Origin of the sequence: Amycolatopsis sp. cmx-4-83 (assembly GCF_046548815.1) — a bacterium.
Lineage (GTDB): Bacteria > Actinomycetota > Actinomycetes > Mycobacteriales > Pseudonocardiaceae > Amycolatopsis > Amycolatopsis pretoriensis_A.
This window is the reverse complement of the sequence record NZ_JAEBEF010000006.1, coordinates 457,730-515,257: the sequence shown is the minus strand read 5'-3', so window position 1 is coordinate 515,257 and position 57,528 is coordinate 457,730. Positions and strand designations below refer to the sequence as shown.

The following is a 57,528-nucleotide window of genomic DNA, read 5'->3' as shown; positions in this document are numbered from 1 at the left end:
CAGCGTGCGCGGCAACGGGTCTTCCGCCGGGTGCAGGGAGATCAGCAGCACGCCGCTGACCTGCTCCTGGCGCAGCTTCGGGACCAGCTTCGCGCGGTCGGTGTCGCTGTCGACGAGCATCAGCAGCGGGTGCAGGCCGTGCGGGCGCAGGTGGGAGACGACGCCCTCGACGACGCGGCCGAAGAACGGGTCGCCGAAGACCCCGCCGGTGAACGCCTCGACGTGCCGCTCCGGCTCCGACACCACCAGCGCGATCCCGCCGGTGCGCCGGGTGACCAGTGACCGCGCGGCCCGGTTCGGGACGTAGCCGGTGTCGGCGATCGCGCGTTCGACCGTCTCCCGCAGCTTGGGGTCGACGTTGCGGACGCTGTTGACCACGCGCGACACCGTGGCCCGCGAGACGCCGGCGACCCGCGCGACGTCCTCCAAGGTGGGCGGCTGCGTCGTCACCCGTCCTTTGTAGCACGCTGTGAGAGCGCTCTCCCAGTACCGCGCCGATGACAAATGTCATGACGGCCCGGTGTGCGACGGCACTGCCACCGCGAGCGCCCGCGCCGGAGCATTTCCGGCATGACCACCACGACCCGCACCGCCGGTTTCCGGCCCGTGCTGCTGCTCACCGGCGCCTACGCGGCGCTCTCCGTGCTCACGCTCGCCGTGATCGTCCTGTTCCGCGACCACCCGGCGATGGTGACCGACGCCGTCTGGGTGCGCGCCACCCTCGTCGTCGCCAGTTCGCTGCTGACGTTCGCCTTCGCCCGCAGCGCCGCCCGCGGATCGGAGAAGGGGCTCCTGCGGCTGCGGCTCGTCTCGGCGGTGATGCTGGTGGCGATCGTCGTCATCGTCGCGCTGCCCGGGCTGTTCCCGCTGTGGCTGCGCGTCGAACAGGGCGTCTGCGGACTGCTGCTGCTCGGCGTCACCGTGCTGATCAACCGCCGTCGGGCCCGGTAGCGTTCCGGTGGTGGACGGGGCGAGCGACGTGCAGCGCTGGGTGCGCGGCTGGCGGCTGCGGCTGCTCGACGCCGGGATGCTCGTCTACCCGGCGGTCACGCTCGCGGGCGTGCTGCAGCACTCGACGGGCACCGCGGCGGTCGCGGGCTGCGTGGTCGTGACCGCGTTCGCCGTCGCGTACCTGCTCGCCGCGGCCGCCGCGGCGCGCCGGGCCGCCCGGCCGTTCTGGGTGCTCACGAGCACTTGTGCCGCGCTGTTCGGCGCCGCGCTCCCCTTCGCCAACGCCGACGCGTTCTTCCTCGCCGCCGTCGTCCTTTCCCTGGCCGCGCCGCGGCTCCCCCGGCGGGTCGCGGTCGCCCTGGTGGCCGCGGCCGCGCTCGCCGCCGTCGCCGTGCCGTGGCCGGACGGGCCGGGCTGGGCGCAGGCGGTGGCGCTCGTGTTCACCGTGCTGATGGTCGGCGCGTTCGCCGAAGCGATCCGGGCCAACACCGCGCTGGTCGCGGCTCGCGCCGAGGTCGCGCGGCTGGCGTCCGAAGCCGAACGCACCCGGATCGCCCGGGACCTGCACGACCTGCTCGGCCACTCGCTCACCGCGATCACGGTGAAGAGCACCCTGGCGCGACGGCTCGTCGACGCCGACGCCGTTCGCGCGGGTGAGGAGATGACCGCCGTGGAAACGCTGGCCCGCCAGGCCCTGACCGAAGTCCGCGCGGCGGTGTCGGGCTACCGCGAGGTCTCGCTCGCCGGCGAGCTCGCCCGGGGCCGCGAACTGCTGCGCGCCTGCGGGGTCACCGCCGACCTGCCCACGGCCACCGACGTCGTGTCCCCCGCCCACCAGGAACTCTTCGGCTGGGTGGTGCGGGAGGGGCTGACGAACGTGGCCCGGCACGCGCGCGCGAGCCGGTGCGCGGTGACGCTCTCGGCGTCCACCGTGGAGGTTCTCGACGACGGCGTGGGCGGTCCGGCCCAGGGCGGGTCCGGGCTCGAGGGGCTGCGCGAGCGCGTCGACGCGGCCGGCGGTTCCCTCTCGGCCGGGCCGGTGGACCCGCGCGGCTGGCGGTTGCGGGTGACGGTGTGACGATCCGCCTGCTGCTCGCCGACGACCAGGAACTGGTCCGCCAGGCGCTGTGCGCGCTGCTCGCGCTCGAGGACGACTTCGAGGTCGTCGCGTCGGTCGGCCGCGGGGACGAGGTCGTCGCCGCGGCCCGCGAACACCGGCCCGACGTCGCGCTGCTCGACATCGAGATGCCGGGCCTGGACGGCCTCGCCGCCGCGGCGGTGCTCGCCGCGCAGGTGCCGGGCTGCCGGGTCGTCATGCTCACGACGTTCGGCCGCGCCGGCTACCTGCGCCGCGCGATCGAGGCGGGCGCCGCCGGGTTCGTGGTCAAGGACGCGCCCGCCGACGTCCTCGCCGACGCGATCCGCCGCGTCCGGGCCGGCGAACGGGTGGTGGACCCCGCGCTCGCGGTCGCCACCCTGGCGGCGGGCGAATCCCCGCTGACCGCCCGCGAACGCGACGTCCTCATCACCGCGCGGACCGGCGCGACGATCGCCGAGATCGCGTCCCGGCTCTACCTGTCCGAAGGCACGGTCCGCAACTACGTCTCCGCGGCGATCGCGAAGACCGGCGGCCGCAACCGCGTGGAAGCGGTCCGGATCGCCGACGAGCGGGGCTGGCTCTAGGGCCGCGCGCTGAGGTTGCCCGCCGGCCGGGCGACGGACCTTGGACGCGCGATGCTAGGCGTTCTCGTCGAACGGGATGCCGGCCGGCTTGGCCTTGGCGAGGTTGCCGGCGAACTGGTCGTCCTTGATGCCGAAGGTCGCGCTCCCGAAGTCGGCCTGGGTGAGCTTGTCCCGCAGGCCCGCGGGGTAGCCGTCCCAGCCGACGGGGGCCGGGTACTGCCAGGTGCCTTTGTGGTTCTCGGGCGGGTCGTCGTTGCCGTTGGCCGCGCGGAAGCAGTGCGTCGAGCCGCCGTCCTTGTGGTAGACGACCTTCGCGTGGGTGCCCTCGAAGCGCAAGCTCGCGCGGTCGTGGACGGCGAAGCCGCCGTGCTGGGAGGTGGCGACGTACTCGACCTGGTCGTCCTTGACCCAGACGACGACGTGCTCCCAGTCGTGCCGGTGGCCGGCGCTGCCCGGGCCGAGGGAGGCCTGGTCCTTCTCGAAGTAGAGGGTGAACATGACCGCGCACCAGCCGTTGTCGCACTTCTGGCGCGAGTAGGAGTTCGTGTTGTCGAGGTCCCAGGAGTCGCGGCAGTGGCCGTTGGTGTCGCCGCCGAGGGACAGGCCGGGGGCGATCGTGCCGTCGGGGCCGATGGCGGGGGTCGGGTAGCAGCCGTCCTTGTCGTAGTCGAAGGCCGGCTGGAACGTCTTTTCGAAGTCGCTCGCGTTCGCGGGCAGGGCGCCCGGCGGGTCGGCGAGAGCGGTCGCGGGGAAGAGGACGGAGAGGGCCAGCGCGCCGGCGGCAGCGGCGGCCAGGGTGCGGGAACGGTGCGCCATCGCGGGCTCCTGCGGGTTCGTCGGTGATTTTCCGACCAGGCTCGTGTCGTTGCGCCGGATTGGCAACCGTGGTGGCGGGAGTCTGCCCGGCTGCCGCTATCCGTGGGGCACGAACGCGCAGAACTGGTTCCGCGGCCGGGGCGCGGCTACGTTTGAAGCATGCCCGAACCCATCCTGATCTCCATCGCCGCCGCACTGGCGGCGAAGGGGGCGACTGGCCTCTACGACCTGGTGAAACGCAAGTTCGCCAAGGACCCTGCGGCCACTTTGGCCCTGGAAGCGGCCGCGTCGGCGCCGTCGTCCGACACCCAGCCGATCCGGGCGCTCGCCGAGCGGCTGGAGTCGGCCGGGACGGAGGACCGGGAGTTCGCGGAAGCCCTGCGAACGGAGTGGGAGAAGCTCCCGGAGGGCCGCGTGACGTACGGCGGCGTGCACAACACGGTGACCGGCACCGTGACGGGCAAGGTCATCCAGGCCGGCGACGTGCACGGCAACATCAACCTCTGAGCCGGGCCTCGGCGGCGTCCCAGTCCCCCTGGCCCGACGGCTCGTAGCGGCGGATCTCCTGCGTCTCCCGCACCAGCGCCCGCATCGCCGCCAGGTCCGGGAGGTCCTCCCCCAGCGCCCGGGCCTGGACCAGCACGTTCCCCAGCGCCGCCGCCTCCACCGGGCCCGCCAGGACCGGGACGCCGCACGCGTCCGCCGTCGACTGGCAGAGGAGTTCGTTGCGGGCGCCGCCGCCGACCAGGTGGACCGCGTCCACCACGCGGCCGGTCAGCTGGGCTGCCTCGCGGATCGTGCGGCGGTGGGCCACGGCCAGGCTGTCGATGATGCACCGGACCATCGCGGGCCGGTCCGCGGGAACGGGCTGACCGGTGGCCGTGCACGCTGCCGCGATGCGGGCGGGCATGTCGCCCGGGGGCAGGAACTCCCGGGCGTCGATGTCCACCACCGCCGCCAGGGCCGGGGACGAAGCCGCGGCCGTCAGCAACCCCGGGAGGTCCGGGGATGACCACGTGCGCAGCGTCTCCGACAGCACCCACAGGCCCATCACGTTGCGCAGGAAACGAATGGTGCCGTCGACGCCGCCCTCGTTCGTGAAGTTCGCCGCCAACGCCGCGTCGCTCAGCTCCGGTGCGGGCAGCTCCAGGCCGGCCAAGGACCACGTGCCCGACGAGATGTAGGCGAAGTTCTCCCCCGGCGACGCCGGGACAGCGACCACCGCCGACGCCGTGTCGTGCGAGCCCACCGCGATCACCGGGACGCCGGAAAGCTCCGAAGCCGTGCCGACGACCGTGCCGGGATCACGCAGCGGGGGCAGCAGGCGCGACGGGATGCCCACCCGCGAAGCGAGCGGATGAGCCCACTCCCGGGAACGGACGTCGTACAGCTGGGTCGTCGACGCGTTCGTCCGCTCGGCCCCGATCGAGCCCGTCAGCCAGTAGTTCAGCAGGTCCGGGATCAACAGCAGTGCCGACGCCGCTTCGAGCCGGTCGCCCTCGGCCACCAGCTGGTACAGCGTGTTGAACGGCAGCTGCTGCAGACCCGTCACGTCGTACAGCTCGCGCGCGGACACCGAGGCCGCCACCTTTTCCGCGACGCCGTCGGTGCGGGGATCGCGGTAGCAGAAGGGATTGCCGAGCAGCGCGCCCCGGGCGTCCAGGAGGCCGTAGTCGACGGCCCAGGAGTCGATGCCGACGCCGTCCACCGCGCCGGCGTCGCGGATCCCCGCCAGGGTTTCGCGGTAGAGCCCCAGGACGTCCCAGTACAACGCCGGCCCGGCGCGGACGCCGCCGTTCGGGAAGCGGCGCACCTCCGCCAGGCTCAACGTCGAAGGACCGACGGTGCCGGCCATCACGCGCCCGCTGGACGCGCCGAGGTCGACGGCCGCCACCCGCTTCACGGGCGCACCACCGTCAGCTCCAGGCTGAGCAGGTCCGCGACCGCCGTCAGCTCGGCGACGCGGTGGCCGGTGCCCAGCGCCCAGTGGTGGGCGATGCCGCTGGCCGACCACGCGTCGGTCCACTCCCCCGGGTCGCAGCCGAAGTCGACGCGGGAGGTCGTGTTGCCGATGCGCAGCAACGGCCCGGGCACGACCGTGCCCTCGGACGCGATGAGCGAGAACGTCCCGTCGCGCCGCTGCCCGAGGCCGCACAGCGTGACCGGGCCCGGCTTGACGTCGAACTCCACCGACACGCCCCAGCCGCGCTTGCCGTGGTAGACGCCGAGGCCGCGCAGCAGCGGCTTGCGGGCGCTGATCCCGAGGTGCGCCGGGCCGTCGTGGCCCATTTCGACGACGCCGTCGTGGAAGTTCAGCGCCTGCAGCTCGGTGAACGAGCCGCCAGCGCCGAGCCGGTCCATGATCAGCATCGCCAGTGACGTGCGCAGCTCGTACTCGCCGACCGCGGGGATGCCGCGCGCGGTGAGCAGCGACGCGCCGAGGATGAAGCCGGCGCCGACGCGTTCGTGGGTCTCGCCGTCGAGGCCGCGGTGGTAGTACGCCAGCGAATCCAGCGAGAAGTCTTCGACGAGCCGGTCGAGCGCCACGGAAACCCGGGCGCCCCAGGCGAAGTCTTCGTCCACGACGGACTCGTCCACGGTGAACACGTCGCACGCCAGCGCGACCCGGGCGGCCGTCTCGTCGTCGGACACCTTCTCGACGCGCACCCGCAGGTCGTCGACCTCGAGGATCTCGACGTGCCCGCCGAGCTGGGCCGAGACCAGGGTCGGGTCGGTGGAGACGTCCATCATGCCCGGGTAGAGGTGCCCGAGCAGGCCGTGGCGGCCGTGGCGCAGCGCCGCCCGCACGCCGGCCGCCTTGATCCAGCGTTCGATGCGGGTCCACGCCCGCGGATCTTCCAGGTACCCGGACACCGAACGGAATTCGACGCCCAGCCGGCGGAACGCGTTGGCCATCTCCGGCAGCGGGCACGCACCGCAGTAGGCGAGCCAGGCGCCGGTGTCGAAGGACTCGTGGTCCATCGACTCGGTGGGCTGCAGGTTGAGCAGCAGCACCGGCGCGCCCGAGCGCTGCGCGACCGGGGCCAGCATGCTGGACGTCAGGTACGTGGTGAGGAACCCGATGATCAGGTCGCACCCGGCGACGCGCAGCTTCTCCGCCGCGGCCGCGCCTTCGGCCGCGTCCGAGACGAACCCGGCGTCGACGACCTCGCAGTCCAGTTCGGACAGTCGCGAAGAGACGCGGCGCGCCGACGCCTCCAGCTGGGGCAGCAGCGAAGGGAACTGCGGCCAGTACGCGCCGAGCCCGCCGGAGACGAGCCCGACCCGGGTCTGGCGCGGCGTGATGCGATCGAGGGTCATCGGCTCTCCTAGCGCAGGAACGCGGCGGCCACCCCGGCGTCCACCGGCACGTGCAGGCCGGTGGTGTGGGTGAGGTCGCCGCCGGTCAGGGCGAACACCGCGGCCGCGACGTGCTCGGGCAGCACCTCGCGCTTGAGGATCGTGCGCTGGGCGTAGAACTCGCCCAGCTTCTCCTCCGGGACGCCGTAGACGGCGGCGCGCTGGGCGCCCCAGCCCCCGGCGAAGATGCCCGAACCCTGGACGACGCCGTCGGGGTTCACGCCGTTGACGCGGATCCCGTACCCGCCGAGCTCGGCGGCCAGCAGCCGCACCTGGTGGGCCTGGTCGGCCTTCGCGGCCCCGTAGGCGACGTTGTTGGGGCCGGCGAACACCGCGTTCTTCGACGAGATGTAGACGATGTCCCCGCCGATGCCCTGGTCGATCATCACCTTCGCCGCGGCACGGGCGACCAGGAACGACCCCTTCGCCATGACGTCGTGCTGGAGGTCCCAGTCGCGTTCGGTGGTTTCCAGCAGCGGCTTCGAAATCGACAGCCCGGCGTTGTTGACCACCAGGTCGAGCCCGCCGAAGGCGAGCACGGTCGCGTCCACCGCGGCCTGGACCGCGGCGGCGTCGGTGACGTCCGCGGTCACCGCGATGCCGCCGGTCTCCGCGGCGGCTTCGGCGGCGGCCGAAGCGTTCAGGTCGGCGATGGCCACGCAGGCGCCCTCGGCCGCGAGCCGGACGGCGATGGCCTTGCCGATGCCCGACCCGGCCCCGGTCACCAGCGCGATCCGCCCGGCCAGGGGCTTGGGCTTCGGCATCCGCCGCAGCTTCGCCTCTTCCAGCGCCCAGTACTCGATCCGGAACTTCTCGCTCTCCGGGATCGGCGCGTACGACGAGACGGCCTCGGCCCCGCGCATCACGTTGATGGCGTTGACGTAGAACTCCCCCGCCACCCGCGCGGTCTGCTGGTCGCGGCCGAAGGAGAACATCCCGACGCCGGGCACCAGCACGATCGCCGGGTCCGCGCCTCGCATCGCGGGCGAACCGGCGACCGCGTGCCGCTCGTAGTAGGCGGCGTACTCCGTGCGGTAGGAGGCGTGCAGTTCCTTCAGCCGCGCGACGACGTCGTCCAGCGGCGCGGTCGCGGGCAGGTCCAGCACCAGCGGCCGGACCTTCGTGCGCAGGAAGTGGTCCGGGCACGACGTCCCGAGCGCGGCGAGCGGTCCGAGCTTCTCGCGGGCCAGGAACTCCAGCACGACGTCGCTGTCGGTGTAGTGGCCGAGCACGCGCTGGTCGGTCGAGGCCAGCCCGCGGATCACCGGCGCCAGCGCCGCGGCGCGCGCGTGCCGCCCGGCCTCCGGCAGCGCCTCGAACCCGGGTACGACCGGCCCGAACGGCTCCGGCGCACCGCGGGAGGCGAGGAACTCCTCTGCCGTCCGGATGATCTCCAGGGAGTTGCGCTCGCACTCCTCCGAAGTCGCGCCCCAGGCGGTGATGCCGTGCCCGCCGAGGATCACGCCGATGGCCTGCGGGTTCGCCGCCTTGACCGCGGCGATGTCCAGGCCCAGCTGGAAGCCCGGCCGGCGCCAGTCCACCCACGCGACCCGGTCGCCGAAGCACTCCTTCGTCAGCGCGGGGCCGTCGGCCGCGGTGGCCAGCGCGATGCCCGAGTCCGGGTGCAGGTGGTCGACGTGGCCGGCGTCCACGAGACCGTGCATCGCCGTGTCGATCGACGGCGCCGCGCCGCCCCGGCCGTGCAGGCAGTAGTCGAACGCGGCGACCATCTCGTCCTCGCGCTCGACGCCCGGGTAGACGTCCACGAGGGACCGCAGCCGGTCCAGCCGCAGCACCGCGAGCCCGGCCTCGGTCAGCGTGCCGAGGTCGCCGCCGGACCCCTTGACCCACAGCAGTTCCGCGGGGGTGCCGGTGACCGGGTCGACCGCGGTGCCCTTGGCGGAGGTGTTCCCGCCGGCGTAGTTGGTGTTCCGGGGGTCGGCGCCGAGCGCGTTGCTGCGCGCGACGAGTTCTTCCGGGACGGTCATGCTCATGCTCCCCACCCGGCCTGCGTGCCGCCGGCGCGCTCGGCCACGATCTTTTCCTGGTACCCGCTGCGGTGGTAGGCCGCGACCGGGTCCGGGTCGAGCCCGGCGTCGGCGCGCAGCTCGCCCAGCAGCGGCCGGACGTCGGTGTTGTAGGCGTCCATCAGCACGGCGTTGGCCTCGAGGACGTTCCCGGCCTGCTGCGCCGCGCGCAACGCGGTCCGGTCCACCAGCAGCGCCTTGGCCGTCGCCTCCTGGACGTTCATCACCGACCGGATGATCGCCGGGATCTTGGCCTCGATGTTGTGGCACTGGTCGAGCATGAACGCGATCCCGTACGACGGATCGAGTGCTTCGCCGCGGACGATCTCGTACATGATCCGGAACAGCTGGAACGGGTCCGCCGCGCCGACCATCAGGTCGTCGTCGGCGTAGAAGCGGGAGTTGAAGTCGAACGCGCCCAGCTTCCCGGCCCGCAGCAGGAACGCCACGATGAACTCGATGTTCGTGCCGGGGGCGTGGTGGCCGGTGTCGATGCACACCGTCGCCTTCTCCCCCAGCTCGACGCAGTGCGCGTACGACGTGCCCCAGTCCGGGACGTCGGTGGCGTAGAACGCGGGCTCGAAGAGTTTGTATTCCAGCAGCATCCGCTGGTCCGGGCCGAGCCGGTCGTAGGTCTCCTTCAACGCCGCCGCGAGCCGGTCCTGGCGGTCCCGGATGTCGTCCTGGCCCGGGTAGTTGATGCCGTCGGAGAACCACAGCTTCAGGTCCCGCGACCCGGTCGCGTCCATGATGGAGATGGCTTCCAGGAGGTGGTCGGTCGCCTTGCGGCGGATCCCCGCGTCGGGGTTGGTGACCGAGCCGAGCTTGTAGTCCTCGTCCTGGAAGACGTTGGTGTTGATGGCGCCGATCTCGATGCCCAGGTCCCGCGCGTACGCGGTCAGGGCGCCGAAGTCGTCGACGCGGTCCCACGGGATGTGCAGCGCCACGCTCGGCGCGACCCCGGTGAACCGGTGCACGGTCGCCGCGTCGGCGATCTTCTCCTCCGCCGTCCTCGGGACGCCGGGTTGCGGGAACACCTTGAACCGGGTGCCCGAATTCGCGTACGCCCACGACGGCGTCTCGATGCGCTGGGCCCGCAGGGCCTGTTTGACATCCACGGCGATCACTGTCCTTCCCGGACGTCGAGGTGGAAGACCTCGTCGAGCAGCTGGAACCCCGCATCCGGCGGACCACCATCGAGGCCGGTGAAGAACTCCGCCATTTCCGCCTGCCAGCGGGTGTTGACGTCGGTCTTCGCCATGGCGGCCCGCGCGGCTTCGAGGTCGTCCGCCTCGACGTACCCGATCAGCAGGCCGTCGCCGCGGAGGAACAGCGAATAGTTGCGCCAGCCGGTGTCGTGCAGGGCCTGCCGCATCTCGGGCCACACCGCCCGGTGCCGCTCGGCGTACGCGGTCATCCGGTCGGGCTTGACCTGGAGGCAGAAGCAGTACCGTGGCATCAGAAGTTGAACTTGTCGATGTTGTTCGCGTCGAACGTCGTCGGCGGGCCGAGGACGATCTCACCGCTCGCCCCGATCGTGTAGTCGCCGAGCTTGCCCGCCTTGAACTTCTCGCCTTCCTTGCCGGTGATCTGGCCCGACTTGAGCGCGACCCCGGCGTACGCGGCGAGGTAGCCGATGTCGGCCGGGTTCCACAGCGCGAACTGCTTGACGGTGCCGTCCTTGACGAACGCGCGCATCTGGTTCGGCGTACCCAGGCCGGTCACCGCGACCTTGCCCTTGTAGCTCGACGAGCTGACGTACCGCGCGGCGGCCGCGATGCCCACGGTGGTCGGCGAGACGATCACCTTGAGGTTCGGGAACGACTGCAGCAGGCCCTGGGCCTCCTGGAACGACTTCTGGTCGTCGTCGTTGCCGTAGGCGACCTTGTCCAGCTTGATGTTCGCGTACTCCGGCTTCGCCAGTTCCTTCTTGAGCACCTCGATCCAGGCGTTCTGGTTCGTGGCGTTCGGCGTCGCGGACAGGACCGCGATCTCGCCGGACCCGCCGGAGAGGTCCTTCGCCTGCTTGGCCAGCGCCTCGCCGATGCCCTGCGTGGTGGCCTGGTTGATGAAGACGTCGCGGCAGTCCTTCGCCGCGTCGGAGTCGAACGCGACGATCTTGATGCCGGCGCTGCGGGCCTGGTTGAGCGACGGGCAGACGGCGTTCGGGTCGTTCGCGGCGATGCCGATGACGTCCTGCTGCTGCTGGATCAGCGTGTTGATGTAGCTGACCTGCGACGACGCGCTGGCGTCGTTCGGCCCGACCAGCTTGTACTCGCCCTTCAGCTCGGCCAGCGCGTCCTTGCCGCCGCTGACCTCGATGTCGCTGTAGGGGTTGTTGAGCTGCTTGGGCAGGAACGCCATCTTGACGCCCTCCTGCGCCGCGGCGTTCGGGTTCGCCGCCGCGGTGGACTGCTGCGCGCCGGAACCGGCGTTGTCGTTCTTGGTCGTGCCGCTGCAGGCGGCCAGGACCAGCACCAGCCCGGCCGACACCGCGCCGCTGAGGAACCGTCGGGACATCTTCGTCACCTTTCCGGAGTTACCTGCCGACGGCGCCGCACTGCCGTGCGGGCCGAAGTCACGATGTTGGGGAGCAGGACCGACACGATGAGGAGCACGCCGGTCACGATGTTGAGGGCCTCGTTGGACACGTCCTGCAGGCGCAGCGCGTTCTGCAGGGACGCCAGCAGGACCACCCCGGCGAGCACGCCGGGCAGCGTGCCCTTGCCGCCGAAGATGGACACGCCGCCGAGGAGCACGGCGGCCACGACGGCGAGTTCGAGGCCGAAGCCGTTGTCGGCGCGGGCGCTGGAGTAGCGCAGGGTCCACAGCACCCCGGCGAGCCCGGCGACCGCGCCGCTCACGACGTACAGCCAGAACTTGAGCCGCCCGGTGCGGATGCCGGCGAACCGGGCCGCCTGCTCGCCGGCGCCGGCCGCGAAGACACCCCGGCCGACCGGGGTCGCGTGCAGCACGACGCCGAAGACCAGCGCCACCACGACCAGCGGGATCAGGACGTTCGGGACCGGGCCGTCGCCGATGGTCCCGGTGACCCAGCTCGTGTAGTCCCGCGGGAAGTCGGCGACCGCGCCGTCGCCGAGCACCACGAACGCCAGGCCGCGGTAGAGCGCCAGGGTGCCGATGGTGACGGCGAGCGAAGGCAGTTTCAGCACGGTGACGAAGAAGCCGTTCAGCGCGCCGAGGACCGCGCCGAGCACGATGCACAGCGGGATGATCGTCTCGATCGACAGCCCCGCGTCCCACAGCGAGCCCATCACCGCGGACGTCAGCCCGAGCGTGCTCGCCACCGACAGGTCGATTTCGCCGGTGACGATGATGAACGTCATCGGCAGCGCGACCAGCGCGATCGGGAGCAGGTCGAGCAGCAGGAAGGTGAAGTTGCGGCTGGTGCCGAAGTTCTCGACGGCGCCGGAGGCCACGATCAGGACGATCACCGTCACGAGCACGACGGCGGCGTCCCAGCTGAGCAGCCTGCCGAGCCGGTTCCCCTGGTCAGACATGGGAATCCCTCTTCTTCAGTGCCTTGGCGACCCGCACCGCGACGAGCCGGTCGGCGCCGATGGCGAGCAGGATCAGCGCGCCGACGATCGCCTGCTGCCAGAACTGGTTGATGTCGAGCACGGCGAGCGCGCTGCCGATGACGGTCAGCAGGAGCGCGCCGAGGCCGGCGCCCCAGACCGAGCCGCTGCCGCCGAACACCGCGACCCCGCCGACGACGGCCGCGGCGACGACGTTCAGCTCGTAGCCGGTGCCGGCGGCCGCGTCCACGGTGCCGAAGCGGGCCGCGAACAGGACACCGGCGAGCCCGGCGAGGGCGCCGCTGACGAGGAACGCGGCGATGGTGTTGCGGCCGACCCGGATGCCGGCCAGCTGCGCGGCCTGCGGGCTCGAGCCCATCGCGTACAGCTGGCGCCCGGCCGGGTAGCCGCGCAGCACGATCCCGGCGAGCACCAGCACCAGCAGCGCGATCAGGACCAGCCACGGCACGCCGAGCACCGACGCCGTGCCGAAGTCCAAAAAGGACGCCGGGAGCTTGTCCGCGTTGATCTGCCGGCCGCCGGCCCAGAAGTAGCTGACGCCGCGGTAGGCGTAGAGCGTGCCCAGCGTGACGACCAGCGCGGGCACCTGGCCGAACCGCACGAGCGCGCCGTTGAGCAGCCCGCACACCGCGCCGACGGCGAGGCCGACCAGCACGGCGACGAGCACCGGCAGGCCCGGGTGGTCCTTCATCAGCGTGCCGACCGCGAACGCCGACAGGCCGAGCACCGAGCCGACCGACAGGTCGATGTTGCGGGTGATCATCACGACCGCCTGGCCGACGGCCAGCACGGCCAGGATCGCGGTGCCCAGCAGGATGTCGCGGATGCTCTGCCCGGACAGGAACCGGGAGTTCTGCGTCGCGGTGAACGCCACGAGGACGATCAGGGCGAGGACGATGCCGGATTCGCGCGCCTTGAAGACGTTCGCGGTCCACGATCGTCCGGAGTGGACGGCCGGGTCCCTGGTCACCGGTGCCTCCTTGGTCGCGGTCATGCGGCGGCTCCCTGCCCCATCGCGGCGAACATGACGGCGTCCTCGGTCGCGTCGGCGCGCGGGAGCTCGGCCACGATCCGGCCTTCCCGCATCACGAGGACGCGGTCGGCCATGCCGAGCACCTCGGGCAGTTCCGAGGAGACCATGACGATGGCGACGCCTTCGGCGGCCAGCGCCGACATCAGCCGGTGCACCTCGGCCTTCGTGCCGACGTCGATGCCGCGGGTCGGCTCGTCCACGATCAGCACCTTCGGCGCCATCGCGAGCCACTTGGCGAGGACGACCTTCTGCTGGTTGCCGCCCGAGAGCGTCCCGACGGGGTCGCCGAGGCGGCGGTACTTGGTGCGCAGGCGCTCGGTCCAGCGGCGGGCTTCCTGACGCTCGCTCGCGCCGGTCAGGAAACCGAGCTTCGAAAGCGCGCGGGAGCGCGGCAGCGTCACGTTCCGCTCGATCGACAGGTCCATGATCAGGCCCTGCTGGCGGCGGTCTTCGGGGACGAGCGCCATTCCGGCGCCCATCGCGGCCCGCGACGAGTGCGGTTTGAGCTTCTTGCCGCTCACCTTCACCACGCCCGCGTCGCGCTCGTCGACCCCGAAGACGGCCTGGACGACCTCGGAGCGCCCGGAGCCGACGAGCCCGGCGAACGCCACGATCTCGCCCGCCCGCACGGAGAAGGAGATGTCGCGGAAGACGCCGTCGCGGGCCAGGCCCTCGACTTCGAGCACGACCGCGCCGGGTTCGACGTCCTGCTTGGGGAACAGCGCGTCGAGGTCGCGCCCGACCATCCGCTTCACCATCTCGTCGACGGTGACGTCGTCGAGCGGGTCGGTGGAGACGTGCTTGCCGTCGCGCATGATCGTGACGCGCTGGCAGAGCTCGGTGATCTCCTCGAAGCGGTGGGAGATGAACATGATGGCCGCGCCTTCCTGGCGCAGCGTGCGGGCGACGGTGAAGAGCCGCTCGACTTCGATCTGGGTCAGCGCGGCGGTCGGTTCGTCCATGACCAGCACGCGGGCGTCGGCGCTGAGCGCCTTGGCGATCTCGACGATCTGCTGGTCGGCGATGGAGAGGCCGCGCGCGGGGCGGGCCGGGTCGATCCGGACGCCGAGGCGGGAGAAGAGGCGCTCGGCCTCGGCGCGGATCGCGGCCCGGTCGATCCGGCCGAAGCCGGCGCGGGGGTGGCGGCCCATCACGATGTTTTCCGCGACCGAAAGGTCGGGGAAGAGCGTCGGTTCCTGGTAGATCACCGCGATGCCGGCGGCCTTGGCGTCGGCCGGCGAGCCGAACTCCACCGGACGGCCGTCCATGAGCAACGTGCCGTCCTCGGGCTTGTGCACCCCGGCGAGCATCTTGACGATCGTGGACTTGCCGGCGCCGTTCTCCCCCACCAGCGCGTGGGCTTCGCCGGCGTACAGGCCGAAGCTCACGCCGGCGACCGCCGCGACGGCGCCGAACGACTTGGTCACGCCGCGCACCTCCAGCAGAGGGGCTGCGCCCGGGTCCTGCCGCGTCATCGCGACCTCCGGATTGAAAGGTTTCACAAACCTGGCGCGGTGACGCTACTATGCGACGGAGAAGCAAGTCAATGAATCGGCCGAACCGTGGCCGAACGTCTTCGTCCGCCGATAGTTCGTGGCGATATTACGTTTCAATGAGGGGGTCCCATGACGGTCCAGGAGTCCGGTGCCGAGCCGAGAGCCGCGGGCATCAAGGACGTCGCCGCGGCGGCCGGCGTCTCCCTCGGCACGGTGTCGAACGTGCTCAACCGGCCCGACCGCGTCAGCCCCGCGACCCGCGCGAAGGTCGAGGCCGCGATGGCCGAACTCCGCTTCGTGCGCAACGAATCCGCGCGGCAGCTGCGCGCCGGGCGCAGCCGCGTGCTGGCCTACGTCATGCTCGACGGCAGCAACCCGTTCTTCACCGACGTCGCCGCCGGCATGGAAGACGCCGCCGACGCGGGCGACCTCTCGCTGTTCCTCTGCAACAGCGCGCACCAGCCATCCCGGGAGGCGGCCTACCTCGGGCGCCTGGAACAGCAGCGCGTGCAAGGCATCCTCATCACGCCGGTCGACCCGGACGCCCCGCTGCTGCACGAGATCGCGCGCCGCGGCACGCCGGTGGTCGTCGTCGACCGCACCCCCGGCGGCACCACGCACTGCTCGGTCGCGGTCGACGACGTCTACGGCGGCGAGATCGCCGTGCGGCACCTGATCGAGCAGGGGCACGAGCGGATCGCGTTCATCGGCAACCACACGACGGTGGGCCAGGTCCGCGACCGGCGGCTCGGCGCGCTGAAGGCGCTGGACGCCGCGGGCCTCGCTCCGGACCACCTGGTCGACCTGACGACGGCGGCGCTGACCGTGGCCGACGGCCGCGGCGCCGGCGAACGGCTGGCGGGCCTGCCCGCCGCGGTCCGCCCGACCGCCGCGTTCTGCGCCAACGACCTGGTCGCGCTCGGGCTGCTGCAGACCTGCGCGAACCTGCGCATGGGCGTCCCGGACGACCTGGCGATCGTGGGCTACGACGACATCGAGTTCGCCGCGGCGGCCGCCGTGCCGCTGACGTCGGTCCGCCAGCCCCGCCGCCGGCTGGGCCGGACGGCCGCGGAGCTGCTGCTGGCGGAGACCAGCGAGCCGAACCACGAGCACCGGCAGGTGGTGTTCACGCCGGAACTGGTGGTGCGCGCTTCGACGCTGCGCTGAGCCGCGAGCCCGGGTGGGCCCTGCAGGCTTGCCGCGGGGGCGCAGCCCGGCGTTCCCGGCCATCGCGTGTAACCCGCGGGGCCCCACGCCTGATTCACAGGGGGAGAAGCATGATCGGGCGGACCACGCCCCGCGGCTTACGGAGGTCGTCATGGCCGGCGACGAGCGGCGGCTTTCGCGGCGCGGGTTCCTCGCCGCGGGCGGAGCCGCGCTGCTGGGCGCCGTCGTCGCGGGGTCGGCCGGGCTCGCCGCGCCCGGCCCGGATTCCGGGCTGCTGACCGATTTCTGGCTGTTCGGGCGGTACGCCGACGGCTGCACCGACGCCGGGTTCGACGAGGCCGGCCTCGATCCCGTGCAGCTCCCCCACTGCGTGGCGCCGCTGTCCTGGACCGGCTGGGACCCGGCGTCGTGGCAGGACCGGTGGATCTACCGCAAGCACTTCACGGCGACCACGGCCGGACGGTACCGGGCGCGCTTCGACGGCGTCATGACGAACGCGGCGGTCTACCTCAACGGCACGTTCGTCGCCTCCCACGACGGCGGCTACCTCCCGTTCGAGGTCGAGCTGCCCGGGGTTGCCGAAGGCGACAACACCCTCGCCGTGGTCGTCGACGGGCGGTGGGCGCTGGACGTCCCGCCCAACCTGCCCGGGGCGAGCCCGGCGGTGCTCGACTTCTACCAGCCGGCCGGGATCTACCGCCCGGCCACGATCGGCACCGTGCCGCGCACCCGGATCACCGACGTCTTCGCGTGCCCGGTCGACGTGCTCTCCCCCGGCCGGTCGCTGCACGTGCGGTGCGAGCTCGAAAGGGCTGTGCCCGCCGAGGTGACCGCTTCGGTGCGGCAGGCGGGCCGGGAGCTGGCGCGCGGGTCCGCGTCGATGCCGGCGGGCGGGACGGCGGTCGAGCTCGACGTCCGCGGGCTCGACGGCGTCCGGCTGTGGGACGTCGCGGATCCGGCGTTGTGCGACGTCGTGGTGACCGTCCGGGCCGGGGCCGCGGTGCTCGACCGGCGCACGGTGCGGACCGGGTTTCGCGAGGCCCGCTTCACCCCGGACGGCTTCTTCCTCAACGGCAGGCGGCTCAAGCTGTTCGGCCTCAACCGCCACCAGTGGTACCCGTTCGCCGGCGGCGCGATGCCGGACCGCGTGCAGCGCCGCGACGCGGAGATCCTGCGCCGCGAGCTGAACTGCACGATGGTCCGGTGCTCGCACTACCCGCAGTCGAGCGCGTTCCTCGACGCCTGCGACGAGCTGGGCCTGCTGGTGTGGGAGGAGATCCCGGGCTGGGGGCACGTCGGGGACGACGCCTGGCAGCGGCGGAACCTCCAGGACGTCGCCGCCATGGTCGTGCGCGACCGCAACCACCCGAGCGTCGTCGTGTGGGGCACGCGGGTCAACGAGGCCAACGGCACGACCGCGATGTACGCCAAGACCGGGCGGCTGGCGAAGCAGCTGGACCCGTCGCGGCCGACGAGCGGCGCGCTGGCCAGCACGACCGGCGCCCGGTACGCCGGCGGCGACGTCGAAATCCTGGCGTACAACGACTACACCGCGCGCCGCGGAGCACCGTTCCGGCTGCGCCCGCCGCAGCCGGGGGTGCCCTACCTGGTGACGGAGGCGATCGGGACGCTCGCCGGCGTCCGCGCCTACCGCCGCACCGACCCGCCCGCGACCCGCCAGCTGCAGGCGGAACTGCACGCGAAGGCCCACGACCTGGCCGCCGCGGACGACCGCTACTGCGGGTTGCTGGCGTGGTGCGCGTTCGACTACCCGTCGGGCTGGCAGCGCTCGGTCGGCGGCTCGAAGTTCGCGGGGGTGGCCGACATCTTCCGGATCGCGAAGCCCGCGGCGGCGTTCTACGCGTCGCAGGGGCCGCCGGACGTGCGGGCGGTCGCCGAGCCCGGGTTCGACTGGGACTTCACCGCCCAGCCGGCCGGGCCGGGCCGCGGTGCGACGATCTGGTCGAACTGCGACCGGCTGGCGGTGTTCCTCGACGACCGTCCGGTGGGCGACGCGCGCAGCCGCCGGGCGGACTTCCCGCACCTGCCACACCCGCCGTTCGCGGTGGACCTGGTGGTCCCGCGCGGGCAGCGGCCGCAGCTGCGCATCGACGGGTACGCCGGCGGGCGACTGGTGGTCAGCCGCCGGTTCAGCGGCGACCGGAGCCGGGACGTGCTCGGCTGCACGCCGGACGACCCGTCGTTGCGCGCGGACGGCGGCGACGCGACCCGCGTGGTGATCGCGGCGACCGACCGGTTCGGGACGGTCCGCGCGGGGACGACCGGGGCGGTTTCGGTGGCGCTGGCGGGTCTGGGCGAGCTGATCGGGGACGCGAAGCTCGACTTCGGTGCGACGGGCGGCGCGGCGGCGGTGTGGGTCCGGCCGTTCGCGGGCCCGCCGGGGACGCTGGTGCTGACCGCGCGGCACGACACGCTGGGCACCGCGACGGCGACGATCACGACGACCGCGACCGGCAAGACGGCCGGGACCGGCTCATGACGACCGGCCGCCCGCAGCCCTCGGGGCGCCGGCGAAACCGCGGCAGCGGCTCCGCCGGAGTCGCCTCACCCCTCGCCGGTGAGCAGCCCCGCCAGCACCGCCGCCTGGCTGATGGAGGGCGAGCCGCTCGCCGTCAGCAGCGTCAGCGGGCCCGCCGCGGCCAGTTCCCGCAGCCGCCCCAGCGCCTCCGCGCAGTCCGGCTCGAGCAGCTCCGCGCGGTACCGCTCGGCGAACTCCGCGAACCGCTCCGGATCGTGGCCGTACCAGGTGCGCAGGTCGTCGGACGGGGCCAGGCCGCGGTACCAGCCGTCCAGGACCACCGCCGTGCGTGCGGTGCCGCGGGGCCACAGGCGCTCCACGAGCACGCGCGTGCCGTCGGCGGGCCCGGCCGGGTCGGTCAGGCGCGCCACCCGGACGACCGTCGGCTGCATGCGCGCATTCTGCGGTGCGCCCGCGTGCGCCGCCACCGGAACGGGGCGGTGACCTGGTGCGCAACCGCGTGACGCCGACCGGCGACGTCGTCGACGTCCCCCGGCGGGGTGCGTGGACCGGCAACCGGGGCGTCCTGCACGACGGCCACGAGATCGTCCGCTTCCACGCCGGCGACCTGTGGATCACCTGCGCGCTCGAGTTCCGCGGCCGGTGGCGGGAGCAGTGGCTGCCGAACCGGTACACGCACCTGTTCTTCCACGACGAGGCCGTCTCCTTCGCCGCCGGGCACCGGCCGTGCGCGGAGTGCCGCCGCCGGGCCTACACCGCCTACCGCGACGCGTGGCCGGGCCCGGCCACGCCGTCGGCCGCCGGGATGAACCGGCGGCTGCACGCCGAACGCCTGGTCTGCGGCACCCACCTCCGGCGGCGGCACGAACTGCCGTGGGCCGGGCTGCCCGACGGCGTCTTCGTGCTCCGCGGCCGGCACCCGGAACTCGTCGTGGGCGGGCAGCTGACGGAGTGGACGACCGCGGGTTACGGCACCAGGCGGAAGCTGCCCCGGGCAGGGACCGTCCCCGTACTCACCCCGCCGGCCACCGTCGCCGTGCTGCGGGCCGGGTACCCGGTGCAGATCGACGACTCCGCCCGCTGAACGCGCGAAGGGCCACCCCGGCGACCGTGGAGGGGTCGCCGGGGTGGCCCTACCCCCAGCTCCCGCCGCGGGGGAACGACAGCCGAACCCGCCGTTCCACCGGCGGTTCGAGCCGGTGCGTGGACATCGTCGCCGGTGGTGTCCCGCAGCCCGGCCAGGATCGCGGACCGCACGTGCAGAAAGCTTGCAGTACGCTTGCACGCCTTGCCCCGGCCGGGTGAACGGAGGTGACCGGGTGGAGTTCCGCGTCCTCGGCGCCGTCGAGGCCACGGCGGACGGCGCCCCGGTCGACCTCGGCTCCCGCAAGCAGCGGCTCGTGCTCGCCGTGCTGCTCCTCGACGCCGGCCGCCCGGTGTCGCGCGACCGGCTCGTCGACCTGCTCTGGCCCGCCGATCCCCCGGCGAGCGCCCGCGGCACCGTCCAGGCGCTGGTCTCCCGGATCCGCGCGGTCTTCCGCGCCGCGGGCGGCCCCGAACTGGTCACCGAAGGCCACGGGTACGTCCTGCGCGCCGCCCCGGACGCGGTCGACGTCCACCGCTTCACCGCGCTGGTCCGGCGGGCCCGCGCGGCCGGCGACGAGACCGCCGTCGCGCTGCTCGGCGACGCGCTCGCGCTGTGGCGGGGCGACGCGCTCGCCGGCGCCGCCGACCCCGATGTCGCCGAGCGGCTGCTGGCCGGGCTGAACGAGGCCCGGTGGAGCGCGCTCGAGGACCGGATCGACGCGCAGCTGCGGCTGGGGCGGGGCCGCGCCGTCCTGGCCGAACTCACCGAGCTCGTCGCCGCGCACCCGCTGCGGCAGCGGTTCGTCGGCCAGCTGATGCTCGCCCTGCACCGCGAGGGCCGCACCGACGCCGCACTCGCCGCTTTCCGCGGCCTGCGGGCCCGGCTGGCCGCCGAGCTGGGCCTCGACCCGGTCCCGGAGCTGACCCGCCTGGAAGCCGCGATCCTGGCCGGCGACCCCGCCCTCGACGTCGCGCCCGAGCCGCCACCGGAGCCGGTGCGCCCGGCCCAGCTCCCCCACGACGTCCGCGGCTTCACCGGCCGCGCCGCCGACCTGGCCCGGCTCGACGAGCCCGCCGGCGACCCCGGGCCCGACATCCGGCTGGTCACCGGCACCGCGGGCGTCGGCAAGACCGCGCTCGCCGTCCGGTGGGCGCACCGCGTGCGCGACCGGTTCCCCGACGGCCAGCTCTACCTCGACCTGCGCGGGTTCGATCCCGACCACGAGCCGCTGACACCCGCCGTCGCGGCCGCGCAGCTGCTGCGGGCGCTGGGCACCGACCCGCGTGCGATCCCGCCCGACCCGGACGGGCGGACGGCGCTGTGGCGCTCGCTGCTGGCCGACCGGCGGGTGCTGGTCCTGCTCGACAACGCCCGCGACAGCGCGCAGGTGACGCCGCTGCTGCCGCCGTCGGGCACCGTGCTGATCACCAGCCGCCAGCGCCTCGGCGACCTCATCGCCCGCACCGGCGCCCGCGCGGTGCCGCTGTCCGTGCTGCCGCCGGACGACGCCCGGCAGCTGCTGGAGACGATGCTCGGCCCGGCCGCCGTCGCCGCCGAGCCCGCCGCCGCGGCCGAGCTGGCCCGGCTCTGCGGGCACCTCCCGCTGGCGCTGCGGCTGGCCGCGGCGAATCTGGGCGCCGGCGAGGCGTCCGGGATCGCGGAGCTGGCCCGCGAGCTGGCCGGCGGTGATCCGCTGGCCGGGCTGAGCGTCGACGGCGCCGAGGAAAGCGCGGTGACGACGGCGTTCTCGGTGTCCTACCGGGCGCTGCCCGCCGAGCACCGCCTGCTGTTCCGGCGGCTCGCGCTGGTGCCGGGGCAGACGTTCACCGCGCCGGTCGCGGCCGAGCTCGCCGGCGTCACCGAAAGCCACGCGGCCCGGCTGCTCAAGGCCCTCGCCGCGGCCCACCTCGTCGAACGGCACCTGCCCGGCCGCTACCGCTTCCACGACCTGCTGCGCAGCTACGCGGCGAGCCGGTCCGCCTCCGACGACCCGGCCGCGGATCAGGAGACGGCGCGGCGCCGGCTGTTCGACCACTACCTCGCGGCGGCCGACGCCGCGGGCCGCGTGCTGATCCCGCACTTCCTCCGCCTCCCCCGGCCCGAACCTGCGCCCGTCTTCGACGGCACGGAAGCCGCCCTCGACTGGCTGGACACGGAGTGGCCGAACCTCGCCGCGGCCGTCGAGCACCCCGAGGCCCGCGAGTACGCGTGGCACCTCGCCGACGCGCTCCGGGCGTTCTTCCACCACCGCGGCCACCACACGGAGTGGATCGACACGGCCACGACCGCGCTGACCGCCGCCGAAGCCGCGGGCGCGCGCCGGGCCCAGGCGGCGATGCGGCTGTCGATCGCGCTCGCCGGCGTCAACAGCGGCCGCTACGCCGAAGCCCGCGCGCACCTGACGACCGTCCTGCACGACGGCCTGGCGGCGGACTGGCCCGCCGGCCGCGCGGCGGTCCTCAACAACCTGAGCGCGGTCCACCAGCGCCTCGGCGACCCGCACGAGGCGATCGCGTGCGGCCTGGAGTCGTTGCGGCTGTGCGAAGAGCTCGCGATCCCGGGCGTCACGATGGCGCTGGCGAACGTCGGTTTCGCCTGCGGCCAGGTCGGCGACCTGGCCGAAGCTTTGACGCACTTCGGCCGCGCGCTGGAGATCGCCGAGCGCGACGGGGCGAAGTTCAGCGTGGCGGTGGTCCTGGTCGACCTCGGGCACGTGCACCGCGACCTCGGCGACCCGGTGGCAGCGTCGTTCTACGAGCGGGCGCTGACGGCGAACCGCGAGCTGGGCTACCAGTACGGCGAGGCGGCGGCCCTGTCCGGCCGCGCGGTGCTGGAGTCCCGCGCCGGCGACGCCACCCGGGCTTTGTCCGACGCGGCAGACGCGGTGGAGCTGACCCGGCGGATCGGCGACCGGGGTACGGAGGCCTCGGCGCTGGCGGCGTGGGGCGAGACGTGCTTGCGCCTCGGCGACCCGTCGGACGCCGCCACCCACTTCGCGGCGGCGTTGGAGATCGCGCGGGAGACGAGCTTCACGTGGTGCGAAGCGGCGGCGCTGACCGGACTGGCCGAAGCGGCGCTCGCTCTGGGCGACGCGGAGCTGGCCCGCACGCACGGCGAAGCGGCGGCGAAGCTGGCCGCGCAGTCCGGCTACCGCCCGTTGGAGACGCGGGCCGCGGAGACCCTCGGGCACCTCGCCCGCTGAGGCTTGCGAGTTCGCGCGTCCCGGCCGAGACTGCCGGGATGGATCAGCCGTTCTCCGGGACCACCGCCGCTCTCGTCGATCGGGCGCGGCAGCACGCGCTCGGTGATCTGCTCCGCCGGACCGCTTTGCGCGTGCCCGGCAAGCTCGCCGTGGTCGATGGCGAACGGCGGTTCACCTTCGCCGAGTTCGAGGCCGCCGCCAACCGGTGTGCGCACGCCCTCGCCGCGCGCGGGCTGCGCAAGGGTGACCGGCTCGCACTGCTGAGTCACAACTGCTGGCAGTACGCCGCGCTCGCGTTCGCCACCGCCAAGCTCGGGGTGCTGCTCGTGCCGGTCAACTTCATGCTCGGGGCCGACGAGATCGCCTACCTCCTCCGCCACGCCGAGGTCGCCGCGTTCGTCGCCGAGGGCGCCCTCGAACCGACCGCGCGAAAGGCGCTCGAGCTGGCCGGAACCGGCGAAGTGGTCCGAGGCCGGATCGGCGCGGCCGGCGAGTGGGAGGACGTCGGCGCGTGGCTGTCCGAAGGGGACTCGGCCCCGCCGGACGTCTTCGTCGCCGACGACGATCCACTGCGGATCATGTACACCTCCGGCACCGAGTCGCGGCCGAAGGGCGTTCTCCTGTCGTCCCGGTCCCTGATCGCGCAGTACGTCTCCTGCGTGGTCGACGGCGGCATGAGCGCCGACGACGTCGAGGTGCACTCCCTGCCGCTCTACCACTGCGCGCAGCTGGACTGCTTCTTCTCCGTCGACGTCTACCTCGGTGCCACCAGCGTGATCCTGCCCGGGCCGGACCCGGCCGCGCTGCTCGCCGCCGTCGAACGGGAACGCGCGACCAAGCTCTTCGCGCCGCCGACGGTGTGGATCTCCTTGCTGCGCCACGAAAACTTCGACCGCACCGACCTCTCCAGCCTGCGGAAGGGGTACTACGGCGCGTCCGCGATGCCGGTCGAGGTGCTGCGCGAGCTGCGCCGCCGGCTGCCGGACGTCGACCTGTGGAACTTCTACGGCCAGACCGAAATGGCGCCGCTGGCGACGATCCTGCGCCCGCACGAGCAGCTCGAGCGGGCCGGGTCGGCCGGGCGGCCGTCGCTCAACGTCGAGACCCGGATCGTCGACGACGAGGACGAGCCGGTCGCGTCCGGCGTGGTCGGCGAAATCGTGCACCGCAGCCCGCACGCCACGCTCGGCTATTACCGCGACGAGGACAAAACGGCCGAAACTTTCCGCGGTGGCTGGTTCCACTCCGGCGACCTCGGCGTCGTCGACGAGGACGGCTACCTGTCCGTCGTGGACCGCAAGAAGGACATGATCAAGACCGGGGGCGAGAACGTCGCGAGCCGCGAAGTCGAGGAGGCGCTGTACCTCCTCGACGGCGTCGCCGAAGCCGCGGTGTTCGGGATCGCCCATCCACACTGGATCGAGGCGGTCACCGCCGTCGTCGTACCGCGCGAAGGCGTCACCCTCACCGCTGCGCAAGTGCTCGACCACGCGAAGTCACATCTCGCCGGTTACAAATGTCCCAAGTACGTCGTATTCACGGAGCGGCTTCCCAAGAATCCGAGCGGTAAGATCGTCAAACGAGAATTGCGGGAACGGCACAAGGGACTCGCCACGAGCGACTGACCACCGATTTGTCCTTGCCCGGCACGGAAAACGACGGATACCGCCGACCGCGGACCGGCGTTTTCCGGAGAACGCGGGACACCCGTCCCGCCAGGGCCGACCGGCCCGTGAAGAATCCGCGGAAAGCCGTGGCGCGCGCTGTCCGTCGGGTCTAGGAATAAGGCCGTTCGCCGTTCTCCGTTCCGAAGGGATTCGCTCGTGTCCGTTTTCATCGCCGTCCTCCTCGCCCTGGCCGCCGGGCTGCTCGTCGGCAGCCGGGTCCACAGTGCCCGCGAGGCCCGCGCCAACTACTCCGCCTACCGGGCCCGGACCGCCAAGGGCTTCGGGGAGATGATCCGGTCGGCGGTCTCCGCCGTCGTCGCGGTGGCCGGCGCGCTCGTGCTGCTCTTCATCCTGCTGAACGTGCTCCAGCAGGCCTGAACCCGGAACCCGACTCATGGCGGGTTGTTGCCGCCCCCAGCGCGGGGGACCCTTTTCCGTGGCCCCGACGGACGGGGCCGCGAAAGGACTCCCCCATGAGATCGAGGGTGCTTTCTGCTGCGCTCGGTGCGGCCGTAGGCCTGCTGGGCACAGTCGCCGTCGCCGCGCCGGCCGAGGCCGCGGCGGTCTGCGGTGACCAGGTCGTCGGCAACGGCGGGTTCGAAAGCGGCACCACGCCGTGGACCCAGACCAGCGGGGTCATCTCCGCCGCCACCACGGCGGAACCGTCGCACGGCGGCACGATGGACGCCTGGCTCGACGGCTACGGCAGTACGCACACCGACACCCTGTCCCAGTCGCTGACGCTGCCCGCGGGCTGCGCGTCGGCGGCCCTTTCGTGGTGGGCGCACGTCGACACCAAGGAGACGACGACCACCACCGCCTACGACAAGCTCGTCGTCCAGGTCGGCACCGACACCCTCGCGAGCTACTCGAACCTCGACAAGAACACCGGGTACGTCCAGCGCACCATCGACGTGTCGCGCTACCTGGGCCAGACGGTGACGCTCAAGGTCACCGGCACCGAAGACTCGAGCCTAGCCACCAACTTCCTCCTCGACGACTTCTCGCTGACCACCACCGGTTCGCAGAACCCGCAGTCCCCGGTCGTCACCTCGCCCGGCGCCCAGACCGGCGCCGTCGGCCAGGCCGCGTCCCTGCAGGTCCAGGCCAGTGACCCGCAGGGCGACGCGCTCACCTGGACCGCGACCGGCCTGCCCGCCGGCCTGACGATCGGCGCGAGCACCGGGAAGATCACCGGCACGCCGACGGCGGCCGGGACGTCGTCGGTGACGGTCACCGCCAAGGACCCCGCCGGCAACAGCGGCAGCGCCACCTTCGCGTGGACGATCACCGCGGCACCCGCGGACTCGACGCGCACCCCGATCAACCCCGCCTACACGGTGAACCTCACGTCGAACACCGCGGGCGACACCTGGAACGGCCACCAGAGCGTCAGCTTCACCAACGGCTCCGCGACCGCGCTACCCGAGGTCTACCTGCGGCTCTGGGACAACTACCACGGCACCTGCCCGACCACGCCGATCACGGTCACGAACGTCACCGGCGGCACGCCCTCCGCGCTGAGCGTGGACTGCACGGCCATGAAGATCACGCTGCCGGCACCGCTCGCGCAGGGCCAGTCGGCGACCATCGGGTTCGACCTGAAGATCGTCGTGCCCAGCGGCGCCGACCGGTTCGGCCACGACGGCGCGTACAACATGATCGGCAACGCGCTGCCGGTGCTCGCGGTCCGCGACGGCGCGGGCTGGCACCTCGACCCCTACACCAACAACGGCGAGTCGTTCTACACCGTGATCAGCGACTTCGACGTCACGCTGGTGCACCCGACGGCGCTGCTGACCCCGGCCACCGGGACGTCGACCGAGACGACCAGCGGCAGCACGACCACCACCCGCGCCGTCGCGAACAAGGTGCGCGACTTCGCCTGGGGCGCCGGGCCGTTCGCCAAGATCAGCACGACGTCCGGCAAGGGCGTGCGGGTGAACGTCTACTCGGTCAGCGGGATCTCCACCAGCAGCGCCAACCAGATGCTGAGCCTGGCCGCCGACTCCATCGACGTCCACTCGGGCCGCTTCGGCGACTACCCGTACGGCGAGGTGGACGTGGTGCTGGACAACAACTTCTGGTTCGGCGGCATGGAGTACCCGGGCTTCGTGCTGGACCTCGTGTCGACCACGGCGCTCCCGCACGAGCTGGCGCACCAGTGGTTCTACGGGATCGTCGGCGACGACGAGTACAACTCCCCGTGGCTGGACGAGAGCTTCACCGACTACGCCACCGACCTCTACCGCGGGGTCACCGGCAGCGGCTGCGGCATCACGTGGCAGTCGAGCGCGGAGAAGCTGACCAACTCGATGGCCTACTGGGACGCGCATTCGTCGCGGTACTCCACGGTCGTCTACAACTACGGCAAGTGCACGCTGCACGACCTGCGGCGGCTGATCGGCGACACGGCGATGGCGAACCTGCTGAAGTCCTACGCCCAGTCGCACTGGTACGGCGTGTCGACCACCGCGGAGTTCAAGGCGGCGGCGCAGGCGGCGGCCGGGTCGACCGACCTGACGTCGTTCTGGGCGTCGCACCGCGTGGAGGGCTGAGCGAAATTCGGTTCCGTTCCCCGTCCACGTCCGCCACCCTGGGGACATGGACGGGGAACGGCTTTTCTGCGACGTCGCGCTGGCGGCCCGGATCGAACGCGCCGAGGTGCGGCTGGTCGTCGAGAGCAGCGATGCGGCACGAGCCCGCCGGGGCGACGACGTCGGCTTCGCGCGGCCGTTCGCCGGCGGGGTCGCGAGCTTCGCGGAGGCGGACTCGCCGTACAACAAGGTCGCCGGGGTCGGCTTCGACGGCCCGCCCGACGGGCTGGAGGAGATCGAAGCGGCCTACGCCGAGCTGGGCGCACCGGTGCAGATCGAAGTGTCACAGCTGGCGGACGCGTCCTTCGGCGCGCACCTGACCGACCGGGGCTACCGGCTGGAGAACTACGAGAACGTGCTCGGCCGCCGGGTCGCCGACGCCGGCTTCCCCGACTTCGTCCGGCGCTCCGGGGACGACGAGCTGGAGACGTGGCTGGCCGCCATCGCCGAGGCGTCCGTCGTGGCCGACACCGAAGGCCTGGCCTCGCACGAGGAGTTCTCGCGCGAGACCATCGTCGACGCGCTGCGCGACATGCCGGGGATGCTGCGGTTCACGGCGGAACGCGAGGGCGAATTCGCCGGCGGCGCCGGGCTTCGCGTCGCCGACGGGATCGCGCAGCTGGGCGCCGCGGCGACGCTGCCCGCCCACCGCCGCCGCGGCGTGCAGACGGCGCTGGTGCGCGCCCGGCTCGCGACCGCCGCCGCCTTGGGGTGCGACCTCGCCGTGGTCACCACGCAGCCGGGGTCGAAGTCGCAGCAGAACGTGCAGCGGCTGGGGTTCGAACTGCTCTACGCGCGGGCGATCCTGGTGAAGGGCGCCTCGGCGGCGAGCTCCTCGGGCGCCGAAAGCCGCCAGGCCTCGTAGAGCAGTTCGGCCAGCTCGTCGGCGCCGATCCCGTCGAGGTACACGACCACCCAGCCGAACCCGCCCGCGGTGAACTGGACCTCGAACACGTCGGGGCGCTCCGCCACGAGCGCCAGCTGCTCGGAGATCTCCTGCTTGAGGCCGACGGTCCGGGTCCGCGGCCAGAAGTAGCCGAACCGCTTGCCGCGCACGCTGAACGACGAGTAGTCGCGCGCTTCGGAGCGCTGGACCTCCGCCAGCCCGCCGAGCAGCCGTTCGAGCTTCTGGACCGTGACCGCCACCTGTCGTTCCCCCCTGTCTCCGGCGCCTACGTTAGCGCGCCGGTACGGTGCGGGACATGAGCATCCGCGAAGCCGTTCTCGACGACGGCCGCGTGGTGGTGGTCAAGCGCGGGCACGCCCCCGGCGCGGCCGCCGCCGAGGCCGCCGGGTTGCGCTGGCTGGCCGCGGCGGACGCGGTCGCGGTGCCGGTGGTGCACAGCCACGACGACGAACAGCTGGTGCTCGACCGCGTCCCGGCCGGACGCCCGAGCGCGGCGGCGGCCGAGCGGTTCGGGCGCGGGCTCGCGCGGCTCCACGCGGCCGGGGCGCCGGCGTTCGGCGCCGCTCCCCCGGGCGGACCCGCCGACGCCTGGATCGGCCTGGCCCCAATGGCGAACGTCGCCGGGGAGGACTGGGCGTCGTGGTACGCCGCGCACCGGGTGCTGCCCTACGTCCGGCGCGCGGTCGACGCCGGGACGTTCGGCCCGGCCGAGGCCGCGGTCTTCGAGCGCGCCTGCGCCAAGTTCCCCGCGCTCGACGAACCGCCGTCCCGGCTGCACGGCGACCTGTGGAACGGCAACGTCCTGTGGGACGGCGAAGACGTGTGGCTGATCGACCCGGCCGCGCACGGCGGGCACCGCGAGACGGACCTGGCGATGCTGCAGCTGTTCGGCTGCCCGCACCTCGACCGCGTCCTCGCTGCCTACCAGGAGGAAGCCCCGCTGGCCGGCGGCTGGGCGGAGCGGATCGGGCTGCACCAGCTGTTCCCGCTGCTGGTGCACACCGTCCTGTTCGGACGGTCCTACGCCGGGCAGGCGCTGGCGGCGGCGCGCTCGCTGCGTTAGCAGTGCTGCAGCATCGACTCCAGCGCCGTCTTTTCCGGCACGGTGATCGTCAGGCCGTAGTTGCGCTTCACGACGATCCAGTCCGTGGCGTAGGTGCACCAGTACGAGACGAGCGGCGGCTTCCACTGGTCGGGCGCCTTGTCGCTCTTCTGCTCGTTGAGGTTGTCGGTGACCGCGTGCAGCTGCGGGCGGACCAGGTCGTTCGCGAACTGCTCGCGACGCTCCTGGGTCCACGACTTGGCGCCGCTGACCCACGCCTGCCCCAGCGGCACCATGTGGTCGATGTCCACATCGGACGCCTTGTGCCAGGTCTGGCCGTCGTAGGCGCTCACCCAGGTGCCGGACTTGGCGGCGCAGTCGGAGTTCGTGGTGACGTCCTTGCCGTCGCGCTTGAGGACCTGCTCGCGGGTGTCGCAGGCGCCCTCGACCTTGTCCCAGTGCGGGAACTTCTCGCGGCTGTAGCCGTCCATGGTCCCGCGCACGGCGACCTTCAGCTGTCCCAGCTCGGCCCGCGCTTCGGCGGGCGCGACCGGCGCCGCGGCGGCGGTTCCGGTCGGCTGGGCCCCGGAGGCCAGGTCGTCGGGCACCTTGCAGCCGGTGACGGCGGCACCGGTGAGGACGGCCAGCAGGACGAGCGCTTGGGTGCGCGGCATCGTGAACCCCTTTCACGTCTACCGGGAGGTGCCCAGCCGACGTCGCGGGGAAACGGTGCAGATGGCCCAGTTGACGCGATCTTTACGAGCCGTGGAAGACCTGCGCGACGAACACGGCGGCGATGACGCCCGTGGTGACGAGCAGCGTCAGCACGGCCAAGAGACCCCAGGGCACCTGCCGGATCGGCCGTGGCCGCGGGAAGACCGCCGAACCCGGCCGCCGGGGCGGCGGGACGGCCGGCTCGCCGGGTGCCTCGGCGGCCGGCGGGGGTTCGGCGGGGATCGGCACGACCGCGGGCAGCTCCGGCAGCCGGGAGCGGTCCGGCAGGCGCACCGGGAACCCGTCGGCGACCAGCGCGGACCGCGGCGGGGCCAGGTGGGCGAGGGAAAGCGCGTAGCAGGCGTCGAGGACGTCGTCGGCCGACCAGACGGTCCGCCAGCGGTTGTGCTGGACGATGATCCGGCGCAGGCTCCGCGGGTGGGCCAGGACGACGGCGACCCCGGGGACGGTGGCGGGCTCGTCCCAGTGCGCACCCGGGGCGGGCAGGCCGGGGACGACCGCGACCAGGCCGGTCACGTACCGGCCGCCTTCGTGCCCGGCGAGCGCTCCCCGCGCCGCCGCCACCGCCGCGCCCGCCCGCTCCCCCGATCCCGGGTCCGGGCCGGGCTCGTGCGCCGCGATCACCACCACGCCGGTGCGGGTGAAGACGAGAGCGTCGACGAACTTGGGGCCCGGCAACGCGATGCCCGCCAGCGCCAGGCCCGTCAGGTGGTCCGGTCCCCGCCCCCAGGAACGCAGCAACTCCACGACGTGCTCCGCCGCGGGCGGCAGAGCACGTTCGGTACCGGTGCGCTGGAGGGCCACGAGCAACGCCGGTCACTCCTCCCACGAAATAGGGCACTACGACGGTAAAAGCCCGACCGCCGCCGCCCCAGCAGCCGAACGAGTGATCGAACACCACCGTGCGTGACCGAGGGCATGCTGGACGCACCCGACGAAGGAGAACGCCATGGGCGCACCCCCACCCGCCTACCAGGGCGCCGCACTCGAGGTCGACCGGTCGTTCTACCGGCGGCTCGCCGCCGAGCCCGGCCCGGTGCGGGTCGACGCCTTCGAAATCCCGATCCGCTCCGGCCGCGCGTGGCGGGTGCCGAAGGGCCACCTCTGCCGGCTCAGCACCGTCGAGGGCCCGCAGGTCGGGGACCTCAACCTGTGGCACGCCGACGACCCCCGCGAACGGTTCTGGGCGGCCCGCACCCGCCAGCTCCAGCGCGCGCACGTCAGCACGTTCGACCGGCTGTGGTCGACGCTGCCGTTCCTGCGCCCGCTGGCCACGATCACCGCCGACACCCTCGAGCACCACGGCGTGGACGGCGACGGCGGCCGCGTGCACGACCTGCTCGGCACCCGCTGCGACCCGTACGTCAACCGGCTGCTCACCGGCGAGGACTTCGACTTCCACTGCCACTCGAACCTGGTCCGCGCGGTCGCGCCGTTCGGGCTCACCGAGTTCGACGTGCACGACGTCCTGAACGTCTTCCAGTGCACCGGGCTCACCGAAGACGACCGCTACTTCATGAAGGCGTGCCCGGCCCGCCCGGGCGACCACCTCGAGTTCTTCGCGGAGGCCGACCTGCTGTGCGCGCTGTCGACGTGCCCGGGCGGCGACCTGTCCGTCCCGCTGTGGGGCCCGGACGCCCGCGACCCGATCGACGTCTGCCACCCGATCGGCGTCGAGGTGTTCGCACCGCGCGCCGACCTGTTGGAAGGCTGGTCCCCACCGGCGCGCGCGGCCTACCGCGGGCTGCACGGCGTCCGGCTGCCGGAGTGGGCCCTGCCAGATCGGACGGGTCGGCGCGGCGAACCCGCGGGGTAGCCTCGCCGGAAGTCGACGGCGTTCCGACTCCGAGAGCCTCACCATCGCGAAGTTCCACGCTCGTCGCTCTTGCCGAAGCCTCCTCGAGCGGGAACGGCTTGATCGGTTCGCCGACCTGCACGGGGCGTCCCGCTCCCGAACGGGCTTGGTGCGAGCCGACGCTCTTTGCGTTGTGGCGCAAGCGATCCGGCGTACCCGGAAACCGTCCGGCCGGGGCGGGCGGGCACCGGCCCGGTCGGAAAGGTTCACCTGGCGGCCGGTCCGTGTGATGATGGCAGGCCGGGTACACCGATCGGGTCGCTCGAGGAGTGCGCGTGGACCTGCGGACCGAGATCGCGCAGTCGTGGCGGCGGGCGGAGCTCTCCGGGCTCTCGCCGGCGTCCGCCATCGACCGGCTCGACGTCGCCGACGTCGACAGCCGCAGCCGGTTGCTGCGGGCCGCTTCGCCCGTGCTCGACGAGCTGGCCCGGCAGCTGGCCGGCACGCGGTTCTGCGTCGTGCTCGCCGACGACGAGTGCCGCATCGTCGCGCGGCGGTTCACCGAGCGGTCGGTCGAGCTGGCGCTGGAGAACATCAGCGCGGTGCCCGGCTGCCAGTTCATCGAGGAGCGGACCGGGACGAACTCCCTCGCCACGCCGTTCGAGACCCGCCGCGGTGTCTCCGTCGACGGTGACGAGCACTTCCTCGAAGCCATGAAGCAGTTCACCTGCTACGGCCACCCGCTGGTGCACCCTTCGACGCGGCGGCTGGCCGGCGTCCTCGACATCACCGGGCCGGCCGGCGACGCGAACCCGCTGCTCGGGCCGTTCCTGCGGCGCGCGGTCGCCGACATCGAACGGCGGCTGCTCGACGGCGCGAAGCTCGCCGAGCAGCAGTTGCTGGCCGCGTTCCAGTCGGTGCAGCACCGGGCCTGCGCGGTGCTGGCGCTCGGCCAGGACGTCGTGCTGGCCAACACGGCGGCGACCGAGCTGGTCGACACCGCCGACCACCGGCTGCTGCAGGACCTCGGGCGCACCCAGCGGGGGCTCCGGCGCATCCGGCTGACCTCCGGCACACCGGTGGAGGTGCGCGTCGAAGCCGTGTCGGCGAACGCCGGGCTGCTGTTCGAGCTGGCGCCGGTGCGCCCGGCGAGCCCGGTGGTGTCGCGCCCGCGCGCCGCGCGCGGTCTCTTCCCGGCGCCGATCGAAGACCGCCTCCACCGCGCCGGCCACGCCCGGCGGCGGGTGCTCGTCTGCGGCGAGCCCGGCGCGGGCCGCAGCACGGCCGCCCGGGTGATCGCCGGGGACGAGCCGGTGCGCGAGTTCGACGCGTCCGACGTCGTCGCGGGCGAAGCCGGCTGGTGCGCCCGCGTGGAGGCGGCGGCGAGCTCCCGCGGCCTGCTGGTGATCGACGGGATCCAGCTGCTGCCCCCGCTCGCGGCCGTCCGCCTGGCCCGCCTGCTGGACGAGTCACCGGCGTGGTTCGCCCTGCTCAGCGGCCCGCCGTCGGAGCTGCACGGCGAGCAGGCAACCCTGGCGGCACGCGTCCACCGCCGGATCGAGCTGCCCCCGCTGCGCGAGCGCCGCGACGAGATCCCGGCGATCGCCCGCGAGCTGCTACGCGGCTTCGGCGCTTCGCTGCGCCTGACACCGGGCGCGCTGGAGCTGCTGGCGTCCCAGCACTGGCCGGGCAACCTGCGCGAGCTGGAGGGCGTCCTGGCGGCGGCGGCCGACCGCCGCTCGGCCGGTGACCTGACGGCAGCCGACCTGGCCCCGGACTGCACGGAGACGGGCGGGGCCCTGACCGGCTGGGAGCAGGCCGAGTACGACGTCATCGTCCGCACGCTGCGAGCCTGCGACGGCAACAAGGTGCGGGCGGCGAAGCAGCTGGGCATCAGCCGCTCGACGCTCTACAACCGCATGCGCGCGCTGCGGGTCCGCTGACCCCGGGCGCGGACGGAAGGTGTCCGGGATTCGGACACTCCACGGCCGCGGCGGCTGCTCACAATCGACGGGCGAGGACGCACGCCGCACGTCAAGGAGATGGCCGTGAAGACGAAGGCAGCCGTACTGTTCGATGCCGGGAAGCCGTTCGAGATCATGGAGCTCGACCTCGACGGGCCCGGTCCCGGTGAGGTGCTCATCAAGTACACCGCCGCCGGGTTGTGCCACTCGGATCTGCACCTGATCGACAACGACCTGGTGCCGCGGTTCCCGATCATCGGCGGGCACGAGGGCGCCGGGGTCATCGAAGAGGTCGGCCCCGGTGTCACCAAGGTCGCGCCCGGCGACCACGTCGTGTGCAGCTTCATCCCGAACTGCGGTACCTGCCGCTACTGCTCGACCGGCCGCCAGAACCTCTGCGACATGGGCGCCACCATCCTCGACGGCCACCTGCCCGACGGCACCTTCCGCTTCCACGGCGGCGGCCAGGACTTCGGCGCGATGTGCATGCTCGGCACGTTCTCCGAGCGCGCCACCATCTCGCAGCACTCGGTGGTCAAGGTCGACGACTGGCTCCCCTTGGAGACCGCGGTCCTGGTCGGCTGCGGCGTGCCCACCGGGTGGGCCACCGCCAACTACGCCGGCGGGGTGCGCGCCGGGGACACCACCGTCGTCTACGGGATCGGCGGCATCGGGATCAACGCCGTGCAGGGTGCCGCGCACGCCGGGGCGAAGTACGTCGTCGCGGTCGATCCCGTCGAGTTCAAGCGGGAGGCGGCGCTCAAGTTCGGCGCCACCCACGCGTTCGCCACCGCGGCCGAAGCCGCCGAGAAGGTCAACGAGCTCACCTGGGGCCAGCTGGCCGACCAGGCGCTGATCACCGTCGGCACCGTGGAGGAGGACGTCGTCAGCGAAGCGTTCAACGTCGTCGGCAAGGGCGGCACCGTCGTCATCACCGGGCTCGCCAACCCCGAGAAGCTCACCGTGCACGTCTCCGGCGGTGTCATGACGCTGTTCGAGAAGACGATCAAGGGCACGCTGTTCGGCTCGGCGAACCCGCAGTACGACATCGTCCGGCTGCTGCGGCTCTACGACGCCGGGAAGCTCAAGCTCGACGAGCTGGTCACCCGCAAGTACACCCTCGAGCAGGTCAACGAGGGCTATCAGGACCTGCGCGACGGGAAGAACATCCGCGGCGTGATCGTCCACGCGTAGCGGGGGGTCCACAATGGACCTCGACGCGCCGTACCGGGTGAACCCCCACGAGCCCTTCGAGGTGCTCGTCCACCGCTGCGAGCACCGGGACGGGTGCCTGCTCGGGACTCCCGATGTGGTCCGCTTCGTCCGGGCGCTGGCGATGCACGCCACGGCGCGCGACGCGATCGACGCCGCCGAACTCGGCGAGACCACGCGGGCCCGGGTGGTGGCGGCGCTCGAACACCTCGCCGCCACCGGCGTCATCGTCGCCGAGCCGTGAAACCCCCGGTGGCCACCGCGATCCCGACGCGGTGGCCACCGGTCCGCCCGGTACCAAGGCAAGCATCGACGACATCTGCCATATCAGCCTCACCGCCGAACTTCTCGACTCGAGGACGACGACACGCACTGACACTCCGAGTACACGACGGCCCGCCGTCGTGTACTCGGAGCCGATCAAAGGCAATATCGATCGAGCAGTAAGATCAATTGGCGAGGGGTTGTTCCCGCCTGCCAACGCGCCTTCGCATGGGGGCTCAGGTGAGGGAAGAGACGAAGTCGAGGACTTCTGGAACGACCTCGAACAAGCCGTCGCAGAAAAATCTGACGAGGCTTACTTTTTAGGAACAGTGATACTCTCAGATTCATCAGACTACGCAGAATCAATCACATCGGCGGGCCGCTCTTTCATTATTGACGGCCAGCAGCGGTTAACCACGGCATTCTTGTTGATATTTGCAATTCGAGATATATTCAACGAGCGAAACGATAGCAGAGGAAAAGACAACTAGGCAGACCACCTGGTGGACTGGGTAGATTTCATTCATGAGCGCGCTCTGGTCATCACCGCAACCGTACCCACGGAATCAGACGCCTATCTATTTTTTGAGACACTAAACGATCGCGGAATAGATCTTACGATTGCCGATTTGACGAAGAACTACATCTTCAGTCGCGCCGGCTCGCGACTATCCGAATGCCACGATCGCTGGATCATCATGACAGCTTACATCGAACAAGCAACTGGCACAGGAAGCAAATTCACAGACTTCCTTCGGTACTGCTTCACCAGCCAACAAGGGCCCACACGTGAACGTGAGATCTTCGTTCGAGTCAAGGACCACCGGCTAACCACCCCATCAGAGGCAGTCGCATTCAGCGAAGAACTCAAAGTTGCCCCCCCAAGCGTACAGTCGACTTCTCGGCGCAGATCCATCCTTCTGGCCAACAGTGCAACCGGGCGCAGCTGAGAACGCCGAAGCGCTGCGCATCCTCGAGGTCGAGAGACTTCGCCCGACCCTCCTCGCCGCGATGCTCGAATTCACTAATTCGCAACTTGGGAAACTACTCAAATTTGCCGTTTCGGCAGCGGTTCGGATGCGCATTTCACGCACTGCAGAGGGAAGCAAGGCCGAGCGAGCTATCGCAGAGGTTGCACAAGCAATCTCCCAGAACTCCGTTACAACAGCACGCAAAGTCATCAGCGAACGAACAATTTCGAAACGACTTTTCAACAGCTGTCGTCCGGCGCACCTCTTACTCGCGATACTATCTTCGCTCACTGGAAATCGAAAATCTTCGCCCGAAGCGCGCGCCCGAGTTTATCGCAAATCCAAACACAAGCGAACTAAATCTCGAACACATTCTCCCCCAGTCTGCCACCAAAGAGTGGGCAAGTATGTTCGCTCGACCGCCAGACGGAGTACGCCTACCGCCTTAACGGTCAGGTACTTCTGCGCGCAAGCACCACACTATCACTCACTAATTTCGCCGGAAAATCCGACGAATGGACCATGAAAACCATCGACGAACGCCAGCGACGACTCGCTGACTTGGCAGTGAAATACCGGCAGTTGTCCTGACTTGTTGCCGGGTGGCAACCGATTCCCGCCTGCGTCTATGACCTGACTTGGCTCAAATCAGTGCGCACCGCGGTCGTGGATGCGGGTGAGGGCATCGCGGAGGTCGTCGGGTAGCGGGTCGACGGCGGTGAGGGTGTGCTCGCCGGCCTGGATGTTGATGGTGCGGTAGCGGTGGGTGGTGCGCACGAACTTCTTGATCGACCAGCCGGTGGTCTGCTCGATCCACCTGCTGACGGCCAGGGCGGCGAACACGACCGTCAGGTGCGCGTCGATCGACTCGCGCTTGTGGTGGTAGATCGGCCGCGCACGTAGGTCGTGTTCAGACATTCGGAACGACTTCTCGATGTGGAACAGTCGGTGGTAGGCGTCGATCACGAACTCGGCGGTGACGTCCGGGAGGTTGGTGACGTAGCCTTTGAGGCCGGCAAGGGCGCGTGCCTTGGCCTCCAGAGTCCGGTTGACACTCTTGGTGGCGCCGGTGAGCTGGATGAACCGGTTGCGTTCGACCGCGGTCTTGCCGGCGACGGCCTGCTCGGCCTTGGCGACCTGTTCGTCGATGCTGTGCAGGGTGCGCCGAGCCCGGTCCGCCCGGTATTGGTAGTAGATGATCTGGTCGCGGCGCTGGTCCTTGGGGCCGGCAGGCCAGGGCTGGGTGAAGATGTGCCCGTCGGGGATCTGCTCATCCGGGTGCTCGTGGCGCCACGCCTGGACCACGTACGGCACGTCGGGTATCCGCGCGCCGAGGATGAACGACAACCCCGCGGCCTCGATGGCCTGCTGGTTGGCCGCAGAGATCATGCCAGCGTCGGCCACGACCGTGACATCAGCCAGCTGGTGGGCATCCATGAACGCACGGATGGTCGGCAGCATCGTAGTGGTCTCGCCCCGGTTGCCCTCGAACGCGTTGACCATCGACGGAAACCCGCTTGCGTCGGTGAGCAGCCCGATCGTGATCTGCGGCTCCAGGCGGCGTTCTTTGGAGAACCCGGGCTCACGGAACCCGTCCCCGGGCATCGGTCTCGAAGTACAAGGTAAACACATCGTAGAGAACCAGTGACGCCGGCCCCAGATCAGCGGTGCGGGCGCACGCCGCGGCCGACTTCTGCCGCCAGGACTCTTTCGCGAACGCGGGCAGACGCCGCTTGAGGGTCGCGTACGCCGGCGGGTCGAAACCTCCCTCCTCGACCACCCGCAGACTGTCCAGCTTGCTGGTCGGCTCGACGATCCGTGCCAGCACCAGTAATCGGAACACCTCGTCACCACCAGCACCACTGCCGGCCTGCAACGCCGCGAAGTCCGGGCCAAAGTCGAGCTCGGGCTGCCCCACAGCCAGACGCTGCCTCGCCACCGCCTTGAGCGCCTCCAACGCCGCATCGTCATGCGCCGAGCCGATGTGCTCGATGTCCCGCGACCCGCGACGCGAGGAGTGCACGATCTGCACTGCCCTGGCCCCCGACGCCGGCTTCACCGTGCGCACATACGCCACGAGAGACAGCCTGGAACCGGCCGCTCAGTGCGTAGATTTTCGCCGTTCACACGACGAAACCGCAGCTCAACAGCCGGCACCCTACCCAAGATCAGCGATCTCGAGCCAAAGTCGGGTAAGGTGACGGAATGGTCATGCGGGTGGCGATTCCCGTGCTGCCGTGCCGAGATGTGCAGGCAGCGCGGTCGTACTTCACGGACGTGCTCGGATTCGACACCATATTCACCTGGGAGACCCCACCCAGCTACGCGGCCGTGATCCGCGACACCGCCGAGTTCCACCTGTACGCCGAAAGCAGCGTCGGCCCGGCCAGGGTGACGGTTGTCGTCGACGACGTCGATTCCTGCCACGACGAGCTGCGCGCCCGCGGCGCCGACATCGTCGAGCCACTGGCTGACCGGCCCTACGGGATGCGCGACTTCAACGTACGGACACCCGATGGGCACTTGTTGATCTTCAGCCAGCCGCTTACCTAGTACGGGTGACCATCAGCGGACCAGCCGGAAGAATGACCGGACCTCGTCGAAGAACAACGCCGGCTGCTCGAACGCCGCGAAGTGGCCGCCCTTGCCGGGCTCGTTCCAGTACCGGATGTTCGGGAACCGGCGCTCCGCCCTCCGCCGAGACGGGCGCTGCAGCTCCTTGGGGAAGACCGAACAGCCGGTGGGTACGGTCACCGGCGCGCCGGCCGACCGGAGATCCATTCGTTGACCTGCCGGAGGCTTTCCCAGTACAGCCGGGCGGATATCCGCTCGATCCCCCGGCGCGGCCGGCTTGTCGCTGAAGCTGTAACCGGGAAGCGATGGGCAGACCCCTGGAACCGGCCGCTCAGTGCGCAGATTTTCGCCGTTCACACGACGAAACCGCAGCTCAACAGCCAGCACCCTACCCAAGATCAGCGATCTTGAGCCAAGTCAGGTTGCCGGGTGGCAACCGATTCCCGCCTGCGTCTATGACAGTCGGACAGTACTCCTGGGTCACGGCCGCGGGGCGTTGCGCAGGTTGGCGCGCGCCAGGTCGACCATCTTGCCGACGCCTCCGTTGAGCACCGTCTTCGTCGCGCCCAAGGCGAAGCCGCGCACCATCTCGCCGGTGATCCGCGGCGGGATCGACAGCGCGTTCGGGTCGGTCACCACCTCGACGACCGCCGGGCCGGGGTGGGCGAACGCCTTCTCCAGCGCGCCGCGGACGTCGGCCGGGTCCTCGACCCGCTCGGCGAAGACGCCGCACGCGGCCGCGATCGCCGCGAAGTTCACCGGCGCGTGGTCGGTGCCGAAGTCCGGGAGCCCGTCCACCAGCATCTCCAGCTTCACCATGCCGAGCGTGGCGTTGTTGAACACCACGACCTTCACCGGCACGTCGTAGGCCGGCAGCGTCAGCAGGTCGCCCATCAGCATGGCGAGCCCGCCGTCGCCCGAGAGCGACACGACCTGGCGGCCCGGCTGGGACAGCTGCGCGCCGATCGCGTGCGGGAGCGCGTTCGCCATGCTGCCGTGCCGGAACGAGCCGAGCACCCGGCGGCAGCCGTTGGGGGTCAGGTAGCGCGCGGCCCAGACGTTGCCCATGCCGGTGTCGACGGTGAACACGGCGTCGTCCGCGGCGACCTCGTCGAGCACCGAAGCGACGTACTCCGGGTGGATCGGACGGCGCTGCTCGATCTTGCCCGTGTACGCGCCGACGACCTTCTCCAGCTTCCGCACGTGCTCGCGCAGCATCCGGTCCAGGTACGCGCGCTCGGTCCGCGGGCGCAGCAGCGGCAGCAGGGCGCGCAGCGTCGCCTTGACGTCGCCGTGCACCGCCAGGTCCAGCGGCGTGCGGCGGCCGAGGCGCGAAGCGTCGTGGTCGACCTGGATCGTGCGCGCCTGCGGGAGGAACTTGTCGTACGGGAAGTCCGTGCCCAGCAACACGATCCGGTCGGCTTCGTGCATGGCGTCGTAGCAGGCGCCGTAGCCGAGCAGGCCACTCATGCCGACGTCGAACGGGTTGTCGTACTGGATCCACTCCTTGCCGCCGAGCGAGTGCCCGACCGGGGCGGCGAGCTTTTCCGCCAGCGCCATGACTTCTTCGTGCGCGCCGCGGACGCCCGCGCCCGCGAACAGCATCACCTTCTCCCCCGAGTTCAGCAGGTCGGCGAGCTCCTGCACGGCTTCCGCGGACGGCACCGGCGGCGACGGCTCGACCAGCGGGAGCCGCTCGGTGAGCGGGCCGGTGGCCTTGCGGTCGGCGAGGTCGCCCGGGATGGTCAGCACCGCGACGCCGCCCTTGCCGACGGCGGCCTGGGTGGCGATGCGCAGCAGCCGCGGCAGCTGCGCCGGGTCCGCGACGACCTCGCTGAAGTGGCTGCACTCGGCGAAGAGGCGGTCCGGGTGGGTCTCCTGGAAGAACCCGGTGCCGATCTGGTTGGACGGGATGTGCGACGCGATCGCGAGCACCGGCGCGCCCGAGCGGTGGGCGTCGAACAGGCCGTTGATCAGGTGCAGGTTGCCCGGCCCGCAGCTGCCCGCGCACACCGCTAGCTTGCCGGTGACCTGCGCTTCGGCCGCCGCGGCGAAGGCGGCGGTCTCTTCGTGGCGGACGTGCACCCACTCGATGCCGTCGGTGCGGCGCACGGCGTCGACGATCGGGTTCAAGCTGTCGCCGACGATGCCGTAGATGCGCTCGACGCCCGCGTCCCGCAGCGTCCTGACCAGTTGTTCTGCCACCGTAGCCATACCTCCAGCCTGCCCCGCCCCGGCGCATGCGTCCAATGCCTGATCGGCTGAACTTCCATACACTGGGCGCATGGACGTCCAGATGCTGCGGCTCTTCCGCGAGGTCGCCGGCGGCGCGACCGTCACGGAGACCGCGGCCGGGGCCCACCTGACCCAGCCCGCGCTCTCCCGGGCCCTGCGGCGGCTGGAGCACGAAGCCGGCGCCGAGCTGTTCCGCCGGTCCGGGCGGCTGCTGCGGCTGACGCCGGCCGGGCACGTCTTCAAGCGGCACGCCGGCCTCGTGCTCGACCAGCTCGACCAGGGCCTGCGCGAAGTCGCCGACATCGTCGCGCCGGGGGCCGGGGTCGTGCCGCTGGCCTTCCTGCACACCTTCGGCACCTGGCTCGTGCCCGACGTCCTGAGCGGCTTCCTGCGCGAGCACGCCAGCACCCGCTTCGAGCTGCGGCAGCACGGCGAGGCCGGGCTCGAGGCGGAGCTGCTCGAGGGCACCGCGGACCTCGTCCTCACCAGCGGCGACCCCGGGCGCCCCCAGCTGCACTGGGAACGCCTGCTCGTCGAGCCGCTGCGGCTGGCCGTCCCGCCGCACCACCGGCTCGCCGGGCGCCACCGCGTCCGCCTCGCCGACGTCGCGGACGAGACGTTCATCCTGCTGCGCCCCGGTTACGCGCTGCGCGAAACGACCGAGCGGCTGTGCGCCGAGGCCGGGTTCGCCCCGCGCATCGGGTTCGAGGGCGACGAAGTCGAGACGCTGCGCGGGCTCGTGACCGCCGGGCTCGGCGTGTCCGTGCTGCCGCTGCCGCACACGGCGGCGTTCCCGGCGCCGCACCTGGAACTGACCGATGTGGACGCTGCCCGCGACATCGGGCTCGCGTGGGTGGCCGGGCGGAACCTCCCCGCACCCAGCGAAACCTTCCGGCGGCACGTGCTCGACACCGTTCCCGCGCGGTTCGACCGTCCACAAGGGACCATGTGAGAATCGCCGTACGACCACGCAAAGTGATCGCCGGTGTGACAGGGTGGAGACATGGCCGCGCTGAGATCCTTCCTGACGTCCTGGACCTCCGTCACCCCCGTGCTCGGCATCCTCTTGCTCGCGCTCGCCTGGGGCCGCGACCTCGGCCCGGTCTTCGTGGCGATCGTGGCGATCGCGCTCGGGGCGACCGTGCTGGCCGCGGTGCACCACGCGGAGGTCGTCGCGCACCGCGTCGGGGAACCGTTCGGCTCGCTCGTGCTCGCGGTCGCGGTCACCGTCATCGAAGTCGCGCTGATCGTCACGATGATGGTCTCGGGCGGCCCGGACGCCGGCTCGCTGGCGCGCGACACCGTGTTCGCGGCGGTGATGATCACGACCAACGGCATCGTCGGCATCTCGCTCCTGGTCGGCGCCCGCCGCTACGGCGTCACCCTCTTCAACTCCGAAGGCAGCGGCGCCGCGCTGGCCACGGTCGCGACGCTGGCCACGCTGAGCCTGGTGCTGCCGACGTTCACCTCCAGCACGCCGGGCCCGGCGTTTTCCTCGGCGCAGCTGACGTTCGCCGCCGTCGCGTCCCTGGCGCTGTACGCCACGTTCGTGCTGACGCAGACCATGCGCCACCGCGACTTCTTCTTCCCGGTGGCGGCCGACGGCGAGGTCAAGGAGGACGACCACGCCGAGCCCCCGACGAACCGGGCGGCGCTGGGCAGCCTCGCGCTCCTGCTGGTCGCCCTGGTCGCGGTGGTCGGCCTGGCGAAGGTGGAGTCCCCGGCGATCGAGGCGGGCGTCCGCGCGGCCGGCTTCCCCCAGTCGTTCGTCGGCGTGGTGATCGCCCTGCTGGTCCTGCTCCCGGAGACCCTCGCGGCCACGCGCGCCGCCCAGCGCGACCGGATGCAGATCAGCCTGAACCTCGCTTACGGCTCGGCGATCGCGAGCATCGGCCTGACGATCCCGGCGATCGCACTGGCGTCGCTGTGGCTGCCGGGCGAGCTGCTGCTGGGCCTCGGCTCGACGCAGATCGTGCTGCTGGCGTTGACGGTGGTGGTGAGCGTCCTGACGGTGGTCCCGGGCCGGGCGACCCGCCTCCAGGGCGGCGTGCACCTGGTGCTGCTGGCGGGCTTCCTGGTGCTGGCCGTCAACCCCTGAGAGCCCCCGGTCTTGAGTGGGAAACAGCGTTGGAACACCGTTTCCCACTCACGAGCTCGCCGACCGGACCTCGATCCCCACCACGCACGTGTCGTCGTCGGTGTCCGCCGTGCTGTAGGTCAGCAGCGTGTCCAGCTGGTGCTCCAAGCCGCCCTCGTGGCGCTCCACCAGGGTCACCAGCCGCGAGACCGTCTCCTGGACCGGGCGGTCGCGGCGCTCGATCAAGCCGTCCGTGTAGATCAGCAGGATGTCGCCCTCCGCCAGGCGGATCTCCTCCTCCTGGTACGTCACGTCCCGGACCGCGCCCAGGAGCGAGCCGCGGATCAGCGGCAGGGTCGTCACCTCGCCGTCGCGGTGGCGGACGATCGGGGGCAGGTGTCCCGCGCGCGCCCAGCGCAACGCCCGGGTCGCCGGGTCGTACACCGCCGCCACCGCGGTCGCCGTCACGTGGTCGGTGAGGTGGTAGGCGACCAGGTTCAGCCAGGTCAGCAGCTGCGCCGGGCCGGCGCCCGTCGCCGCGAGGCCGCGGAGCGCGTTGCGGAGGCTCACCATGCCCGTCGCCGCGTCGATGCCGTGGCCGGCGACGTCGCCGACGCACAGCAGCACCTCGCCGGTCGGCAGCGCGACCGCGTCGTACCAGTCGCCGCCGACCAGGTGCTCCTTCTCGGCCGGCCGGTACCGGACGGCCGCGCGCAGGCCCGGCATGTCGATCGGGCCCTTGGCCGGCGGCATGATCGCGTGCTGCAGCTGCAGCGCGAGCCGGTTGCGCTCGATCGACTGCTGCTCGGTCTCGGCCAGCTTGTCCCGCGTCGCCGCGAGTGCCACCTCGGTCCAGTGCTGCGCCGAGACGTCCTGGTAGGCGCCGCGCACGGCGAGCAGCTCGCCGGCCGCGTCGGCGACCGGCTCGGCGACCACCCGGATGTGCCGGGCGACGCCGTCGGAGCGCTGCAGCCGGAACGCCGTCGACGACGGGCGCTGGTGGTGCAGCACCGCCCGCAGGAACCGGCCGATCGCCGGCCCGTCGTCGGGGTGCGCGTGCGTGGCCAATTCGTGCAGCGACAGCGGCGTGGCGGTCGGCGGCAGGCCGTACAGCGCGAACAGCTCGGTGTTCCAGGTGATCGTCCCGGTCACGACGTTCTCCTCGAACCCGCCGATCCGGCCGAGCCGCTGGGCGTGCTGCAGCAGCACGGCGAGCTTCGCCGCGTCGTCCTGGATGCGCAGGATGAGCAGCACGTTGCCGGCGAACCGGGTCACGCTCACGTCGGTGTGCACCGTCAGCGGCACCTGGTCGACGAGGGTGGTGACCGCCAGGCTGCCTGCGCGGAACGGCTCGCCGGTCGCGTAGACGCGGCGGATCTTGTCGAGCAGGCCGCTCTCCTCGGCCGCCAGCGGGTACGTCTCCAGCAGGCGGGTGCCGACGATCCGGCTGCGGGGACGGCCGCCGGGGTCGGCGAACCGGACGTTGGCGTGGTGGATGCGGAAGTCGGTCAGCCGGCCGCCGTCGACGCACGGCGACAGCAGCACCGCCGGGTCGTGCAGGCCGTCGACGAAGTCCACCAGCTCGCTGAGGAAGTCCCCGGACCCGGCGGCCACCGGCGCGACCACGCCGTCCCACGTGTCGAGCGTGTGCCCGCACAGCTCGGCCAGTGCCTCCAGCTGACGGCGCTGCCGCCCCGGCTCGGCGGGCAGCGGCTCGGGCCAGCACATCTCGACGACGCCGATGATCCGGCCGCCGGTGCCGGTGGGCACCGCGACGCGCCCGCCGCCGGAGAGGGTGTGCTGCCCGAGCGAGGGCAGCCCGGCGCCGGACAGCGTCGGGTACCAGACCGTGTCGCGTTCGAGCAGCGCGTTGCGGGCCGGCGTCGCCACCCCGGGCGGGACGTACCGCCAGCGGGCCGCCTCTTCGGCGGAGAACCCCGCCGACCCGGCCAGCGTGAGTGAACCGTCCGGCCCGGCGAGCCACACCGCGACGGCGGTCGCGCCGAGCGGGCGCAGCGCGTGCTCCAGGATGGACTCCGCGACGCGCTGGGTGTCCCCCGCCGCGAGCACCCCGCTTTCCGCGGTGCGCAGCCGCACCGCGACGGAGTCTTCGCCCTCCGCGCGGGCCAGGAACTCCTGCGCCACTTCGGTGATGCGGTCCTCGGCCGCTTCGCCGACGACGTCCGCGGCGAACTCCAGCGGCGTCAGCCCGGCCCGCCCGGCGAGGCTTTCCAGCTGCCGGGCGGCGTCGGCGGGCGTGCAGTGGAGGCGTTCCATCAGCACGCCCTTGGCCAGCTCGATCAGCGCGCGGCCGTCGGCGACGGCGTGCGCGTGGTCGACCTCGCCGCGCAGCCGGGCGACGGTGTCGGCGAGCCGGGCCAGGTTGGCCGACACCTCGGCCGGGCGCCCCGGTACCGGGAGCAGCTCTTCGTCGGCGGTCACCCGATCACGCCGTCACGTGCCGCTTGATGCGGGCGATCAGGTCGTCCGCGTCGACCGGCTTGGTCACGTAGTCGGTCGCGCCGGAGGCGAGGCTCTTCTCCCGGTCGCCCGGCATCGCCTTCGCCGTCACCGCGACGATCGGGATGGCGGCGTGCTCGGGCATCGCGCGGATCTTCGCGGTCGCGGTGTAGCCGTCCATCTCCGGCATCATCACGTCCATCAGGATCAGGTCGATGCCGGGGTGCGCGGCGACCGTCTCGACGCCCTTGCGGCCGTCTTCGGCGTGCAGCACCTGCATCCCGTGCAGTTCCAGGATCCCGGTCAGCGCGTAGACGTTGCGCGGGTCGTCGTCGACGATCAGCACCGTGCGCCCGGACAGCGTGGTGTCGACGTCGGCCGCCCGCACCGGCGCGGCCGGCTCGTCCGGGCGGACCAGCGGCAGCACCGCGCCGGGCTCTTCGGCCGACAGGTGCAGGGCGATCCGCTCGCGCAGCTCGTCCAGCCCGGACAGCACTTCGAGCGACTGGACGTCCGCGCGGGACTGCACCAGCTGCTCCAGTTCGCTGTCGAGGCGGCGGCTGTTGTGCGCCAGCACCGGCACCAGCCGCAGCGCGCTGTCGCCCTGCATCGCGTCGAGGAACCCGAACGCGGTCCGGTCCGGCAGGTCCAGGTCGAGCACCACGCAGTGGTAGGCGTCGGTGGCGAGCGCGGCCGCGGCCTCCTGGGTGCCGACCGCCGTCACGACTTCGACGTCGGCGGGCGAGAGGCCGATGTCCCGGCTGTCGGCGAGGTCCGCGGCGGCGCTCTCGGCGACGAGCGTCAGCAGCCCGTGCTGGCGCTCCTCCACGACGAGCAGCCGCCGGTACGCGCGCGGTGCGGACGTGGTGAGCGCGGTACCCGGGTCACCCGCGACGACGAGCGCGCCGGGGTGGTCCCCCGCGGGCAGCGTCGCGAAGTCCGGGCGGGCGACCGGCAGCGAGAAGGTGAACGTGCTGCCCTCGCCCAGGGTGCTCTCGGCGGTGATGAACCCGCCGAGCAGCTGGGCGATCTCGCGGCTGATCGACAGGCCGAGCCCGGTGCCGCCGTACTTGCGGCTGGTGGTGCCGTCGGCCTGCTGGAACGCGCCGAAGATCGATTCGAGCTGGTGCTCGGCGATCCCGATGCCGGTGTCGGTGACGCGGAAGGCGACGGCGGGGCCGTGCGCGCGCAGCGGCCGCGGCAGCGTTTCGACGTCGACCGCCTCGATGTGCAGCTCGATCCCGCCGACCTCGGTGAACTTGACCGCGTTGGACAGCAGGTTGCGCAGCACCTGCCGCAGCCGCGAGTCGTCGGTGAGCAGTTCGGGCGGCGAGCCGGGGGCGACGGTGATCCGGAAGTCGAGGTTGCGCTGGGAGGTCATCGGCCGGAACGTCGCCTCGACGTAGTCCAGCAGGCCGCGCAGCGACACCTGCTCCGGCGTGACGTCCATCTTCCCGGCCTCGACCTTGGACAGGTCGAGGATGTCGTTGATCAGCTGCAGCAGGTCCGAACCCGCGGAGTGGATGATCCCGGCGTACTCGACCTGCTTGGCGGTGAGGTTGCGGGTCGGGTTCTGCGCGAGCAGCTGGGCGAGGATGAGCAGGCTGTTGAGCGGGGTGCGCAGCTCGTGGCTCATGTTGGCCAGGAACTCCGACTTGTACTTCGACGCCAGCGTCAGCTGCTGGGCGCGGGCCTCCAGCTCCTGGCGGGCCTGCTCGATCTCCAGGTTCTTCGTCTCGATGTCGCGGTTCTGCGTGACCAGCAGCGCCGCCTTCTCCTCCAGCTCGGCGTTGGACGACTGGAGCTCTTCCTGGCGCGCCTGCAGTTCTTCCGAGCGGGCCTGCAGCTCCGCGGTCAGCCGCTGGGACTCCCCGAGCAGCTCGTCGGTGCGGGCGTTGGCGACGATGCTGTTGACGTTGACGCCGATCTGCTCCATCAGCAGCTCGAGGAACCCGCGGTGCACGGTGGTGAAGCCGTGCACCGACGCCAGTTCGATGACGCCGAGGACCTGGTCCTCGACCACGATCGGCAGCACGAAGAGGCTGGCCGGCACGGTGCTCCCGAGGCCGGAGGAGATGGTGGCGTAGCCGGGCGGGACGTCGTCGACGGCGATCGGGCGGCGGCTGCGGGCCGCCTGCCCGACGAGCGACTGGCCGATCCGGAAGCGGGCCACCGGACCCTCGCCGTCCGGGTGGCCGTACGCGCCGACCAGCCGCAGCTCGGGGACCTCGGCGGTGTCGTCGGCCAGGTAGAACGCGCCGTACTGGGCGTTGACCAGCGGGACCAGCTCGTCCATCACCGCGGCCGCGACGACGGCGAGGTCGCGCCGGCCCTGCATGAGCCCGGTGATGGTGGCCAGGTTGGACTTCAGCCAGTCCTGCTCCTGGTTCGCCCGCGTCGTCTCGCGCAGCGACTCCACCATCGAGTTGATGTTGTCCTTCAGCTCGGCGACCTCGCCCGAGGCGTCGACGGTGATCGAGCGGGTCAGGTCGCCCTCGGCGACGGCGCTGGTGACCTCGGCGATCGCGCGCACCTGCCGGGTGAGGTTCCCGGCCAGCTCGTTGACGTTCTCGGTCAGCCGCTTCCAGGTGCCCGAGACGCCCTCGACCTCGGCCTGGCCGCCGAGGCGGCCTTCGCTGCCGACCTCGCGCGCCACGCGCGTGACCTCCGCGGCGAACGCCGAGAGCTGGTCGACCATCGTGTTGATCGTGGTCTTGAGCTCGAGGATCTCGCCGCGGGCGTCGACGTCGATCTTGCGGGTCAGGTCGCCCTGCGCGACGGCGGTGGTCACCTGGGCGATGTTGCGGACCTGCCCGGTGAGGTTGTTCGCCATCGAGTTGACGTTGTCGGTGAGGTCCTTCCACGTGCCGGCGACGTTCGGCACGCGCGCCTGGCCGCCGAGCATGCCTTCGGTGCCGACTTCGCGGGCGACGCGGGTGACCTCGTCCGCGAACGCCGAGAGCGTGTCGACCATCGTGTTGATGACGTCGGCCAGCGCCGCGACCTCGCCCTTGGCCTCGACGGTGATCTTGCCGGAGAGGTCACCGCGGGCGACGGCCGTCGCGACCTGGGCGATCGAGCGGACCTGCCCGGTCAGGTTGGACGCCATCACGTTGACGTTGTCGGTGAGGTTCTTCCAGGTCCCGGAGACCCCGCGGACGGTCGCCTGGCCACCGAGGTTGCCTTCGGTGCCGACTTCGCGGGCGACGCGGGTGACCTCGTCCGCGAACGCGGACAGCTGGTCCACCATCGTGTTGATGGTGTCCTTGAGCTCGAGGATCTCACCGCGCGCGTCGACGCGGATCTTCTGGGACAGGTCACCGCGCGCGACGGCGGTGGTGACCTGGGCGATCGAGCGGACCTGCGCGGTGAGGTTGTCGGCCATGACGTTGACCGACTCGGTGAGGTCCTTCCAGGTGCCGGAGACGCCCTTGACGTCCGCCTGGCCGCCCAGCCGTCCCTCGGTGCCCACCTCGCGCGCCACCCGGGTGACCTCGTCCGCGAACGCGGACAGCTGATCCACCATCGTGTTCAGCGTGTCCTTGAGCTCCAGGACCTCGCCGCGGGCGGTCACGTTGATCTTCTGCGAGAGGTCGCCCTTCGCCACCGCGGTGGCGACCTGGGCGATGTTGCGGACCTGGTCGGTCAGGTTGCCCGCCATGAAGTTCACCGAGTCGGTGAGGTCGCGCCAGGTGCCCGAGACGCCCTTGACGTCGGCCTGGCCGCCCAGCCGTCCCTCGGTGCCCACCTCGCGGGCGACGCGGGTGACCTCGTCCGCGAAGGAGGACAGCTGGTCCACCATCGTGTTGATCGTGCTCTTGAGCTCGAGGATCTCGCCCCGGGCGTCGACGGTGATCTTCTGCGAGAGGTCGCCCTTCGCCACCGCGGTGGTCACCTGGGCGACGTTGCGGACCTGGTCGGTCAGGTTCCCGGCCATGAAGTTGACCGAGTCGGTGAGGTCGCGCCAGACGCCGCCGACGCCGGGCACCTGCGCCTGCCCGCCGAGGCGGCCTTCGCTGCCGACCTCGCGGGCCACGCGGGTGACCTCGTCCGCGAAGGAGGACAGCTGGTCCACCATCGTGTTGACGGTGTCCTTCAGCTCGAGGATCTCACCGCGCGCGTCGACGTCGATCTTCTGCGAGAGGTCGCCCTTCGCGACCGCGGTCGCCACCTGCGCGATGTCGCGGACCTGGGTGGTGAGGTTGCCGGCCATGGCGTTCACCGAGTCGGTGAGGTCCTTCCAGGTGCCGGACACGCCGGGGACCTTCGCCTGCCCGCCCAGCTGGCCCTCGCTGCCGACCTCGCGGGCCACGCGGGTGACCTCGGAGGTGAACAGCGACAGCTGGTCGGCCATGCCGTTGAACACGGTGGCGATCTCGCCCAGCAGGCCGTCGGCCCCGCCGGGCAGCCGGATGCCGAAGTCGCCGTCGCGGACCGCGGTCAGCCCGGCCAGCAGCCGGCGCAGCTCCTGCTCCCCCGCCTCGCCCACGCCTGCGACCGCGCCTTTGGTCCCCGGGCGTGCCCCTTCGACCGTTGCCCCACTCATCCGCCACCCGTTTCTCCGGTCGTCGGCGCCCCGGCGCCGTCCCGGTGAGCACACCGGATGGCTCAGCATAGTGCAGCTGCACTATCCTGAGCGGCAACGGTTGAGCAACCAGCCGCGCCCGTGTCCGCGCGCGCTCCCCAGGCGGTGCTCGAGAGCCTTTCCTTTCCCCCCAGGCCATCCGGCCACGTTGACCCATTCGGCTGAACGCGCTCCCAGACAGCGGTACCCCACGCACGCGGGGGTCACCGCCCATTGTCGCGCGCGGCGGTGAGGGGTCCACAATGGACGCTCCACTGTGGACGGGATGGGGCGCGCCGGTGTCGCGAATGAGTCACTCGCGACCATGGCACCGGCGTGTCGCCGAGGCCGGGGCGACCGCGAGCAGGCGGCGCACGGGGGCACAAGCAACTCGGTGCGACCCGGCAGCGAGCACTGCGGTCCGGCAGCGACCGCGCGGCGGCCCCAGGCAGCCCCGCGGCGAGCAGCCCGGCGGCAAACCGCGCAGCGGCAGCAACCCGCGAGCGGCGGCGTCGGGGCGACCACAAGCATCCCGGCGGCAGCGAGCAGCGGCGCGGGCAACCGCAAGCACCCCAGCGGCAACGCGGCGGCGGCAAACAACACCGCGAGCAGCCGCCACCGAGCGGCGGCATAGGCGACCGCGAGCACCCCGCCGACAGCAAGCGGCGGCGCGGGCAACCGCAAACACCCCAGCGGCAACCCGGCGGCGACAAGCAACACCGCAAGCAGCCGCCAGCGACCGGCGGCCCACCGGCAAACCCGCAAGCGGCGCCGGCGACCGCAAGCACCCCGTCGGCAACCCGCGGCGACACGGGTGACGGCACGACTATCCCGCCGCCCCCGGGGTACCCCTCCGGCATGGATGCCGAGAACCTGGTCGTCGTCGGAAGCGGGCCGGCCGGTGTGTCGGCGGCCCGCGCCTACCGGGAAGCGGGTGGCACCGGGCCCGTCCGCCTGCTCACCGCGGACCCCGACCCGCCCTACGAGCGCCCGCCGCTGTCCAAGGAATTCCTGCGCGGCGAAGCCGATCTCCCACCGCTGGACGAAGAACTCGCCGAAAAGCACGACATCACCATCACGCTGGACGACCCCGTCACCGAACTGGGCGAGGACAACGTCCGCACCGCATCGGGCGCGGTGCACCCGTTCACCGCCTGCGTGCTCGCCACCGGCGCGGAACCGGTCCGGCCCGACCTCCCGGGTGCCGACCACCCCGACGTCCGGACCCTCCGATCGGCCGCCGACTCCCGTGCACTGCGAGCCGCCGCGCACGGAGTGCGCAGCGCGGTCGTCGTCGGCGCCGGGTTCATCGGGTGCGAAGCCGCCATCTCCCTCACCCGGCTCGGGCTTCAGGTGACCATCGTCTGCCCCGACGACGTCCCGCAGGAGAAGCGGCTCGGCCCCGACGCCGGGCGATTCCTCTTGCGCTGGCTCAAATCCGAGGGCGTGAGCGTCCTGCGCGGGACGAAGCTGCTGTCGGTCGAGGGCGGCCACCGGGTCCGCACCGACCTCGTGCCGGTCCTCGACGCGGGGCTCGTCGTGCTCGCCACCGGCGTCCGGCCCCGGATCGGGCTGGCCGAAGCGGCCGGGCTCGCCGTCGAACGAGGCCGGATCCGCACCGACGAGCACCTGCGCACCAGCAAACCGGGCGTGCTCGCCGCCGGCGACGTCGCGCTGGCCTACAACCCGGCGGCCGGGCGCGCACTGGCCGTCGAGCACTGGGGTGAAGGCCTCGCGATGGGCGAAGTCGCCGGGCGGACCGCGGCCGGTGAAGACGCCGTCTGGGACGAGGTTCCCGGCTTCTGGTCGGTGCTCGGCGACCGCGTCCTGAAGTACGCCGCCTGGGGCGACGGCTTCGACCGCGCGCGCCCGTTCCCGCGCGACGACGGGGGTTTCACCGTCTGGTACGAGCGCGAGGGCCGGACGGTCGGCGTCCTCACCCACGAAGCCGACGAGGACTACGAACGGGGCCAGGACCTGATCAAGCGCGGCGTCACAGCCAGTCCTTCTTCTTGAACAGCGTGTACAGCCCGACCGAAAGCACCAGCATGACGGTCGTCGAAACCCAGAACCCGAGCGTCGTGCCGTTGCCCGGGTAAGGGACGTTCTGGCCGTAGAACCCGGTCACCGCGGTGGGCACCGCGATCACCGCCGCCCACCCGGTGACCTTCTTCATGATCAGGTTCAACCGGTCGCTCTGCAGGTTCAGCTGGGTTTCGCGGACCGTCGTGAGGCGTTCGCGCAGCGCCTCGGCGTGGTCAGCGGCCTGCCGCGCGTGGTCGTGGACGTCCTCGAAGTACGGGCGGGTGGTGCCGTCGGCCAGCTTCAGGTCCGGGCGCATCAGCGAGGCGACGACGTCGGGCACGGGAGCCACGACCCGGCGCAGCGCGGTCAGGTTCTTGCGCAGCCGGAACGAGCGCCGCTGCAGCTCGGCGGTGTCCGGGCGGTCGTCGAACACCAGGTCCTCCAGCGCCTCGACCTCGTCGTCGAGCACCTGGACGGCGTCGAAGTGGCCGTCGACGACGTGGTCGAGCAGGCCGTGCAGCAGGAAGGGCACACCGGACTTCGCCAGGTCGGGGGCCTGGTCCCAGCGGCGGGTGACGGCCTCGATGTCGAACCCGTCGTCCTTGCGGACGGTCACCAGCGCGCGGGGCGTGATGAACACGGCGAGCTCGGCGGTCTCGGTGCGCTCGGCCGCGGCGTCGAACCGGACGGCGTAGGCGGTCAGGAAGGCGTGCCCGTCGTAGCGGTCGAGCTTGGGCCGCTGGTGCTCCTGCACGGCGTCTTCGACGGCGAGCCGGTGCAGGCCCAGCTCCTCGGCGAGCTCGGCCAGGTCCGCTTCGGACGGTTCACAGAGGTCGACCCACACGGTGGTGTCCGGTTCGGCCAGGAAGTCGGAAACGGCCGCGACCGGGAAGTCTTCCTTGTGCAGCACGCCATCGCGGTAGGCGCGGGTTCTCCTCATGGTCACCGGGTTCCCGATCGGGAAGGCGTTCACACGTCGGCGTAGGCCGCGCAAAAACGGGTACCCGTGGATCTTGTGAACGCACGCCTGCTGGCCGAGCAGCCGCCCAAGCCCCTGTCCTCGCCGCGCACCGCCGCCGTCGTCGGTGCCGAACTGCGCTCCCTGCACACCGCAGGCGAGCTGGACCTGCCGCTGCCCGGCGGCGACGGGACCGCGGCCCGCTGGGCGGCGCTGGCCGCGTTCGGCCGCCGCGACCTGACCCTGGCCCGGCTCGCCGAGGGGCACGCCGACGCCGTCGCGATCCTGGCCGAGGCGGGCCGCTCCCCCGTGCCCGGCGCGCTCTACGGCGTGTGGGCGGCGAAGTCCGGTGGGACCGGCGCGGTGCTCGAAGACGGCGTCCTCACCGGCACGGTCCGGTTCTGCTCGGGACTGTCCCTGCTCGACCGCGCGCTGGTCGCCGCGGGAGATCGGCTGGTGGAGGCGGATCTCGCCGACCCGGGCGTGCGGCGGCACCCGGACGCCTGGCAGGCGGTCGGGATGGACGCCTCCGACAGCGGCGACGTCGTCTTCGACGGCGTGCGCGCCGACGTCGTCGGCCCGCCCGGCTGGTACGTGGCGCGCCCCGGGTTCGCGCTCGGCGGCGCCGGCGTGGCGGCGGTCTGGCTCGGCGGCGCGGCGGGCGTCTTCGACGGCGTCCTCGCCTACCTGCGTGAGCGCGGCGGCGCCGACGAGCACCAGCTGGCGCACGTCGGCGCGATGCACACCGCGTTGTCCGCCACCGAGGCCGTGCTCGCCCGGGCCGCCGAAGGACCGGTGGCTCCGCTGCTCGCGGGCACCTGCCGGGCCGCGGCCGAACGGACCGCCGTCGAGGTGCTGGAACGGGCGCTGAAGGTCACCGGGCCGACGCCGGCGTGCCGGGACCGGCGCTTCGCCCAGCGGGTCGCCGATCTGCCGGTGTACGTGCGGCAGCACCACGCCGAGCGGGACCTCGCCGCGCTCGGCCGCGACGTCCTGGGCACGCCGTGACCGCGTACGTCCCCGAGGCCGACTGGGCCGCGCTGCCCGCGTCGCCGGACTGGCCGGCGCAGGCGTTCGAGCGCGCGCTGGTCGTCGCCGCCCACCCCGACGACGAGACGCTCGGCGCGAGCGGGCTCCTGCAGCGCCTGCACGCCGCGGGCACCGGGGTGACGCTCGTCGTCGCGACCGACGGCGAGGCCGCGTTCCCCGCGTCGAGCCCCGCGGAACGCCGTGAGCTGGGCCGGACGCGCCGCCGGGAACTGCGGGATTCCCTGCGGGCACAAGGGCTTTCCGACGTCGAGCCGGTGTGGCTCGGCCTGCCGGACGCCGATCTCGCGGCGCACGGCGGCGAACTGGCGGCGGCGTTGCGGGAGCGCGCCGGCGGTCACGACCTGTGCTTGTTCCCGTGGCCGGACGACCCGCACCCGGACCACCAGGCCGCCGCGCGGGCCGCGCTCGCCGCCGCGCCGCTCACGACGCAGTGCTGGTCGTACCCGATCTGGCTGTGGCACTGGCTGCGCCCGGACGATCCGGCCATCCCGTGGACGCGGGCCCGGTCGCTCCGGCTCACGGCGGCGGAGCGCGCCGGCAAGGCGGCCGCGATCGAGGCGTTCCCTTCGCAGCTCGGGCCGGGTCCGCGCGGCGAGGACCCGATCCTGCCGGCGGAGGTGCTGGCCCACTTCGCGCGCGACACCGAGGTGTTCTTCCGCGAGCCGCCGCGGGGTTCGGCGCCGGTCAGCCGGTTCGCGGAGCTGTACGCGGGTGCCGAGGACCCGTGGTCGGTCGGGACGAAGTGGTACGAGCGGCGCAAGCGGGCGGTGGCGCTGGCGTGCCTGCCCGACGAGCGCTACGGCACGGTCGTCGAGCCGGGCTGCGGCGTCGGCGCGCTCACCCGCGACCTCGCCGGCCGGGCCGATCGGGTGCTGGCCTTCGACCCCGTGCCCGCTGCCGTCGAGCGCGCCCGCAAGGCCGTCGCCGATCTGTCTCATGTGGACGTCCACATCGGATCGGTGCCCGAGGCCATCCCGGCCGGCCCGGCCGACCTGTTCGTCTACGGCGAACTGCTGTACTACCTGGACGATCGCGCGCTCGACGAGACCGTCGAGGCGTCGGTGGCCGCGCTGCGCCCCGGCGGGCACCTGCTCGCGGTGCACTGGCGGCCGTGGGCGCCCGAAGCGCCGCGCGACGGGCGGGACGCCCACGCCCGGCTGCTGGCGCACCCGGCGTTCGAGCCGCTGGTCGAGCACACCGACGACCAGTTCCTGCTGCACGTGCTGAGGCGCCGGTGATCGAGGCGGTCGGCGTCGTCGTCCCGGCGCGGGACGAGGCGGAGCACGTCGGCGCGTGCCTGAACGCGCTCGGCGAAGCCCTGCGGTGGCTGCCGGCCGGGGTCGCGTACGCGGTCTGCGTGGTCGCCGACCGCTGCCGGGACGCGACCGCCGCGACGGCCCAGGCGGCGTTCGGCGACCTGCCCGGCACGGTCCTGGAGTCCGAGGCGGCGCGGACGATCGGCGAAGTCCGCGATCTCGGGGTGGCCCGGGTGCGCGAGCTGCTGCGCACGCCGGCGGCCGGGACGCTGCTGCTGAGCACCGACGCCGACACCCGGGTGACGCCCGGCTGGGCGCGGGCGCACCTGGCCCGCGCGCGGCAGGGCTACCACGCGATCGCCGGGACGGCCGAGCTGTCGGCGCCGTTCACCACGTCGGCACGCGCGCTGCGGCAGTACGAGCACGTCCTCGACGACGCACGGACAGCGGCGGGCCACGGCTCGGTGTACGGCGCGAACCTGGCGGTCCGCGGGGACGCGTTCGACGTCGTCGGCGGCTTCGGCCCGCGGGCGACCGGGGAGGACCACGACTTGTGGCGCCGCCTCGGGCAAGCGGGCTTCCGCCGCTGCTTCGAGTCGGCGGCGCCGGTGGTGACGAGCGCTCGCCTGCACGGCCGGGCCCCGGACGGGCTGGCGACGCTGCTCCGCCGGCTGGCCCGGGACCACGACGGGTGCGGCCACCGTTCGTGAGCACCTCGACCCGCCCCCGCGCTCCCGCACCACAGCGGTTGTGGAGGTCGTTCGTAGCGGTTGTCGCTGTTGCGCCACCCGCCGCGCCGCGAAGATCGGCCGGTGACGACCGTCTGGAGGATGCTGCCGGCCGCACTGCTCGTGGCGACGGCCCTGACCGCGGTACCCGCCGCCGCGGCCACGGCGGAAACCCGGGTCCAGCTCGTCTCCGTCGTCCGCGACACCGTCGGGATCACCTGCGCCGGGAAAGCGGACCGAGTCGTCTGCGAGGCCGTCCACCAGCCGCGGACCTACCTGGCCGTCCTCGTCACAACGCTTCCAGCTCCGCCCGGACCGCAGCCACGTGCTCGGCTCCCCCGTACTCCCGCAGCATCGCCAGCGCTTCCGTGAACAGCTCACGCGCGCGAACCGGTGACCCCAGCCCCGCGTAGGCCCGACCGAGCTCGGCCAGCGTCATGGCCTCGTACGACCGCACGCCCGCGGCGCGCCACAGCTCGGCACTCCGCCGCAGCTCCTCGACGGCGTCGGCGTACCGCCCCTCTTCGCGGTGGACCGTGCCGATCCGCATCCACCCGTACGCCATCCCCCGCAGATCGTCGGTACCTTCGCCGACGGCGACCGCTTCGGTCGCGTACGCGAGCTCGCGGGAGCGGTCGCCCTGGCGGCCGTAGAGCACGCCGAGGTTCACCAGGTTCAGCGTCTCGACGTGGCGCAGCCCGAGCGACCGGTTGAGCGCCAGGCCCCGCTCGCCGAACTCGATGGCTTCGTCGACGTCGTCGCCGAGGCCGAACACGAAGCAGAGGTTGTTGAGGATCCCGGCGAGCTGGCGGGGGTCGCCGATCTCCTCCCAGTCCGCGAGGCTCCGCCGCAGGTGCGCGTGGGAGCGGCGGTAGTCGGCCGCCTCGCCGCCGTGGGCCAGTTCGGCCTCGGCGACCCCGAGGTCGTTGCGCAGCGTCGCCGCCGCCACCGGGTCGACGCCGTCGACCAGGGTCAGCGCCACCTCGTCGACCTGGATGGCGTCGCGCCACCGCGCCCGCGCCCGGTGGTATTCGAACAGGCCGAGCCCGACGGCCGCGATCGCTTCGGCGGGCACCCCCGGCGTCGCCGCCGCCTGCCGCACGAGCGTGACGAGGTGCGCCTGGTGCCGGTCGAGCCAGCCGAACACCTCCTCCGTCGTGGCCGGGCCGCCGGCCGCCCAGCGCCCGGCCGCCCAGTCGTGGCGGTGCGAGGCCGCCGAGACCAGCGCCATGCTCTGCCACGCGACGGAGGCGCACAGCTCGACGACGCGGGTGATCGCGGCGGCCCGCTCGGCCGCGGGGAGCCGCCCGGCGTGCTCGCGGGCGTAGAGCCGCAGCAGGTCGTGCAGCCGGTACCAGCCCGGGGCGGGCGTGGTCAGCAGGTGCTCGTCGGTCAGCCGTTCCAGCAGGTTCTCGGCCACGCGGTCCGGGGCGTCGAGCAGCCGTCCCGCGACGGGCACCGACAGCTCCGGCACGTCGAGCAGGGACAACAGCGGGTACGCGCGGGCCGCGGCGTCGTCCAGCGCCCCGAAGGCGAGCGCGAAACTGGTGCGGACGCCGGTTTCG

Annotated in this window: 48 protein-coding genes and 1 pseudogene (2 of these 49 only partly in view); 27 read left to right on the top strand and 22 right to left on the bottom strand. The window is 72.3% G+C overall.

All coding sequences use genetic code 11. From position 1 onward, the window contains the following. A protein-coding gene (locus ACLJQM_RS21125; RefSeq protein WP_360768808.1) for a LacI family DNA-binding transcriptional regulator crosses the window boundary here: on the bottom strand, positions 1–450 show its start. It extends 582 nt beyond the left edge of the window; the window shows 450 of its 1,032 coding nt (coding positions 1–450); its start codon is at positions 448–450; its stop codon lies beyond the left edge, outside the window. Between the two features lie 120 nt (positions 451–570). Here ACLJQM_RS21125 and ACLJQM_RS21120 point away from each other — a divergent pair, with 120 nt between their 5' ends. Genes ACLJQM_RS21120 through ACLJQM_RS21110 form a run of 3 tightly spaced genes read left to right on the top strand, consistent with a single transcriptional unit; the run spans position 571 to position 2,634 of the window. Next, complete coding sequence (locus ACLJQM_RS21120; RefSeq protein WP_410632481.1) at positions 571–951, top strand: hypothetical protein; 381 nt, start codon at positions 571–573, stop codon at positions 949–951. Positions 952–961: 10 nt separating this feature from the next. Beyond that, positions 962–2,029: a sensor histidine kinase gene (locus tag ACLJQM_RS21115; RefSeq protein WP_410632480.1), complete on the top strand. Its 1,068-nt coding sequence runs from the start codon at positions 962–964 to the stop codon at positions 2,027–2,029. After that, entirely contained in the window at positions 2,026–2,634 is a 609-nt protein-coding gene (locus ACLJQM_RS21110) for a response regulator (protein ID WP_410632479.1), read from the top strand. The genes ACLJQM_RS21115 and ACLJQM_RS21110 overlap by 4 nt, the downstream gene beginning before the upstream one ends. A gap of 54 nt (positions 2,635–2,688) precedes the next feature. Here ACLJQM_RS21110 and ACLJQM_RS21105 read toward each other — a convergent pair whose 3' ends face one another. After that, positions 2,689–3,450: an NPP1 family protein gene (locus ACLJQM_RS21105; RefSeq protein WP_360768819.1), complete on the bottom strand. Its 762-nt coding sequence runs from the start codon at positions 3,448–3,450 to the stop codon at positions 2,689–2,691. 159 nt (positions 3,451–3,609) lie between these two features. Here ACLJQM_RS21105 and ACLJQM_RS21100 point away from each other — a divergent pair, with 159 nt between their 5' ends. Then, positions 3,610–3,957, top strand: a complete 348-nt coding sequence (locus tag ACLJQM_RS21100) for a hypothetical protein (RefSeq protein ID WP_247023485.1) — start codon at positions 3,610–3,612, stop codon at positions 3,955–3,957. Here the strand turns inward: ACLJQM_RS21100 and ACLJQM_RS21095 are convergent. Genes ACLJQM_RS21095 through ACLJQM_RS21055 form a run of 9 tightly spaced genes read right to left on the bottom strand, consistent with a single transcriptional unit; the run spans position 3,947 to position 14,905 of the window. Then, on the bottom strand, positions 3,947–5,344 hold the full coding sequence (locus ACLJQM_RS21095) for a rhamnulokinase (RefSeq protein WP_410632555.1): 1,398 nt from the start codon (positions 5,342–5,344) through the stop codon (positions 3,947–3,949). The two genes, ACLJQM_RS21100 and ACLJQM_RS21095, sit on opposite strands and share 11 nt — an antisense overlap. A gap of 5 nt (positions 5,345–5,349) precedes the next feature. After that, a complete protein-coding gene (locus ACLJQM_RS21090) occupies positions 5,350–6,771 on the bottom strand; it encodes an arabinose isomerase (protein WP_410632478.1) in 1,422 nt (473 codons plus the stop codon). Between the two features lie 8 nt (positions 6,772–6,779). Continuing rightward, a complete protein-coding gene (locus ACLJQM_RS21085) occupies positions 6,780–8,798 on the bottom strand; it encodes a bifunctional aldolase/short-chain dehydrogenase (RefSeq protein WP_410632554.1) in 2,019 nt (672 codons plus the stop codon). Between the two features lie 2 nt (positions 8,799–8,800). Further along, entirely contained in the window at positions 8,801–9,964 is a 1,164-nt protein-coding gene (rhaI, locus tag ACLJQM_RS21080; RefSeq protein ID WP_410632477.1) for an L-rhamnose isomerase, read from the bottom strand. Further along, a complete protein-coding gene (locus ACLJQM_RS21075; RefSeq protein ID WP_410632476.1) occupies positions 9,961–10,296 on the bottom strand; it encodes an L-rhamnose mutarotase in 336 nt (111 codons plus the stop codon). The genes rhaI and ACLJQM_RS21075 overlap by 4 nt, the downstream gene beginning before the upstream one ends. After that, positions 10,296–11,357: a rhamnose ABC transporter substrate-binding protein gene (gene rhaS / locus ACLJQM_RS21070; protein ID WP_410632475.1), complete on the bottom strand. Its 1,062-nt coding sequence runs from the start codon at positions 11,355–11,357 to the stop codon at positions 10,296–10,298. Before rhaS ends, ACLJQM_RS21075 begins: the two co-directional genes overlap by 1 nt. 5 nt (positions 11,358–11,362) lie before the next feature. Continuing rightward, entirely contained in the window at positions 11,363–12,358 is a 996-nt protein-coding gene (locus ACLJQM_RS21065) for an ABC transporter permease (protein ID WP_410632474.1), read from the bottom strand. Beyond that, positions 12,351–13,391, bottom strand: coding sequence for an ABC transporter permease (locus ACLJQM_RS21060; protein ID WP_360768840.1), 1,041 nt, complete (start codon positions 13,389–13,391; stop codon positions 12,351–12,353). The genes ACLJQM_RS21065 and ACLJQM_RS21060 overlap by 8 nt, the downstream gene beginning before the upstream one ends. Then, positions 13,388–14,905 carry a sugar ABC transporter ATP-binding protein gene (locus ACLJQM_RS21055; protein ID WP_410632473.1) on the bottom strand — a complete coding sequence of 506 codons (1,518 nt, stop codon included), beginning with the start codon at positions 14,903–14,905 and terminating at the stop codon, positions 13,388–13,390. The genes ACLJQM_RS21060 and ACLJQM_RS21055 overlap by 4 nt, the downstream gene beginning before the upstream one ends. Positions 14,906–15,055: 150 nt before the next feature. On the opposite strand from ACLJQM_RS21055, the gene ACLJQM_RS21050 reads away from it, so the two are divergent. Beyond that, positions 15,056–16,093 carry a LacI family DNA-binding transcriptional regulator gene (locus ACLJQM_RS21050; protein WP_410632472.1) on the top strand — a complete coding sequence of 346 codons (1,038 nt, stop codon included), beginning with the start codon at positions 15,056–15,058 and terminating at the stop codon, positions 16,091–16,093. A gap of 151 nt (positions 16,094–16,244) precedes the next feature. Continuing rightward, positions 16,245–18,593: a glycoside hydrolase family 2 TIM barrel-domain containing protein gene (locus ACLJQM_RS21045; RefSeq protein WP_410632471.1), complete on the top strand. Its 2,349-nt coding sequence runs from the start codon at positions 16,245–16,247 to the stop codon at positions 18,591–18,593. Positions 18,594–18,658: 65 nt separating this feature from the next. Here the strand turns inward: ACLJQM_RS21045 and ACLJQM_RS21040 are convergent, their stop codons facing one another. Beyond that, positions 18,659–19,024, bottom strand: coding sequence for a DUF488 domain-containing protein (locus tag ACLJQM_RS21040; RefSeq protein ID WP_410632470.1), 366 nt, complete (start codon positions 19,022–19,024; stop codon positions 18,659–18,661). 56 nt (positions 19,025–19,080) lie between these two features. On the opposite strand from ACLJQM_RS21040, the gene ACLJQM_RS21035 reads away from it, so the two are divergent. The 6 genes from ACLJQM_RS21035 to ACLJQM_RS21010 all read left to right on the top strand — a co-directional run bounded on the left by ACLJQM_RS21035 (position 19,081) and on the right by ACLJQM_RS21010 (position 28,011). Continuing rightward, positions 19,081–19,677: a hypothetical protein gene (locus tag ACLJQM_RS21035; protein WP_410632469.1), complete on the top strand. Its 597-nt coding sequence runs from the start codon at positions 19,081–19,083 to the stop codon at positions 19,675–19,677. 235 nt (positions 19,678–19,912) lie between these two features. After that, on the top strand, positions 19,913–22,882 hold the full coding sequence (locus tag ACLJQM_RS21030; RefSeq protein WP_410632468.1) for a BTAD domain-containing putative transcriptional regulator: 2,970 nt from the start codon (positions 19,913–19,915) through the stop codon (positions 22,880–22,882). A gap of 38 nt (positions 22,883–22,920) precedes the next feature. Then, a complete protein-coding gene (locus ACLJQM_RS21025; protein ID WP_410632467.1) occupies positions 22,921–24,507 on the top strand; it encodes an acyl-CoA synthetase in 1,587 nt (528 codons plus the stop codon). Positions 24,508–24,705: 198 nt separating this feature from the next. Then, positions 24,706–24,927, top strand: coding sequence for a hypothetical protein (locus tag ACLJQM_RS21020; RefSeq protein WP_360768863.1), 222 nt, complete (start codon positions 24,706–24,708; stop codon positions 24,925–24,927). A 107-nt stretch (positions 24,928–25,034) separates the two neighbouring features. Then, complete coding sequence (locus ACLJQM_RS21015; protein WP_360769495.1) at positions 25,035–27,107, top strand: putative Ig domain-containing protein; 2,073 nt, start codon at positions 25,035–25,037, stop codon at positions 27,105–27,107. 46 nt (positions 27,108–27,153) lie between these two features. Then, on the top strand, positions 27,154–28,011 hold the full coding sequence (locus ACLJQM_RS21010; protein ID WP_410632466.1) for a GNAT family N-acetyltransferase: 858 nt from the start codon (positions 27,154–27,156) through the stop codon (positions 28,009–28,011). Here the strand turns inward: ACLJQM_RS21010 and ACLJQM_RS21005 are convergent. Continuing rightward, positions 27,936–28,292 (bottom strand): MmcQ/YjbR family DNA-binding protein, encoded by a 357-nt coding sequence (locus ACLJQM_RS21005; RefSeq protein WP_360768869.1) that lies wholly within the window; start codon positions 28,290–28,292, stop codon positions 27,936–27,938. The genes ACLJQM_RS21010 and ACLJQM_RS21005 overlap by 76 nt on opposite strands. 56 nt (positions 28,293–28,348) lie before the next feature. Here ACLJQM_RS21005 and ACLJQM_RS21000 point away from each other — a divergent pair, with 56 nt between their 5' ends. Then, a complete protein-coding gene (locus tag ACLJQM_RS21000; protein WP_410632465.1) occupies positions 28,349–29,116 on the top strand; it encodes a fructosamine kinase family protein in 768 nt (255 codons plus the stop codon). Here the strand turns inward: ACLJQM_RS21000 and ACLJQM_RS20995 are convergent. Together ACLJQM_RS20995 and ACLJQM_RS20990 are read right to left on the bottom strand one after the other, a co-directional pair. Continuing rightward, entirely contained in the window at positions 29,113–29,769 is a 657-nt protein-coding gene (locus tag ACLJQM_RS20995) for an HNH endonuclease family protein (RefSeq protein ID WP_247023506.1), read from the bottom strand. The two genes, ACLJQM_RS21000 and ACLJQM_RS20995, sit on opposite strands and share 4 nt — an antisense overlap. Positions 29,770–29,851: 82 nt before the next feature. Then, entirely contained in the window at positions 29,852–30,634 is a 783-nt protein-coding gene (locus ACLJQM_RS20990; RefSeq protein WP_410632553.1) for a hypothetical protein, read from the bottom strand. Between the two features lie 145 nt (positions 30,635–30,779). On the opposite strand from ACLJQM_RS20990, the gene ACLJQM_RS20985 reads away from it, so the two are divergent. From ACLJQM_RS20985 to ACLJQM_RS20955, 7 genes are all read left to right on the top strand, one after another. After that, positions 30,780–31,646, top strand: a complete 867-nt coding sequence (locus tag ACLJQM_RS20985) for an urea carboxylase-associated family protein (protein ID WP_410632464.1) — start codon at positions 30,780–30,782, stop codon at positions 31,644–31,646. Positions 31,647–31,960: 314 nt separating this feature from the next. Further along, the gene (locus ACLJQM_RS20980) at positions 31,961–33,568 is read left to right on the top strand and encodes a sigma-54-dependent Fis family transcriptional regulator (protein WP_410632463.1); all 1,608 of its coding nucleotides are present in this window, start codon (positions 31,961–31,963) and stop codon (positions 33,566–33,568) included. Between the two features lie 105 nt (positions 33,569–33,673). Next, positions 33,674–34,783 carry an NDMA-dependent alcohol dehydrogenase gene (locus ACLJQM_RS20975; RefSeq protein ID WP_247023510.1) on the top strand — a complete coding sequence of 370 codons (1,110 nt, stop codon included), beginning with the start codon at positions 33,674–33,676 and terminating at the stop codon, positions 34,781–34,783. Between the two features lie 13 nt (positions 34,784–34,796). Next, positions 34,797–35,045 (top strand): mycofactocin biosynthesis chaperone MftB, encoded by a 249-nt coding sequence (mftB, locus tag ACLJQM_RS20970; protein WP_247023511.1) that lies wholly within the window; start codon positions 34,797–34,799, stop codon positions 35,043–35,045. Between the two features lie 31 nt (positions 35,046–35,076). Next, positions 35,077–35,556: a DUF262 domain-containing protein gene (locus tag ACLJQM_RS20965; RefSeq protein WP_410632462.1), complete on the top strand. Its 480-nt coding sequence runs from the start codon at positions 35,077–35,079 to the stop codon at positions 35,554–35,556. A 12-nt stretch (positions 35,557–35,568) separates the two neighbouring features. Further along, positions 35,569–36,015 (top strand): hypothetical protein, encoded by a 447-nt coding sequence (locus ACLJQM_RS20960; protein ID WP_410632461.1) that lies wholly within the window; start codon positions 35,569–35,571, stop codon positions 36,013–36,015. Positions 36,016–36,101: 86 nt separating this feature from the next. Further along, complete coding sequence (locus ACLJQM_RS20955; RefSeq protein ID WP_410632460.1) at positions 36,102–36,485, top strand: DUF1524 domain-containing protein; 384 nt, start codon at positions 36,102–36,104, stop codon at positions 36,483–36,485. Between the two features lie 199 nt (positions 36,486–36,684). On the opposite strand, the pseudogene ACLJQM_RS20950 reads toward ACLJQM_RS20955, so the two are convergent. Beyond that, a pseudogene (locus tag ACLJQM_RS20950) lies at positions 36,685–38,068 on the bottom strand (IS1634 family transposase). 173 nt (positions 38,069–38,241) lie between these two features. Here ACLJQM_RS20950 and ACLJQM_RS20945 point away from each other — a divergent pair. Further along, positions 38,242–38,589, top strand: coding sequence for a VOC family protein (locus tag ACLJQM_RS20945; protein WP_247023512.1), 348 nt, complete (start codon positions 38,242–38,244; stop codon positions 38,587–38,589). Positions 38,590–38,601: 12 nt separating this feature from the next. Here ACLJQM_RS20945 and ACLJQM_RS20940 read toward each other — a convergent pair whose 3' ends face one another. After that, complete coding sequence (locus ACLJQM_RS20940) at positions 38,602–38,817, bottom strand: hypothetical protein (protein ID WP_410632459.1); 216 nt, start codon at positions 38,815–38,817, stop codon at positions 38,602–38,604. 273 nt (positions 38,818–39,090) lie between these two features. Further along, complete coding sequence (locus ACLJQM_RS20935; protein WP_410632458.1) at positions 39,091–40,824, bottom strand: pyruvate dehydrogenase; 1,734 nt, start codon at positions 40,822–40,824, stop codon at positions 39,091–39,093. Between the two features lie 70 nt (positions 40,825–40,894). Here ACLJQM_RS20935 and ACLJQM_RS20930 point away from each other — a divergent pair, with 70 nt between their 5' ends. Continuing rightward, a complete protein-coding gene (locus ACLJQM_RS20930; protein ID WP_410632457.1) occupies positions 40,895–41,797 on the top strand; it encodes a LysR family transcriptional regulator in 903 nt (300 codons plus the stop codon). 51 nt (positions 41,798–41,848) lie between these two features. Then, on the top strand, positions 41,849–42,943 hold the full coding sequence (locus ACLJQM_RS20925) for a calcium:proton antiporter (protein ID WP_410632456.1): 1,095 nt from the start codon (positions 41,849–41,851) through the stop codon (positions 42,941–42,943). Positions 42,944–42,991: 48 nt separating this feature from the next. On the opposite strand, the gene ACLJQM_RS20920 is transcribed toward ACLJQM_RS20925, so the two are convergent. Both ACLJQM_RS20920 and ACLJQM_RS20915 read right to left on the bottom strand, forming a co-directional pair. Then, positions 42,992–45,364, bottom strand: coding sequence for a SpoIIE family protein phosphatase (locus ACLJQM_RS20920; protein ID WP_410632455.1), 2,373 nt, complete (start codon positions 45,362–45,364; stop codon positions 42,992–42,994). Positions 45,365–45,368: 4 nt separating this feature from the next. Then, on the bottom strand, positions 45,369–49,928 hold the full coding sequence (locus tag ACLJQM_RS20915) for a HAMP domain-containing protein (RefSeq protein ID WP_410632454.1): 4,560 nt from the start codon (positions 49,926–49,928) through the stop codon (positions 45,369–45,371). An 876-nt stretch (positions 49,929–50,804) separates the two neighbouring features. Here ACLJQM_RS20915 and ACLJQM_RS20910 point away from each other — a divergent pair. Next, positions 50,805–51,962: an NAD(P)/FAD-dependent oxidoreductase gene (locus tag ACLJQM_RS20910; RefSeq protein ID WP_410632453.1), complete on the top strand. Its 1,158-nt coding sequence runs from the start codon at positions 50,805–50,807 to the stop codon at positions 51,960–51,962. Here the strand turns inward: ACLJQM_RS20910 and ACLJQM_RS20905 are convergent. Next, positions 51,940–52,911, bottom strand: coding sequence for a magnesium transporter CorA family protein (locus ACLJQM_RS20905; protein WP_410632452.1), 972 nt, complete (start codon positions 52,909–52,911; stop codon positions 51,940–51,942). The two genes, ACLJQM_RS20910 and ACLJQM_RS20905, sit on opposite strands and share 23 nt — an antisense overlap. A 66-nt stretch (positions 52,912–52,977) precedes the next feature. Between ACLJQM_RS20905 and ACLJQM_RS20900 the strand changes: the two genes are divergently transcribed. From ACLJQM_RS20900 to ACLJQM_RS20890, 3 genes are read left to right on the top strand one after another with little or no spacing between them, the layout of a single operon-like run. Continuing rightward, on the top strand, positions 52,978–53,937 hold the full coding sequence (locus ACLJQM_RS20900; protein WP_410632451.1) for an acyl-CoA dehydrogenase family protein: 960 nt from the start codon (positions 52,978–52,980) through the stop codon (positions 53,935–53,937). Then, on the top strand, positions 53,934–55,217 hold the full coding sequence (locus ACLJQM_RS20895; protein WP_410632450.1) for a bifunctional PIG-L family deacetylase/class I SAM-dependent methyltransferase: 1,284 nt from the start codon (positions 53,934–53,936) through the stop codon (positions 55,215–55,217). Before ACLJQM_RS20900 ends, ACLJQM_RS20895 begins: the two co-directional genes overlap by 4 nt. Continuing rightward, complete coding sequence (locus ACLJQM_RS20890; RefSeq protein WP_410632449.1) at positions 55,214–55,945, top strand: glycosyltransferase; 732 nt, start codon at positions 55,214–55,216, stop codon at positions 55,943–55,945. The genes ACLJQM_RS20895 and ACLJQM_RS20890 overlap by 4 nt, the downstream gene beginning before the upstream one ends. Positions 55,946–56,252: 307 nt before the next feature. Here ACLJQM_RS20890 and ACLJQM_RS20885 read toward each other — a convergent pair whose 3' ends face one another. Beyond that, positions 56,253–57,528: the 3' portion of a tetratricopeptide repeat protein gene (locus ACLJQM_RS20885; RefSeq protein ID WP_410632448.1), read on the bottom strand. It continues 938 nt past the right edge of the window; 1,276 of the gene's 2,214 nt are visible here — the last part of the coding sequence; its start codon lies beyond the right edge, outside the window; the stop codon is at positions 56,253–56,255.

Bases quoted from the DNA above. Each gene is read 5' to 3' on its own strand.
- ACLJQM_RS21120 (WP_410632481.1), top strand. From the start codon at position 571: ATGACCACCACGACCCGCACCGCCGGTTTCCGGCCCGTGCTGCTGCTC.
- ACLJQM_RS21105 (WP_360768819.1), bottom strand. From the start codon at position 3,450: ATGGCGCACCGTTCCCGCACCCTGGCCGCCGCTGCCGCCGGCGCGCTG.
- ACLJQM_RS21100 (WP_247023485.1), top strand. From the start codon at position 3,610: ATGCCCGAACCCATCCTGATCTCCATCGCCGCCGCACTGGCGGCGAAG.
- ACLJQM_RS21090 (WP_410632478.1), bottom strand. From the start codon at position 6,771: ATGACCCTCGATCGCATCACGCCGCGCCAGACCCGGGTCGGGCTCGTC.
- ACLJQM_RS21085 (WP_410632554.1), bottom strand. From the start codon at position 8,798: ATGACCGTCCCGGAAGAACTCGTCGCGCGCAGCAACGCGCTCGGCGCC.
- ACLJQM_RS21075 (WP_410632476.1), bottom strand. From the start codon at position 10,296: ATGCCACGGTACTGCTTCTGCCTCCAGGTCAAGCCCGACCGGATGACC.
- rhaS (WP_410632475.1), bottom strand. From the start codon at position 11,357: ATGTCCCGACGGTTCCTCAGCGGCGCGGTGTCGGCCGGGCTGGTGCTG.
- ACLJQM_RS21065 (WP_410632474.1), bottom strand. From the start codon at position 12,358: ATGTCTGACCAGGGGAACCGGCTCGGCAGGCTGCTCAGCTGGGACGCC.
- ACLJQM_RS21060 (WP_360768840.1), bottom strand. From the start codon at position 13,391: ATGACCGCGACCAAGGAGGCACCGGTGACCAGGGACCCGGCCGTCCAC.
- ACLJQM_RS21055 (WP_410632473.1), bottom strand. From the start codon at position 14,905: ATGACGCGGCAGGACCCGGGCGCAGCCCCTCTGCTGGAGGTGCGCGGC.
- ACLJQM_RS21050 (WP_410632472.1), top strand. From the start codon at position 15,056: ATGACGGTCCAGGAGTCCGGTGCCGAGCCGAGAGCCGCGGGCATCAAG.
- ACLJQM_RS21045 (WP_410632471.1), top strand. From the start codon at position 16,245: ATGGCCGGCGACGAGCGGCGGCTTTCGCGGCGCGGGTTCCTCGCCGCG.
- ACLJQM_RS21040 (WP_410632470.1), bottom strand. From the start codon at position 19,024: ATGCAGCCGACGGTCGTCCGGGTGGCGCGCCTGACCGACCCGGCCGGG.
- ACLJQM_RS21025 (WP_410632467.1), top strand. From the start codon at position 22,921: ATGGATCAGCCGTTCTCCGGGACCACCGCCGCTCTCGTCGATCGGGCG.
- ACLJQM_RS21010 (WP_410632466.1), top strand. From the start codon at position 27,154: ATGGACGGGGAACGGCTTTTCTGCGACGTCGCGCTGGCGGCCCGGATC.
- ACLJQM_RS21000 (WP_410632465.1), top strand. From the start codon at position 28,349: ATGAGCATCCGCGAAGCCGTTCTCGACGACGGCCGCGTGGTGGTGGTC.
- ACLJQM_RS20995 (WP_247023506.1), bottom strand. From the start codon at position 29,769: ATGCCGCGCACCCAAGCGCTCGTCCTGCTGGCCGTCCTCACCGGTGCC.
- ACLJQM_RS20985 (WP_410632464.1), top strand. From the start codon at position 30,780: ATGGGCGCACCCCCACCCGCCTACCAGGGCGCCGCACTCGAGGTCGAC.
- mftB (WP_247023511.1), top strand. From the start codon at position 34,797: ATGGACCTCGACGCGCCGTACCGGGTGAACCCCCACGAGCCCTTCGAG.
- ACLJQM_RS20945 (WP_247023512.1), top strand. From the start codon at position 38,242: ATGGTCATGCGGGTGGCGATTCCCGTGCTGCCGTGCCGAGATGTGCAG.
- ACLJQM_RS20940 (WP_410632459.1), bottom strand. From the start codon at position 38,817: ATGGATCTCCGGTCGGCCGGCGCGCCGGTGACCGTACCCACCGGCTGT.
- ACLJQM_RS20935 (WP_410632458.1), bottom strand. From the start codon at position 40,824: ATGGCTACGGTGGCAGAACAACTGGTCAGGACGCTGCGGGACGCGGGC.
- ACLJQM_RS20930 (WP_410632457.1), top strand. From the start codon at position 40,895: ATGGACGTCCAGATGCTGCGGCTCTTCCGCGAGGTCGCCGGCGGCGCG.
- ACLJQM_RS20925 (WP_410632456.1), top strand. From the start codon at position 41,849: ATGGCCGCGCTGAGATCCTTCCTGACGTCCTGGACCTCCGTCACCCCC.
- ACLJQM_RS20915 (WP_410632454.1), bottom strand. From the start codon at position 49,928: ATGAGTGGGGCAACGGTCGAAGGGGCACGCCCGGGGACCAAAGGCGCG.
- ACLJQM_RS20910 (WP_410632453.1), top strand. From the start codon at position 50,805: ATGGATGCCGAGAACCTGGTCGTCGTCGGAAGCGGGCCGGCCGGTGTG.
- ACLJQM_RS20905 (WP_410632452.1), bottom strand. From the start codon at position 52,911: ATGAGGAGAACCCGCGCCTACCGCGATGGCGTGCTGCACAAGGAAGAC.